General features: G+C 59.1%; 49 protein-coding genes and 2 pseudogenes (1 of these 51 running past the window's edge). 16 read left to right on the forward strand and 35 right to left on the reverse strand.

The genetic code is table 11. From position 1 onward, the window contains the following. Nucleotides 1-50 precede the first annotated feature (50 nt). A complete protein-coding gene (locus tag QP995_RS06310) occupies nucleotides 51-845 on the reverse strand; it encodes an alpha/beta fold hydrolase (protein ID WP_284853031.1) in 795 nt (264 codons plus the stop codon). 50 nt (nucleotides 846-895) lie between these two features. Next, entirely contained in the window at nucleotides 896-1288 is a 393-nt protein-coding gene (locus QP995_RS06315) for a DUF5997 family protein (RefSeq protein ID WP_042389451.1), read from the reverse strand. Nucleotides 1289-1328: 40 nt separating this feature from the next. On the opposite strand from QP995_RS06315, the gene QP995_RS06320 reads away from it, so the two are divergent. Both QP995_RS06320 and QP995_RS06325 read left to right on the forward strand, forming a co-directional pair. Continuing rightward, the gene (locus QP995_RS06320; RefSeq protein WP_049172269.1) at nucleotides 1329-2081 is read left to right on the forward strand and encodes a type 2 periplasmic-binding domain-containing protein; all 753 of its coding nucleotides are present in this window, start codon (nucleotides 1329-1331) and stop codon (nucleotides 2079-2081) included. 64 nt (nucleotides 2082-2145) lie between these two features. Then, a complete protein-coding gene (locus QP995_RS06325; protein ID WP_016423177.1) occupies nucleotides 2146-2778 on the forward strand; it encodes a GNAT family N-acetyltransferase in 633 nt (210 codons plus the stop codon). A 30-nt stretch (nucleotides 2779-2808) separates the two neighbouring features. Here the strand turns inward: QP995_RS06325 and QP995_RS06330 are convergent, their stop codons facing one another. The 5 genes from QP995_RS06330 to glpX all read right to left on the reverse strand — a co-directional run bounded on the left by QP995_RS06330 (nucleotide 2809) and on the right by glpX (nucleotide 9397). Then, nucleotides 2809-4407: an MDR family MFS transporter gene (locus tag QP995_RS06330; protein ID WP_049172271.1), complete on the reverse strand. Its 1599-nt coding sequence runs from the start codon at nucleotides 4405-4407 to the stop codon at nucleotides 2809-2811. Beyond that, a complete protein-coding gene (locus QP995_RS06335) occupies nucleotides 4397-5092 on the reverse strand; it encodes a TetR/AcrR family transcriptional regulator (RefSeq protein ID WP_049172273.1) in 696 nt (231 codons plus the stop codon). Before QP995_RS06335 ends, QP995_RS06330 begins: the two co-directional genes overlap by 11 nt. A 192-nt stretch (nucleotides 5093-5284) precedes the next feature. Next, nucleotides 5285-6580 (reverse strand): TIGR01777 family oxidoreductase, encoded by a 1296-nt coding sequence (locus tag QP995_RS06340; RefSeq protein WP_272707935.1) that lies wholly within the window; start codon nucleotides 6578-6580, stop codon nucleotides 5285-5287. Between the two features lie 227 nt (nucleotides 6581-6807). After that, the gene (locus QP995_RS06345; RefSeq protein ID WP_016423173.1) at nucleotides 6808-8208 is read right to left on the reverse strand and encodes a class II fumarate hydratase; all 1401 of its coding nucleotides are present in this window, start codon (nucleotides 8206-8208) and stop codon (nucleotides 6808-6810) included. 163 nt (nucleotides 8209-8371) lie between these two features. Then, on the reverse strand, nucleotides 8372-9397 hold the full coding sequence (gene glpX / locus QP995_RS06350; protein WP_005510610.1) for a class II fructose-bisphosphatase: 1026 nt from the start codon (nucleotides 9395-9397) through the stop codon (nucleotides 8372-8374). A 370-nt stretch (nucleotides 9398-9767) separates the two neighbouring features. On the opposite strand from glpX, the gene QP995_RS06355 reads away from it, so the two are divergent. Further along, nucleotides 9768-10397: a DUF4245 domain-containing protein gene (locus tag QP995_RS06355; RefSeq protein ID WP_005510716.1), complete on the forward strand. Its 630-nt coding sequence runs from the start codon at nucleotides 9768-9770 to the stop codon at nucleotides 10395-10397. A 118-nt stretch (nucleotides 10398-10515) separates the two neighbouring features. Here the strand turns inward: QP995_RS06355 and QP995_RS06360 are convergent, their stop codons facing one another. The 4 genes from QP995_RS06360 to QP995_RS06375 all read right to left on the reverse strand — a co-directional run bounded on the left by QP995_RS06360 (nucleotide 10516) and on the right by QP995_RS06375 (nucleotide 14995). Then, nucleotides 10516-10806, reverse strand: a complete 291-nt coding sequence (locus tag QP995_RS06360; RefSeq protein ID WP_284853032.1) for an exodeoxyribonuclease VII small subunit — start codon at nucleotides 10804-10806, stop codon at nucleotides 10516-10518. A gap of 61 nt (nucleotides 10807-10867) precedes the next feature. Continuing rightward, on the reverse strand, nucleotides 10868-12103 hold the full coding sequence (gene xseA, locus QP995_RS06365; RefSeq protein ID WP_284853033.1) for an exodeoxyribonuclease VII large subunit: 1236 nt from the start codon (nucleotides 12101-12103) through the stop codon (nucleotides 10868-10870). Between the two features lie 107 nt (nucleotides 12104-12210). Continuing rightward, complete coding sequence (locus tag QP995_RS06370) at nucleotides 12211-13365, reverse strand: DUF6542 domain-containing protein (protein ID WP_284853034.1); 1155 nt, start codon at nucleotides 13363-13365, stop codon at nucleotides 12211-12213. Nucleotides 13366-13444: 79 nt separating this feature from the next. Continuing rightward, nucleotides 13445-14995 (reverse strand): AI-2E family transporter, encoded by a 1551-nt coding sequence (locus QP995_RS06375; protein WP_070605729.1) that lies wholly within the window; start codon nucleotides 14993-14995, stop codon nucleotides 13445-13447. A 94-nt stretch (nucleotides 14996-15089) separates the two neighbouring features. On the opposite strand from QP995_RS06375, the gene ychF reads away from it, so the two are divergent. Beyond that, nucleotides 15090-16169, forward strand: coding sequence for a redox-regulated ATPase YchF (gene ychF, locus QP995_RS06380; protein ID WP_042389448.1), 1080 nt, complete (start codon nucleotides 15090-15092; stop codon nucleotides 16167-16169). A gap of 271 nt (nucleotides 16170-16440) precedes the next feature. Here the strand turns inward: ychF and QP995_RS06385 are convergent, their stop codons facing one another. The 6 genes and pseudogenes from QP995_RS06385 to QP995_RS06410 all read right to left on the reverse strand — a co-directional run bounded on the left by QP995_RS06385 (nucleotide 16441) and on the right by QP995_RS06410 (nucleotide 23240). Beyond that, the gene (locus tag QP995_RS06385) at nucleotides 16441-18333 is read right to left on the reverse strand and encodes a heavy metal translocating P-type ATPase (protein ID WP_284853035.1); all 1893 of its coding nucleotides are present in this window, start codon (nucleotides 18331-18333) and stop codon (nucleotides 16441-16443) included. After that, nucleotides 18330-18689 (reverse strand): Cd(II)/Pb(II)-sensing metalloregulatory transcriptional regulator CmtR, encoded by a 360-nt coding sequence (cmtR, locus tag QP995_RS06390; RefSeq protein ID WP_284853036.1) that lies wholly within the window; start codon nucleotides 18687-18689, stop codon nucleotides 18330-18332. The genes QP995_RS06385 and cmtR overlap by 4 nt, the downstream gene beginning before the upstream one ends. An 82-nt stretch (nucleotides 18690-18771) precedes the next feature. After that, nucleotides 18772-19838, reverse strand: a pseudogene (locus tag QP995_RS06395) (LLM class flavin-dependent oxidoreductase). 361 nt (nucleotides 19839-20199) lie between these two features. Further along, nucleotides 20200-20742 carry a DUF488 domain-containing protein gene (locus QP995_RS06400; RefSeq protein ID WP_049171224.1) on the reverse strand — a complete coding sequence of 181 codons (543 nt, stop codon included), beginning with the start codon at nucleotides 20740-20742 and terminating at the stop codon, nucleotides 20200-20202. 189 nt (nucleotides 20743-20931) lie between these two features. Continuing rightward, nucleotides 20932-22644 carry a SulP family inorganic anion transporter gene (locus tag QP995_RS06405; protein WP_049189369.1) on the reverse strand — a complete coding sequence of 571 codons (1713 nt, stop codon included), beginning with the start codon at nucleotides 22642-22644 and terminating at the stop codon, nucleotides 20932-20934. 287 nt (nucleotides 22645-22931) lie between these two features. After that, complete coding sequence (locus tag QP995_RS06410) at nucleotides 22932-23240, reverse strand: hypothetical protein (RefSeq protein ID WP_005510705.1); 309 nt, start codon at nucleotides 23238-23240, stop codon at nucleotides 22932-22934. Between the two features lie 194 nt (nucleotides 23241-23434). On the opposite strand from QP995_RS06410, the pseudogene QP995_RS06415 reads away from it, so the two are divergent. Further along, nucleotides 23435-23533: pseudogene (locus tag QP995_RS06415) on the forward strand (YtoQ family protein); the annotation flags it as partial. 16 nt (nucleotides 23534-23549) lie between these two features. Here QP995_RS06415 and QP995_RS06420 read toward each other — a convergent pair. Beyond that, entirely contained in the window at nucleotides 23550-23873 is a 324-nt protein-coding gene (locus tag QP995_RS06420; protein ID WP_049189370.1) for an amphi-Trp domain-containing protein, read from the reverse strand. Between the two features lie 322 nt (nucleotides 23874-24195). Here QP995_RS06420 and QP995_RS06425 point away from each other — a divergent pair, with 322 nt between their 5' ends. Continuing rightward, nucleotides 24196-24690, forward strand: a complete 495-nt coding sequence (locus QP995_RS06425; RefSeq protein ID WP_049189371.1) for a 2'-5' RNA ligase family protein — start codon at nucleotides 24196-24198, stop codon at nucleotides 24688-24690. Nucleotides 24691-24789: 99 nt separating this feature from the next. Here QP995_RS06425 and QP995_RS06430 read toward each other — a convergent pair whose 3' ends face one another. The 5 genes from QP995_RS06430 to QP995_RS06450 form a co-directional block, all read right to left on the reverse strand. After that, a complete protein-coding gene (locus QP995_RS06430; RefSeq protein ID WP_070549903.1) occupies nucleotides 24790-25674 on the reverse strand; it encodes a hypothetical protein in 885 nt (294 codons plus the stop codon). Nucleotides 25675-25820: 146 nt separating this feature from the next. Next, nucleotides 25821-26993, reverse strand: a complete 1173-nt coding sequence (locus QP995_RS06435) for an MFS transporter (protein WP_224783735.1) — start codon at nucleotides 26991-26993, stop codon at nucleotides 25821-25823. Between the two features lie 120 nt (nucleotides 26994-27113). Continuing rightward, nucleotides 27114-27638: a CBS domain-containing protein gene (locus QP995_RS06440; protein WP_049189374.1), complete on the reverse strand. Its 525-nt coding sequence runs from the start codon at nucleotides 27636-27638 to the stop codon at nucleotides 27114-27116. A gap of 295 nt (nucleotides 27639-27933) precedes the next feature. Beyond that, on the reverse strand, nucleotides 27934-28806 hold the full coding sequence (locus QP995_RS06445) for a patatin-like phospholipase family protein (RefSeq protein WP_070438737.1): 873 nt from the start codon (nucleotides 28804-28806) through the stop codon (nucleotides 27934-27936). A gap of 98 nt (nucleotides 28807-28904) precedes the next feature. Next, nucleotides 28905-30155, reverse strand: a complete 1251-nt coding sequence (locus QP995_RS06450; protein ID WP_284853037.1) for a glutaminase — start codon at nucleotides 30153-30155, stop codon at nucleotides 28905-28907. Between the two features lie 152 nt (nucleotides 30156-30307). Between QP995_RS06450 and QP995_RS06455 the strand changes: the two genes are divergently transcribed. Beyond that, nucleotides 30308-31741, forward strand: coding sequence for a GuaB1 family IMP dehydrogenase-related protein (locus QP995_RS06455; RefSeq protein ID WP_049189377.1), 1434 nt, complete (start codon nucleotides 30308-30310; stop codon nucleotides 31739-31741). Nucleotides 31742-31908: 167 nt separating this feature from the next. Further along, nucleotides 31909-32358, forward strand: a complete 450-nt coding sequence (locus tag QP995_RS06460) for a YchJ family protein (protein WP_088611608.1) — start codon at nucleotides 31909-31911, stop codon at nucleotides 32356-32358. Here QP995_RS06460 and QP995_RS06465 read toward each other — a convergent pair. Further along, nucleotides 32355-33308: a DUF808 domain-containing protein gene (locus QP995_RS06465; RefSeq protein ID WP_284853038.1), complete on the reverse strand. Its 954-nt coding sequence runs from the start codon at nucleotides 33306-33308 to the stop codon at nucleotides 32355-32357. The genes QP995_RS06460 and QP995_RS06465 overlap by 4 nt on opposite strands. Before the next feature lie 171 nt (nucleotides 33309-33479). On the opposite strand from QP995_RS06465, the gene QP995_RS06470 reads away from it, so the two are divergent. Continuing rightward, entirely contained in the window at nucleotides 33480-34187 is a 708-nt protein-coding gene (locus QP995_RS06470) for an isochorismatase family protein (protein ID WP_284853039.1), read from the forward strand. Between the two features lie 62 nt (nucleotides 34188-34249). Here QP995_RS06470 and QP995_RS06475 read toward each other — a convergent pair whose 3' ends face one another. Next, nucleotides 34250-34804, reverse strand: a complete 555-nt coding sequence (locus QP995_RS06475; RefSeq protein WP_005510604.1) for a gamma carbonic anhydrase family protein — start codon at nucleotides 34802-34804, stop codon at nucleotides 34250-34252. Nucleotides 34805-34910: 106 nt separating this feature from the next. Here QP995_RS06475 and QP995_RS06480 point away from each other — a divergent pair, with 106 nt between their 5' ends. The 4 genes from QP995_RS06480 to QP995_RS06495 all read left to right on the forward strand — a co-directional run bounded on the left by QP995_RS06480 (nucleotide 34911) and on the right by QP995_RS06495 (nucleotide 38544). Further along, entirely contained in the window at nucleotides 34911-35234 is a 324-nt protein-coding gene (locus QP995_RS06480; protein WP_038629105.1) for a putative quinol monooxygenase, read from the forward strand. Beyond that, entirely contained in the window at nucleotides 35234-35851 is a 618-nt protein-coding gene (locus tag QP995_RS06485) for a hypothetical protein (RefSeq protein WP_048732750.1), read from the forward strand. Before QP995_RS06480 ends, QP995_RS06485 begins: the two co-directional genes overlap by 1 nt. Nucleotides 35852-36038: 187 nt before the next feature. Then, a complete protein-coding gene (locus tag QP995_RS06490) occupies nucleotides 36039-36905 on the forward strand; it encodes a 3-hydroxybutyryl-CoA dehydrogenase (protein ID WP_016423138.1) in 867 nt (288 codons plus the stop codon). A gap of 280 nt (nucleotides 36906-37185) precedes the next feature. Beyond that, the gene (locus QP995_RS06495; RefSeq protein ID WP_049170684.1) at nucleotides 37186-38544 is read left to right on the forward strand and encodes an acid phosphatase; all 1359 of its coding nucleotides are present in this window, start codon (nucleotides 37186-37188) and stop codon (nucleotides 38542-38544) included. A gap of 8 nt (nucleotides 38545-38552) precedes the next feature. Here QP995_RS06495 and QP995_RS06500 read toward each other — a convergent pair whose 3' ends face one another. The 3 genes from QP995_RS06500 to QP995_RS06510 all read right to left on the reverse strand — a co-directional run bounded on the left by QP995_RS06500 (nucleotide 38553) and on the right by QP995_RS06510 (nucleotide 43701). Next, nucleotides 38553-39704, reverse strand: a complete 1152-nt coding sequence (locus QP995_RS06500) for a MalY/PatB family protein (RefSeq protein WP_284853040.1) — start codon at nucleotides 39702-39704, stop codon at nucleotides 38553-38555. 96 nt (nucleotides 39705-39800) lie between these two features. Next, complete coding sequence (locus tag QP995_RS06505; RefSeq protein WP_076772236.1) at nucleotides 39801-41384, reverse strand: glycerol-3-phosphate dehydrogenase/oxidase; 1584 nt, start codon at nucleotides 41382-41384, stop codon at nucleotides 39801-39803. Nucleotides 41385-42006: 622 nt separating this feature from the next. Then, nucleotides 42007-43701, reverse strand: a complete 1695-nt coding sequence (locus QP995_RS06510; RefSeq protein WP_049192862.1) for an FAD-binding oxidoreductase — start codon at nucleotides 43699-43701, stop codon at nucleotides 42007-42009. A 224-nt stretch (nucleotides 43702-43925) separates the two neighbouring features. Between QP995_RS06510 and QP995_RS06515 the strand changes: the two genes are divergently transcribed. Then, nucleotides 43926-44885, forward strand: coding sequence for a diacylglycerol kinase (locus QP995_RS06515; RefSeq protein ID WP_049189386.1), 960 nt, complete (start codon nucleotides 43926-43928; stop codon nucleotides 44883-44885). 55 nt (nucleotides 44886-44940) lie between these two features. Here QP995_RS06515 and QP995_RS06520 read toward each other — a convergent pair whose 3' ends face one another. The 6 genes from QP995_RS06520 to QP995_RS06545 form a co-directional block, all read right to left on the reverse strand. Beyond that, entirely contained in the window at nucleotides 44941-46857 is a 1917-nt protein-coding gene (locus QP995_RS06520) for an ABC transporter ATP-binding protein (protein WP_070600905.1), read from the reverse strand. A gap of 59 nt (nucleotides 46858-46916) precedes the next feature. Further along, on the reverse strand, nucleotides 46917-48269 hold the full coding sequence (locus QP995_RS06525; RefSeq protein WP_049170698.1) for a maltokinase N-terminal cap-like domain-containing protein: 1353 nt from the start codon (nucleotides 48267-48269) through the stop codon (nucleotides 46917-46919). Nucleotides 48270-48301: 32 nt separating this feature from the next. Then, nucleotides 48302-50113, reverse strand: coding sequence for a maltose alpha-D-glucosyltransferase (gene treS / locus QP995_RS06530; protein ID WP_049170701.1), 1812 nt, complete (start codon nucleotides 50111-50113; stop codon nucleotides 48302-48304). Between the two features lie 108 nt (nucleotides 50114-50221). After that, on the reverse strand, nucleotides 50222-51541 hold the full coding sequence (locus QP995_RS06535; RefSeq protein ID WP_070600904.1) for a PH domain-containing protein: 1320 nt from the start codon (nucleotides 51539-51541) through the stop codon (nucleotides 50222-50224). A 60-nt stretch (nucleotides 51542-51601) separates the two neighbouring features. Then, nucleotides 51602-52090 carry a PH domain-containing protein gene (locus QP995_RS06540; protein WP_049170706.1) on the reverse strand — a complete coding sequence of 163 codons (489 nt, stop codon included), beginning with the start codon at nucleotides 52088-52090 and terminating at the stop codon, nucleotides 51602-51604. A 231-nt stretch (nucleotides 52091-52321) separates the two neighbouring features. Then, the gene (locus QP995_RS06545; protein ID WP_049170708.1) at nucleotides 52322-53596 is read right to left on the reverse strand and encodes a carboxylesterase family protein; all 1275 of its coding nucleotides are present in this window, start codon (nucleotides 53594-53596) and stop codon (nucleotides 52322-52324) included. Nucleotides 53597-53704: 108 nt separating this feature from the next. Here QP995_RS06545 and QP995_RS06550 point away from each other — a divergent pair, with 108 nt between their 5' ends. Both QP995_RS06550 and QP995_RS06555 read left to right on the forward strand, forming a co-directional pair. Further along, on the forward strand, nucleotides 53705-55759 hold the full coding sequence (locus tag QP995_RS06550) for a M3 family metallopeptidase (protein ID WP_284853041.1): 2055 nt from the start codon (nucleotides 53705-53707) through the stop codon (nucleotides 55757-55759). A gap of 75 nt (nucleotides 55760-55834) precedes the next feature. Next, nucleotides 55835-56050 carry a hypothetical protein gene (locus QP995_RS06555; RefSeq protein WP_042388817.1) on the forward strand — a complete coding sequence of 72 codons (216 nt, stop codon included), beginning with the start codon at nucleotides 55835-55837 and terminating at the stop codon, nucleotides 56048-56050. A 359-nt stretch (nucleotides 56051-56409) separates the two neighbouring features. Here QP995_RS06555 and malQ read toward each other — a convergent pair whose 3' ends face one another. After that, nucleotides 56410-57671 carry the 3' portion of a 4-alpha-glucanotransferase gene (gene malQ, locus QP995_RS06560; protein ID WP_049189616.1) on the reverse strand. The gene runs 958 nt beyond the window's last position, so 1262 of the gene's 2220 nt are visible here — the last part of the coding sequence; its start codon lies beyond the right edge, outside the window; the stop codon is at nucleotides 56410-56412.

The following is a 57671-nucleotide window of genomic DNA, read 5'->3' on the forward strand; positions in this document are numbered from 1 at the left end:
TGCTTATATCCGCCCGATTTACCCAGCCTAATCAGCAGTAATGCTGAAAGTCAGACACACTTTTTGCTACTTAACCCGGCAATCCCATCAATGTGCGCCAGCAGGGCCGAGTTGTAGTACTCCGGGGTTTCCTGGTTGAGCAGGTGCTTGGCCGGCGAAATGACGACCATGGTCGAGCCCGCGATGCCGTCGTGAAGCGAAGTGACGACGTCGAGAGACGTAGAGGTGTCCTGCTTGCCGGCGATGACCAGCGTCGGAGCGGTGATCTCGGCGAGGCGCTCGCGGGTGTCGAAGCGAGAGAGTGCTCCGCAGGCGCCGATGTAGCCGTCATCGGGGCAATCTGCGATCATGTCGCGGAAGCGGGCGGCGAGCTCAGGGGTAGTGTCGAAGCACTCGTCGGTAAACCAGTTGCGGACGACAGTGTCGGCGAGTGCGACCGTGCCCTTGTCGCGCACGAGCTGGGCCTTTTCCTGCCAGGCCTCGGGTGTGCCGAATTTCGGCGCCGTCGACGACAGTGTCAGACTGACCACGCGATCGGCGTGTTCTAGTGCGATGGTCTGGGCGATAGCGCCGCCGAGAGATAGTCCCACAAAATGTGCACGGTCAACATCCTCCTCATCGAGGACCTCGATGATGTCGGCGGCCAAGTGGCTCATGTCCCACTCACCCTCGGGGATAGGGGAATCGCCATGGCCGCGGACATCTGGCGTGATGACCTGGTACTTTTCGCTCAAAGCGGCTACCTGGGGCTCCCACATCTCCTGTGTGGTGCCCAGCGAGCCAATCAGGACAACCGTACCGTTGTCCTTGTGGTTGATTGCATGTGCGGTGTAGTCGATGGCCACGAGATCCTCCTTGAAGGTGTTGGCTGTGTCAGCTGTGCCAGCTGTGTCTGCTAATTCTCGGCGTTGCGAGCAGCTTCAGCGGCAGCCCGACCAGGGCCGTCGTCCTTCTTGGCCTCTGCCTCAGCGGCTTCCACGCGCTGCTTCGCCATGGACTCACGAGCGGCCTCCAGCCACTCCGGCATCTGCTCGAGCAAATCCTTAATCTCCGCCGTTGTCAGCGGCTTGTCCATGTCGTTCTTCTTCAACGCCGTGATAGTGATGCCCAGCTTGCGGGCAACTTCTGGACGCGGGTGCGGTCCGTTGCGGCGTAGCTCAGCGAGCCATTCCGGCGGATTGGATTGCAGTTCGGCAAACTGCGCGTGCGAAATCTCACCAGTGCGAAATTCCTCGGGTGTGGCCGGGAGGAAAATGCCAAGTTTTTTGGCTGCGGTTAGGGGTTTCATGGGTTCAACGCTAGCACCCATTCGAGTAACCTTGCGGAGTATGTCGACTCCTGAACCCGCCGTCCTGCGCATCGTGTTCGCCACCGGCACCAGTCCCGAGAAGTGGTTTCGCCGCTTTAGGGATCGAATTCCGGCAACACTGCACACCCACGCCGCCGACGATCCGATGTCCGACCTGGTCGGCGGCGCCGCTGACATGGCGCTGGTTCGGTTAGAGTCCGAAAGCTCGCTGCCCGAGTCGCTCCATCGCATCCGGCTTTACGACGAAGCCTGGGGCGTGGCCTTCGAGAAAGAGCACGTGTTCTCCCTCACAGAGTCCGTGCCGGAGGAGCTGTTGGCGGACGAAACTGTGCTGTTGACCTCCGTGGATCCGGATGAGCTGCGACAGATGCTGCCCGTTGCGGCCACTGGTGCAGGTGTCGTGGTGGGACCTCGCACGATTTTGAAGGCGCTGTCGAAGAAGGCGGTGGCCTCATCGAACTTGGTGGCCGAGGAAGGCGCCACGGAACCGCTGTCTCGGACAGCTATTTGGTTGGTGTGGCCGAAAGTAGAGGACGACGAGCTCCGGCAGGAGTTCGTCGGCATTGTCCAGGGGCGCAGGGAGGGCTCGACGCGCACGCAGTTGGGGCGCAAGAAGGCTGATGAAGCTCCAAAGAAGTTGTCGGCCCGAGAAAAGACGCTTGCTAAGCAAGCCCGCCGGCAGCGCGCTGGGGCCGTCGTAAAGCATGCGCGTAGTAGCCGTAGCGGGCGTCGAAGCAGCGGTGGAAGCGGTCGACCGCGCAGGCGAAAGTAATCTTTTTACAATATTTTTGCCGTTTCGTTCGACGTGCGCGGAAAAATTAGCCACACTTGTAGTTATGGCTGAAAAGAAGCGCGATTTCACGATTCGAATGATGCGTGAAGAGGACTATCCACAAATCCAAGAGATCTACGAGATTGGCCTGGATACGGGGCACGCGTCCTGGGAGCACTCCGCTCCCGAGTGGGACGAATTCATCGCACTCAAACGAGTGGATTTGTGTTACGTCGCCGTCGACGCAGAAAACCCGGACAAGATTCTGGCTTGGGCATCGGCAGCGCCGGTATCCAAGCGCCCGATTTTCAATGGCGTCATCGAAGACTCCATCTACGTCCATCCTGACGGGCAGGGCATGGGGCTGGCGGCGACGCTGCTGCAGAAGCTTATCGACGATGCCACGGAGCTCGACTGCTGGTCGATTCACTCGTGGGTCTTCCCGGAGAATGTGGGATCGTTAAAGCTGCATCGAAAGCTCGGCTTCCGTGAAGTGGGGATTTACCACCACATGGCAAAGATGACCTACGGCCCAATGGCGGGGCAGTGGCGCGATGTCATTATTTTGGAAAAGCTCCTGGAAAAGCCAGAGGAGCGCGCACTGAAGCGCGTCCAGGAAGAAGCAGAAGCCGCCGGTGAGCCGAACCGTCCGATTCTGGACAAGCTCGACCGCGCCGACGGCCAGGTGGGGGCATAGCTGCCGGGAGCCGCGGCTCCCGCGAATTAATTATTCGACGGTTTCCTTCAACGGATCCTCGCGAACAAAGAACACAATGATTGCTGCCAGAATAATCACTGGCATTAGTACCAAGAAGATCGGCGTCAAACCATCGTTGTAGCTGGAGATCAGCGCTTCATGGATTGGCGCCGGCATGCTATCCAGCACATGCGGCGTCAGTGAACCAATCGACTTAGAGGAAAAGCCCTCCGGGCCCATCTGCTTTGCGAACTCTGCTGCAGCCTCCGGTGATGCGGCCTTGATCTGTTCGACAGCAGCCGGAACGCGTTCGCCTGCCAGGTCCTTCATGCGGTGGATGAAAATCGAACCCACAATGGAGGAACCGACCGCACCACCAATCTGGCGGAAGAAGTTATTCGCAGCGGTAGCGGTACCGACCATCGCGACCGGGAAGGAGTTCTGCACGATGAGAACTAGAACCTGCATGCCGGTGCCCAGGCCGAAGCCCATGATGAACAGGTACACACCAACCTGCCACAGCGGGGTGGTGGTCTCCAGCGTGGACAGCAAGTAGAGGGAGACAGCCATAATCATCAGGCCGACGAAGGGGTAGAAGCGATACTTACCAGTCCGCGAAATAATCTGGCCAACGCCAATTGAGGTGAGCAGCATGCCGACCATCATCGGCGTCATCATCAAACCTGCAGCGGTCGGTGACATTGAGTGCACCATCTGCAGGTAGGTCGGAATATAGGCCATAGTGCCGAACATCGCGATACCCAGAATGAGACCCGACACAGTCGTGAGCACGAAGTTCCGGTTATTAAACAAGTGCGTCGGAATCAGTGGGTTGGAAACGCGAGTCTCGGTGAGGAAGAACAGCACCCAGGAAACGACAGAGGCAACGATAAGCGAGATGATGACCCCGGAGTTCCAGTCGTACTGTGTACCGCCCCACGTGGTGGTGAGAATTAGCGTCGAGGCAGCGGCAGTCAAGAACATCGTGCCGATGTAGTCGAAGTTTCCTTCACTCTGGCGTCGGGGCAGCTTCAGGAAGGCCGCAGCTGCCGATAGTGCAACCACGCCCATCGGGACGTTGATCCACAGGCCCCAGCGCCAGCCCGGGCCGTCGGTGAACCAGCCTCCCAGCACTGGTCCCAGCACGGAACTCAGACCGAACACAGCACCCATGATGCCCATGTACTTACCGCGCTGGCGTGCGGGAATAACCTCGGCCAGGATGGCCTGTGAGGAAACCATCAATGTACCGCCAGCAAATCCCTGAAAAGCGCGGGCGGCGATGAGCAGGCTCATGGAGTTGGTGATTGCACCCATGACGGAACCGACCATGAACAGCGCGATGCCCATCATGAACAGGCCCTTGCGCCCAATCATGTCACCGAGCTTGCCGACAATCGGCATTGCCACAGTCTGTGCCAACAGGAATGCAGAAATAACCCACGACATGTGGTCAACTCCGCCGAGCTCGCCGACGATGGTCGGCAGGGCAGTGGCGAAAATCATCTGCCCCAGCGAGCTCATCAGCATAGTGAGAATGAGCGCGAAGAAAATGATTCCCAAGTGGGACTTGTTGTCAGAAACCGTGGTGTCGGTTTGATCTTGAGCAGTGGTGTTGCTAGCTGTCACTATTCCTCCTCCAGAAATTTTTAACGACGTCGGCGGCGTCGTGAAGCGGTGTATCTGTTGTGAATTCGTCCCGATGAGCCGATGAGTACAGCACGCATTCGCGGACGAAACCGACCGACAGTGCTACCTCGTGCCCGACGGGCAGCTCGGGGTGCGTGCGCGACTGTGGATTCATCTCGAAATAGCGCTCAAAGGCAGAACGGACGCGGCGCATTGAGTTGCCAAAATTCGAAATGACAACCGTCGATAGCTTTGGCTCATTGCGCAAAATCTCGCGGATACGCTCCTTGAGCAGACGGTGAAACTCTTCGGTTGCCCCCAGCTCTTTATATCGGAGTAGCTGGGATTGCTGCTTTTTCTCGATGAAATCGAGCATGTCCGCGATGGGGTCTTGGTGAATTTGGGCGAGGAATACCTCTTCATCGTCAGCATCGAATGACATGATGCCGTTGCCGAAGATGGCTTGATCCTTGGAGTCGAAGTAATTGAAGAATGTGCGTCGACTGATATTGACCCGCTGACAGATGTCTTCGATGTTGACTTGGTCGTATCCGCGATCCAACACAAGGGCGGTCGCGGCATCGGCCAAAGCGCAGTGTGTTTGAAACCTTTTGAGCTCCCGGAGACCGCACTCGGGGTGTTGGCCCGGATCCAATCTGTGATAGGTATTCTCATCAATTTGCACGAGGTGCAAAGTTACACCTAGTGCAATGTGATGGCAAGTTGATGAGTCAACAGGTGTTTAAGTACCTATGCAGAGAGCATCTTTGGGTTGTTCAGGATGCCGTGGACTCAGGCGCAGGGGTCGGGTTGTTGATAGTCGCAACGCGCCATTCAATTACACAACCTTCGTGTTTTGTGTAGGCACGGTGGAAGGCTACCTCTCCTTCAATAGCTCGTGGCGCAGGGCGTCGTTAAGCGAAGTGAAGCGGAACCTGTGCCCCGCCTTTTGCAGCGCTGCTGCCTCTACTCTCTGATTCGCGAGAGCCAACTCCGCAGCACCGCGTTTGCCCAGCAGTACTGCAGGCCCCAGTGAAGGAATCGGAACCGCCGTCGGGCGGTGCAAGACCTCTCCCAATACCCTCGTGAACTCCGCATTATTCACTCCGAAAGCCAGTGGCACCACCGCATTGACAGGTCCGGCAAGGCCGGAATCTGCCAACGACCGGTGATAGATGTCCAACAGGTCGTCCAAAGCAATCCACGGGAACCACTGCTCGCCCGACCCCAATCTGCCTCCAAGCCCGGTGAACACCACGCCCGCTAGTAGCGGCAAGAGACCGCCGCCACCAGCAAGCACGAGACCAGTGCGGACGTTTACGACCCGCTTGCCTGCATCGCGAGCGGGATCCCATGCATTTTCCCAATCGCGCACAATAGCCGAGAGACTGTCCGCGGCGGCGCTGCCGTCGTAACGCTGCGCTTCCGCGCCAGGGCCAGCGTCCTCGGTGAGCACCTCTGGGCCACGATCCGCACCGTAGAACCCCACCGCCGACGCTCCAACCGCGACCTTCACGCTGTCAGTAGATGCAACGAGCTTTGCCAGAGCTCGCGTTGGTTCGACACGGGAATGGCGAACCTTTCGAAGATGCGCCTCCGTGAAGCGCCCCGCAATCGGTGCGCCGGCCAGATGGATGACCGCGTCGACTCCCTCCAGCAAGTCAGCTGCGGGTGCCGCAGTATCCCAATATCGCTTGTCCACACCCGTCTGTTCACGTGAGCGCACCAGCAAAATCACCTCATGTCCGGCCGTGGTCAGTAGCGCGCGCAGCTGCGTTCCGACGGTCCCCGTAGCTCCACTGATCGCCACTGTCAGCGGCTCCGGCACATGCCCCAAATACTCCGAAAGCCTATCGACGGCCGCAAGGTCGCCAGCAACCTTCGTAGCACGGTAGGCGAACATCGAATCCAACCCGGGTACCGGAACCTTGGTGTCAACGGTGTCCTCTAAAACCGTGCCAGCGCTGCCGTCGTCAAGCGGAGTATCGGAGAGAACGTGGGTGTGCTTCCACCCCGTGATGCGGCGAAAGGGCTCGCTGGTGACTTCGTCAATGAATCTCTGGCCGGGGAGGAAACCGGCCGGGTCGTGACGTGCAATCCATTTGAGGCCAGCCGGCATGGAGAATACGGTCGTGCCGTCGGCGAGGTTGGCGGATTCGGATTTCGGTGACATCGGGAGAAGCCCCGGTGTTAGGCGGGTGACAGCGCCTGGGCGGGAGAACCACTCGGCGACGCAACGGCGAGGAAATGCGATGGTGTGGCGATAGGTGGGAATAGTTAGTCACTCTCTGAAACTTGTCCGACGTTAAGGAAAAATAGTAGACCCCGAAGTCTTTCAGCGAAGTGAGACTACGGGGTCTTATGCGTAAGGTGCTCTCACACCTTCGAGTTCAGAAAGAACTAGTCACGATCAGTGTTGGCCATTGCCAGCACGTCGAGGCGCTTGTCCAGCTCTTCCTCGGTCAGCTTCTCGCCGTCGACGAAGCCCATGTCGATAACAGTCTGACGGATGGTCTTACCTTCCTTCAGAGCAGTCTTAGCGACCTTAGCTGCGTTCTCGTAGCCGATGGCGGAGTTCAGCGGGGTCACAATCGACGGGGAGGACTCAGCCAGAGTCTTCATACGCTCAACGTTCGGCTCGATGCCGTCCACCAGCTTCTCGGCGAAGACGCGTGCGGTGTTCGCCAGCAGCTTAGCGGACTCCAGCACGTTACGTGCCATGACCGGGATGAAGACGTTCAGCTCGAATGCGCCGTTAGCGCCAGCAAACTCAACAGCGGTGTCGTTGCCCAGAACCTGCGCTGCGACCTGGGTGGCAGTCTCGCACAGAACCGGGTTGACCTTACCCGGCATGATGGAGGAACCCGGCTGCAGATCCGGCAGGTGAATCTCAGCAAGGCCGGTCAGCGGGCCGGAGCCCATCCAGCGAATGTCGTTAGCGATCTTGTTCAGGGAGACTGCGACGGTGCGCATAGCGCCGGAGAATTCGACCAGGGCATCGCGGTTAGCCTGAGCCTCGAAGTGGTTCTGAGCCTCGCGCAGCTCCTTGATGCCGGTCAGTTCGACGAGCTCAGCGGTGACCTTGGCACCGAAGTCCGCCGGGGTGTTCAGGCCGGTGCCAACAGCGGTACCACCGATTGGCAGCTCGCCCAGACGCGGCAGGGTGGCCTCGATGCGCTCAATGCCAGCCTCAATCTGGCGGGCGTAACCGGAGAACTCCTGACCCAGGGTCACCGGGACAGCGTCCATCAGGTGAGTGCGGCCGGACTTAACAACGGTCTCCCATTCCTTGGCCTTCTTAGCCAGGGACTCCTGCAGAACCTTCAGTCCCGGGACGAGGTCCTTGACAGCTGCCTCGGTTGCTGCGACGTGAGTGGCAGTCGGGAAGGTGTCGTTGGAAGACTGACCCATGTTGACGTGGTCATTCGGGTGAACCTCAACGCCGTTGGCCTTTGCGATGGACGCAATGACTTCGTTGGTGTTCATGTTGGAAGAAGTGCCCGAACCGGTCTGGAAGACGTCAATCGGGAACTCAGCATCGTGCTTGCCTTCGGCAATTTCCTTGGCAGCGGCGACGATGGCATCTGCCTGCTCAGCAGACAGCAGGCCGCGCTCCTTGTTGACGATGGCGCAAGCTGCCTTCAGCAGACCCATAGCGCGAATCTGTGCAGACTCCAGCGGACGGCCGGAAATCGGGAAGTTCTCAACTGCACGCTGAGTCTGTGCGCGCCACAGGGCGTTAACCGGAACCTTAACCTCGCCCATGGTGTCGTGCTCGATGCGGAACTGCTGCTCTGTCATTCGTTGCCTCTTTCAGTTAGGGGAACTTGAGTGCGCGCAGAACGGCCCCTCATTGCGCATGCAATTTTCATGCGATGCAGAACCGTTAGCGCATTCATCTTCAAGTATGAATCAGTTTGTTAAAAAAGTGGTGCCCTGAGGGCACCACTAAAGGGGTAGTTACTTACAGATCGATGTCAGGCATCTCGCCCTTGCCGTAGTCGATGCTGGCGTACTTGCGCAGCTTCTCCAGGGAGTGGAAAGCCTCGATGCGGCGGATGGTGCCGGACTTGGAGCGCATAACCAGCGAGCGGGTCCACGCGCCGTTACCGCGGTAAGCGACACCGCGCAGCATGTCGCCGTTGGTGACACCAGTGGCAACGAAGTAGCAGTTGTCGGATGCGACCAGGTCATCGGTGGTCAGAACACGAGAAAGATCGTGCCCAGCGTCGAGAGCCTTCTTAATTTCAGCCTCATCGCGCGGGTGCAGTTTGCCCTGGATCTCGCCGCCCATACACTTCATGGCGCATGCGGTGATGACACCTTCTGGGGTGCCGCCGACGCCCATCATGATATCGACCGAGTTCGTGTTCTGAGCTGCGGCAACAGCGCCAGCAACGTCACCATCGCCAATCAGTCGAACCTTGGCGCCAGCTTCGCGGATGTCACGAATCATGTCAGCGTGGCGCGGGCGATCCAGCACGACAACAGTGACATCTTCCGGACGCAGCCCCTTGGCCTTAGCAACGACCTTGATGTTGTGCTCAACTGGAGCCTCGATGTCAATCTTGCCGGCAGCCTCCGGGCCAACAGCAATCTTATCCATGTAGAACACAGCCGACGGGTCGTACATGGAGCCGCGGTCTGCAGCAGCAAGAACAGCGATAGAGTTCGGGCGGCCCTCTGCCATCAGAGTCGTGCCGTCAATCGGGTCAACCGCGATGTCAACGGCCGGACCTTGGCCGTTGCCGACCTTTTCGCCGTTGAACAGCATCGGGGCTTCGTCCTTTTCGCCCTCGCCAATAACAACGACACCGTTCATAGCCACGGTGTTGATGAGCTGACGCATGGCATCGACGGCAGCGCCGTCGCCCTTTTCCTTCTGACCACGACCGACCCACTGACCAGCTGCCAGTGCAGCGGACTCAGTAACTCGGACGAGCTCCATCGCAAGGTTGCGATCTGGTGCTTCAGGATTCGAGGCGTTCATTGACTTCTGGCCCTTCCGTGGTTTTTTAGAACTCTTTTGAGGTTTGAGAATGTGCTGGGAGACGCCACGCCAGGAAACTGGGGTTTAGCGTTGCAACAATTTCTATTGATTGATGTTTGGCGCATCAGTTTTAGCGCCTTTGCATCTGTTACTAGTGTTCCACCTTTTTGGTGTTCGGGGGTGGACGCAGCGCCAAAGTGGGGGGAGTTTCAGGGCTAAACCCCCACATCACGCGGTTATCAAAAGTTTGTTCCGGTGTCAGTTCGCTTGACGACGTCGACAGCGTCCGTCATCAAGTATTGCTAGCTGCAGCTGTGCGGGTGCGAATGATGACTAGGTTCGTTGCGGGGCCTTTGGCATACTTGAGCGCGTGGCGAATGAGAAACCTAGGATTTTGCAGGACAGTCGAGACATGATTCTCACCCTCGTGGTGATGTTTCTTGCGGTGGCTGTCACCATTGGCTTTACCGGCCTGTGCAGTTTTAACCCCGGGAAGCCGGAAAACGGTCCGGTGCACGAAGTCGATGCTGCCCCATTCGTGAACGTGGAGGCTCGGCGCGTGGACTATCCAGTTCGCCTGCCGAAGGTGCCTGAGGGCTGGACTTCAAACTCGACCCGCGCGGGTATGGCGGCGGGGAAGCAGACGACCATTATTGGCTATGTCACCGCTAGCGGAGCATTCATTCAGGTCACGCAAACAGATGCGGAAGCAGGTCAGCTGCCGGATGATGGTAAGAACCGTCTCCGGGACGGTACTACTGACGTGGAAGGTACAACCTGGACTAAGTATGAGCCGGCTGAGGACAACGTGCGTCGCGTATGGGTTGGGGACCTCGGTGACTCCCGCGCAATTATCGAGGGCACTGCCAACGACGAGGAGTTCACACAGTTGGCGGCGGCTATGCAGAAGGCCGAGCCAATCGATCCGGACGCGACAATGCCGGATTCGTCACAGCCGCAGCCGACTGCGTCCGAGATGCCGTCGGCACCAGCAAAGTAGGCCGAGTCGAGCACTCACCTGGAGTGGTAATCCCGACTAGAGCCATAAAATAGCTGAACTCAGCTATCAGCGAAGAGACGAGAAACGATATGAACCGACGATCGTTTCTCGTCTCTTTTTAGTCCTCACCACTCCCATTCTCGGCCGAAGCCGCGGCATCCTGATTCTTGCTGGCCAAGGCGGCTTCAACCTTTGCCCGGGCGCCAGCCAAATGCTCCTCGCAGCGGCGGGCCAGCGCCTCGCCTCGCTCCCACAGCGCCAGGGATTCATCCAGGCTCATCTGCCCGAGTTCTAGGAGCTTGACGGTCTCGACCAGCGCATCTCGCGCCTGCTCGTAGCTCAGGTTCTCAACCGGTACCTGTTCCTCCGAAGAGGGAGCCTGACCCGCGCCGAAAACATTGTCATTCATTAGCGAATACGTCCTTCACATCTAGTAATTAAAGCTTCAAGGTTGGAAAAGTCAGTGCTTATTAATTCGCCGGCTTCGTAGCTAGCGTCGCTGCAGAGATGGAACCGTCACTGACGCGAATTCGCAGTTGGGAACCCATCGGAGCATCTGTAATAGAAGTCACAATCTGTGGTTCTGGCTGAGTAGCCGATTGTGCCTGCACGATGGCATAGCCGCGAGCGAGTGTGGCAGAGGGGCCAAGTGCTGAGACCTTGCCGCGCAATCCCGATACCGCTGCTTCCTCGCGTTCTAGACTGCGGTGAATGAGAAAACGCAGCCGATCCACCTGCGCCGTGACAAACTCTTCACGCACGCGGATGGGAGTGAGCGGATCGCGCAGTACCGGCCGCGACGTCAAATCCCGCAGGGTCGCTACTTCACGGTCAACCCATCGCCGCAGAGATGCTGAGGAGCGCTCACGCAGCTGTGCAATTAGGCGGCGTTCCTCAGCAGCATCGGGCACTGTTTTCTTCGCTGCATCCGTAGGTGTGGCAGCACGTAAATCAGCGACGTAATCCAACAGCGGAGTATCCGGCTCGTGTCCAATCGCAGAAACCACCGGTGTTGTCGCCTTACTCACCGCACGAATCAGCGCCTCATCTGAAAAGGGCAGCAAATCTTCGACGCTGCCACCGCCACGGGCGACGATGATGACATCGACCTCCGGGTCGGCGTCGAGCTGTGCCAGAGCCTCAATAATCTCCGGAACAGCCTTGGCTCCCTGCACAATTGTGTTGATTACCCGGAAATCCGCCTCAGGCCAGCGGGCACCCGCAACCGAAAGCACATCGCGTTCAGCTGCCGAACCGCGACCGGTAATCAACCCGATCTTGTTGGGGAGGTAGGGCAGAGGGCGTTTCAGCCGTGGATCAAAAAGGCCTTCCGCCGCTAGCGCCTGGCGCAGCTGTTCCAGCCGTGCCAATAGTTGCCCCAAACCTACGGGCCTCCACTCCGTAGCCCACAGGGAAAACTGCCCCCGCCCGGCATAAAACGCAGGCTTGCCCAAAACCACTACGCGGTCGCCGTTGCGCAACGGATTATTACGCAGTGCCGCAGTAGAACAAGTCACCGACACCGAAAACTCCGCGGAGGTGTCACGCAGAGTGATGTAGGAGAGCTTCCAACTCGGCTTGGAGTTGACCTGGGCGATTTCCCCCTCGACCCAAATCTGTCCAAGGCGCTCAATATAGTCCTTGACTAACTGGTTCAGGCGCCGAACCTGAACCGGTTTCTCGGCCGACGTTTCCAATTTCGACATACATCAACACTTACACGATGGGGCGGATCGCCCTGCTAATAAACGCAGGTTGCCCACAGGCTAAATTTGCCTGTGGGCAACTGTGACGGTAAAAGTGCAAGCCCGAGTTACTTGCGGTAACGAGACCTGCTATCGCGGCCGGTTATCCGCTCCTGGCGAGGGCGCTGCTGTCGCGGTGGCCACTCCTCGGTGCGGCGGTGGTTGCCCACTTGGCGTGCGGGGCTCTGTTGAGACTTTTCGGACGGAGACTCCGGCGAGGACTGTTCTCCCCACATCCGTGCCGTTCCTGCCGCTTGACGACGGGGAAACTCTGGCGTTGGCCGCTGCGGTGCGTTTGGCCTTTCAATCGGACGACGAGGCTGCTGTCTAGTCGAGTTCGGCGAAGTGGAATCCTGAGTGAACTGCGCCTGCCCCGGATGCGAGCGAGACTGCCAACGGGAGGTTGGCTGCTGAGCCCGCTGTGCGAAATTCGAGCGCTGCTGGGCACGCTCCCCAGAACGGTCAACTGGTCGCTTACGCAGTTGCTCGGCGTTGCGCGATGCCGAGTTGGCGTTCGCTGCAGGTCGGGCACCAGAACGAGAAGTCTCCTGCCGAGAGCGTGCAGCTTGCTGGCGCGCCTGGCGGCGAGCTTCGGCATCTCGGATAATGTCCGCAGCGGGACGTCGTGAAGCAGGACGTTCCTGGGTGCGAGAGGCGACCCGGCGATCAGATTCGGCGAGACGACGGCGAACCTGAGAGCTGGATTCGACAGCGGCTTCGTCACGGTGCTGGCGTTGTTTAGCGACCTTGCGCTGGGTGTTGAGGGATTTCTCCTGGGTGCGGGTGATTTCGAGGTAACGCCACACTGCGATGATGACACAGATAATCATCAAGACCAGCAGCCACGGGAACTGCTGGATGATGGGATATGCCGAGGTCACCAGGCGAGCGCGTTTAGAGGTTGTCGCGGTCGCGCCACCATTTTCAGGATCGGCGAGAGAACCGGTAAACCACGCTGTGAAAAAGGTGACAAGCGCGAACAAAATGGGGATTTGAGCGACGGTAACTACCAGACCGCGAGGAACCACCAACAGTGTTCCGGCCACAGCAGCCACGGCAAAAGCAATGAAGTAGGGCTTGCCAATCGAACCGTTGGGAACAGAAAAGAGCAAACCAATAACGCCAGCTAGAAGCATCAGCAACGGCGGCACAAACATTGGCACGCGTGGAAGCAGGGGTTTGTTTCCACTGCCTTTACGGGTTATTGCTGATCTGTTCGACACGAATGCGTATCCTACCGGTTATTAGTGATAATACGGGCAAGCCCGGTATGTGGGCTCGCCCGTGTCTTAAAATTTCGCCTTACTTCTTTTTCTTAGAGAAAGACCCGGAGACCACTTCAGAGACTTTATGGAAGGCCTTGGTCATCGTTCCCTCTTCCTGCTTGGTCGGACCAGCATCGGGGGAAACCTTACCGGCGGTGCGAGCATCTGCCTTCACGGCGCTCTCTGCAGAGCTGTCGGAGTCGTCACTGCCCAGGCGGAACGAAGCCAGTCGGTCGCGCATCGCACGGCCGGCAGCTTCAATTTGAATACCCGAGATCGATCCGGCGTCCGTGGCGAACTCGATGTCCTTTGCGGTCTTGTCGCCCGTACGCAAATCTGTGAGGTCGCCGAGGTAGCGGAACCAGACCGCGACGACTGCGGTGACTGGCACCGCCAGGAAGGCGCCGATGATGCCGAAGATACCGCCACCGAGCAGAACGACCAGCAGGACGATTGCGGCGTGCAAGTCCATAGCCTTGGCCTGCAGGATTGGGGAGAGGATGTTGCCCTCGATTTGCTGGACAGCAATGATGATGAGCAATACGAGGATTGCTGTAGTCAGGCCGTTGGCGACGAGTGCGACTACCACTGCAATGAAGCCGGCGGTGAACGCACCGACAATAGGAATGAAGCCAGCGAAGAAAGTCACCACGGCCAGAACCATTGCCAGCGGCACATTCAAAATTGCAAGACCGGCACCGATGAAGACCGCGTCGATAAGCGAAACGATAGCCTGCGTGCGGATGTAGCCCGACAGCGTGTTCCAGGAGCGGGTGAGCACCTCGGTGAGGTGCCAGCCGAGACGACGTCCGGTCAGGCGGCGGAGCCATGGCAGGAAGTCCTGGCCGTCCTTGATGAAGAAGAACGTCAGAACCAACATTGCCATCAAGGTTACGGCGGCCGAGGAGACCACCGAGATGCCTTGGAAGACTGTGTTGGCGATATCGCCGGAGCGCTCCTGAAGCCATGTGGACCCCTGGTCCAGAGCATCGAGAATCTGCTCATCCTTGACGTTAAATGGCGGGGCCTGAATGATGTTCTGGACTTCCTGAATGCCGTCGGTGAACTGGCGACGCAATTCTGGGAACTGCGACTGCACAGTCGGGGCGAGGAACGCGACAACGCCGCCAAGCACCGCCACCGCGCCTAGGATGACCGTCAGTGCGGCGAGTGCGCGGGGCCAGCGGTGTTTCATCAGGAACACGGCGGGCGGGGCCAGCACCGTGGAGACAATCAGGGCCAACAAAATCGGCAGAACGCCAGCCCAAATCTTTCCCAGAATCATAGCGCTGACGTACAGCGCCGCTGCTGTGATGAGGAAGCGCAGACACCAACCTGCGAACCACCGGGCGCCCTCGCCGATGACGTCGGCGCGGTCGATGGACTCGGAGTCGTTTTCGCTCATAAGCTCATCGAGGTTTTCAGCATCTTCCGGCAAATCCGGTTGCGTTGCCGCTGACTTATGGGCGTCGGAGGGTATAGACAGAGACTGTTCTATACGCAGAGGCTCCGATCCCATTACGTGATCGATAGCGTCTTTTTCGGACTGCGCAGTCCGCTCTTCGCCTTCATTGGGTTTATTGCTCACATATTCATTATGGGGGTTCGCAGGGGATAGGGGGCAACTTCACGAAGCTAGGGCGAGTTCAAATCTGTCTCCCCAAGCCCGTAAGATGGGCAATGTGAGTCTTACACTTGGAATCGTCGGTCTGCCCAATGTCGGAAAGTCAACCCTGTTTAACGCCTTGACACGCAACGATGTGCTGGCTGCGAATTATCCGTTCGCCACCATCGAGCCGAACGTCGGCGTTGTGGAGCTTCCCGATCCCCGTTTGAATAAGCTCGCCGAAATTTACGGCTCCGAGCGTATTCTTCCGGCTACGGTGTCGTTTGTGGACATCGCCGGCATCGTCAAGGGTGCATCGGAGGGCGAAGGTCTTGGTAACAAGTTCCTCGCCAACATCCGCGAGGCTGACGCTATCTGTCAGGTCGTCCGTGTCTTCAATGATGATGACGTTGTGCATGTCGACGGCAAGGTTGACCCGGCCTCTGACATCGGTGTGATTGAAACCGAGCTTATCCTGGCTGATATCCAGACTATTGAGAAGGCGCTGCCGCGTCTGGAAAAGGAAGCCAAGAAGGATAAGGAAAAGGTCGGTGAGGTTGAAGCCGTCAAGCAGGCTCTCGCTGTGCTGGAAGAGGGACGCACTCTCTTCGCAGCTTCCGATGACGTGAAGCTCTCCGCTCTGCGCGAGCTGCACTTGCTCACCGCAAAGCCGTTCCTCTACGTCTTCAACGCTGATGAGGAAGTGCTTGCCGACGAGAACCGCCGCGCGGATCTGGCCGCTGCTGTGGAACCGGCGGACTGTGTGTTCCTCGACGCCAAGGCTGAGTCGGACCTTCTGGAGCTGGATGAGGAATCCCGCAATGAGCTCCTGGCTGAAATTGGCCAGACCGAGCCGGGTCTGCATTCGCTTGCTCGCGCTGGTTTCCGCACTCTTGGTCTGCAGACTTACCTGACCGCTGGCCCGAAGGAGTCTCGCGCCTGGACCATTCCGAAGGGTGCTACGGCCCCGCAGGCTGCCGGCGTGATTCACACTGATTTCGAGCGTGGCTTCATTAAGGCTGAAATTGTGTCCTTCAATGACTTGGTTGAGGCCGGCTCAATCGCTGAAGCGAAGGCCAAGGGCAAGGTCCGCCAGGAGGGCAAGGACTACATCATGCACGACGGTGACGTGGTGGAGTTCAAATTTAACGTGTAACGCGGAGCGTTAATGACGTTTCGCGTTATTGGGGGGTAGGTTGAAGAGCGCTGTCTCTATCTCCGGTTTTCGTTCGGCCTCGGTCCATTCCGCTACCTCGAGTGTAGAATCTGCAAGCGGTATCGGGCCGTTGAACTATTAGGTTCACCCACAGTTCCCGTGCCTGCACGCATCGAGAAGGACCAGGTGGTGAACTCGAATGACTCGCCTGGTCCAACGTGTGTGCGCTCGGCGCGTGGTTTAACTCTTATAAGACTTGCCGGTCACAGCCTCAGCGTTTCGCTCGTGCAGCCCGCAGGCCGTTCAAGATCACGATGACTTCGGCGACTTCGTGAACCAACACGACGGCGGCCAGGCCCAGCACACCGCTGATCGCCAGTGGCATCAACACGATAATGATAGCCAGAGACAGCACGATGTTTTGGTTGATGATCCTGCTGCCTCGGCGGGCGTGCTGCAGCGCCTGCGGGATCAGCCGGAGGTCGTGGCCAGTGAAGGCGACGTCAGCGGACTCGATCGCGGCGTCAGAGCCGGTTGCTCCCATCGCAATGCCCACCGTTGCGCCCGCCAGTGCCGGCGCGTCGTTGATGCCGTCGCCGATCATCGCCGTCGGCGTCTTGGAGGAGAGTTCGGCTACGATGCTTGCCTTGTCCTCTGGGCGCAGCTCGGCGCGCACGTCGTCGATTCCGGCGATTTCAGCCAGCGCCCGGGCGGTACGAGTGTTGTCGCCGGTGAGCATGCTCACTTCCACATCGTTGGCGCGCAGGGTCTGCACGGCTTCGGGCACCTCGGGCCGCAGCTCGTCGCGGACGCCGATCGCTCCGGCGAGGGTGTCATCGACGGTGACCAGGACGCAGGTCTGGCCTTCGGATTCCATGCGCTCAACGTCTCCCTTCAGTGGCCCGGCGTCGATCCACCGGGGGCTGCCGACCAGCAGGCGTCGGCCTTCGACGGTGCCGCCGATGCCATGTCCGGCTTCCTCGCTGATGTCCAGGGCGGCGGGTGCTTCGGGCTCCGCTGCCGCGATCGCCGCGGCGAGGGGGTGCGTCGATTGCTGCTCAACTGCCGCAGCGAAAGTAAGCACCTGCGCCCGATCGAACCCGTCTGCCGGGACCACGCCGGTAACCTCGGGCTGGTTGCGGGTGAGGGTTCCGGTCTTGTCCACCGCCAGGTGACGGATGCCGCCGAGCCGCTCGAACGCCGCGCCAGACTTGATGACCACGCCGAACTGGCTGGCCGCGCCGATCGCGGCCACGACCGTCAGCGGCACGGAGATTGCCAGCGCGCACGGCGACGCTGCGACCAGAACCACCAACGCACGGGTGATCCACGTCTCGGGGTCGCCCAGCAGCGAGCCGATCACGCCGACTAGCACCGCCAGGATCATCACCCCGGGCACGAGGGGTCGGGCAATCCGGTCGGCGATCCGGGCGCGGTCGCCCTTTTCCGCCTGCGCCTGCTCGACCAGGTCCACGAGTGTGGTCAGCGAGTTGTCCGTTCCAGCTGCGGTCGTCTGGACTTCCAGCACACCGGCGGAGTTGATCGCTCCCGCGGGCACCTCGTCGCCGGGCGCAACCTCCTCCGGAATGGATTCTCCGGTGATCGCTGAGGTGTCAAGGCTGGAGCGCCCAGACCGAATGATGCCGTCCGTGGCGATCCGCTCTCCGGGGCGCACGAGCATCAGCTCGCCAGCCATGAGCTCCTTCGCTGCGACCTCGACCGCCGTGCCGTCGCGCAGCACCGTCGCGGTCTGCGGTACCAACTTCAACAGTGCCCGCAGTCCGCTCTGGGCCCGATCCATCGCCTTATCTTCAAGCGCCTCGGCGATCGAATACAGGAACGCTAGCGCCGCGGCCTCCCCGACGTAACCGAGGATTACCGCGCCGACCGCGCTGATCGTCATCAGCAAACCAATGCCGAGCTTGCGCTTCGTGACAAGGTTCCGGATAGCGCCGGGCGTGAACGTATACGCCCCTAGCAGCAGGCCGATCCAGAACAGTACTGTCGCGGGTGTCTCTAGTCCGGACCAGTCCAGCGCCAGACCTATGCAGAGGGCTACGCCGGAGAAGATCGGCAGTAGCAACTCGGGGTCCTTCCACCATGGCCGATCGAGATCTTCGATCTCCGTGGCTGGTTCGTGTTCGCATCCACATGCTGAACTCATGCGTCCGCTCCTTTTCCGTCGCAGCCGGGCACCGAGCACTCAGGGTCGATGCACGGGGCGTTTTCGTCGACAGCCAACGTCGCGTTCACTAGTGCGTTGAGCGCTGTCGCGAGGTGCGGATCGGCGATTTCGTAGCGTGTCTTGCGGCCCTCCGGCTCGGCAACGACGATGCCGCAGTCACGCAGGCAGGTCAGGTGGTTCGAGACGTTCGAGCGGGTCAGGCCCAGGTCGCGCGAAAGCACGGCTGGGTAGCTCGGGCCGTCGAGTAGGGTGATCAGGATTCTGGAGCGCGTCGGATCCGCCATGGCCCGGCCGAGCCGGTTCATGACGTCGAGGCGTGAAGCAATAGTCAGCATATACTGAACTATACAGCAATTACTGAACTATTCAACACGCACTGAACTGACATTGAAGCGAAGAGCTTGCGAACTGCAGGAATTAGTCGATGAGATAGCCGGTAACTGGGCCTTCGTGATTCGGCTGCCAACCCAACGCGGGGGCGACATGCGTGGCGAAGTTGTCCAAGATCTTCACGTTGACGTCGACGCCATCCCGGTGGGGATGGTGATGAGCAGGGTGTCGGCGGACATGACGGCGGCGTCGGCTTTGAGCTGCTCAATGAGTTTGTCCGGCTCGGCGGCATAGGTGCGGCCGAAGGTGGAGGCGCCGACGTCGGGAAGCATGCCCACCTGATCGGAGCCGGAGGCCTGCATGCCGAACAACTGCATGTCCGCGCCGTCGACGATGGGGAAGATAGAGCGGGACACCGACACGCGCGGCGTCCAATCGTGGCCCGCCTTCTTCCACGCGGCGCGATAGCGGCTGATCTGATCCGCCTGGATTTCGCCCAGAGTCTCGGCGGTGGTCTCGGAGACCAGGGTGGAGGACATCAGGTTGAGCCCGTCCTTGGCGGTTTGCTCGGCAGAAGCGTGGGTGCCGGAGCCGTAGAAAATATGCTTACGCAGCTCGGGCGCCATGGGGAAGACCGGCAGGGCGGAGCCGGGTTGGAATATGTTGGGGTACTGCCGGTCCAGCGGTGCGGCGGTGGCGAATCCGTTGCCGTCCACTGCAGCCATGAACGCCTCGAGGTGGGCTCGCGCCACGTCCGCGCCGTTGGGCGCTTTACCCCAGTAGCCGAAGGCCTCCCAGCCGCGGTCAGCCACCTCGGGGGCGCCGCGCGAGATGCCCAGGGCCACGCGGCCACCGGAAATTTGGTACAGCGACGCGGCCTCTTCGGCGAGGTAGAGCGGGTTTTCATAGCGCATGTCGATGACACCGGTGCCCACCTCGATGTGTTTGGTAGTGGCCGCGACAGCACCCAGCAGCGGCATCGGGGCGGAGGCCTGCGGCGCGAAGTGGTGGACACGAAAGGACGCGTTGTTCACGCCGATTTCGTCCGCAGCCTGGGTGATCTCCAGATGAGTCTTGGCGATCTTTTCTGCAGATGGCCCGCGCTAGCTGCCGAAGGCGTAATGCCCGAAGCTTAAGAAGCCGAACGCTTTCATTGGATAACACTCCTTTTGATGGTGTTAACGAGAGGGGGTAACTTTGCAACGAGATGCCGTGGAGTTCAAGCTCGACGTCTAGGGCCGTGGCAAGTCGGTAGTACGTTTTTCGATTCGACGCTTTGGGGCACACTACCGGGGTTGCCGGTGCTCTTCTTAGATTGCGCGGTTCAGATTTCCTAACCTAAAGCTCGTTTGAGCGTGCTATCCGCTGGTGTGCCTCCGATGCTGCTGCTCATAAGGTGGTGGGCGCTCCATGAATACAAGGCGTAAGTCGCGCCTTAGGTCAGGCCGAGGAGGATGCCGTGGCTCACTGGGTCGTAGTCCGAGTTTCCGCACCCACTGGCCTCTGGTGTACGCGCTAGCCCCGCTCGGGGTAGCGCACGAGGAGATCGTTGCCGATGACTGCGCCGTCGTTGAGCGTTGCCTCGCTCACCTTCGCCCCGGCTGCACCCAGACCCATAATGTGGCCAACCTCGTCACCGTGGGCGATGAGGTGGTCGGCGATGATACGCCGGTGGCAGCGCCACCACACCGCCTCGGCGCACATGATTGCGGTGGGGGTTTCCGCGGCGTTCGCCCGTAGCTGCGAGATTGCGTCGGAGAACTCCTCGCCCAGCGCATGGTCGGCGTAATTGTGGAAGCTGCGGTTACGCCAGTTGCCGTTAACCTCAAACGGCACCGAGTGGGACACGTTGCGCCGCCCGGTGAGGCCCTCGCTTCTGCTGTAAGTGATGCCACATGTAGGAAGGTGTTCGGCAAGGTAGTCGCCGTTGAACCACGGGTACTTCCTGGATCCGGGCAGCTTGCGCACATCCACGATGGATGCCACACCGGCAGCTTTGATCATTTCAGCGAAGTCCTCGAACTCGAGGTTGGAGTGGCCCACGGTGAAAATGCGCATGTCGCCAATGCTACGCGCCAAGCGGTTACACCCACATCGGCTTCACGAATGAGAAGGTGACTTTGCAACGACACGTCGTGGAGTTTAAGTGCAACGTGTAAAGGTTTTTCAAGCATCGCGCGATGGGGACGTGGACCCACGATTGCAGGGTCGACTGCGACGGAGTGACCATTGTCTGGCTCAGCCAAGCTATTGACTCTGCGATGCTGCGGATGTGCCATCAGACTCTTCGTGCTGAATGCGTGAGGCATGCAGTCGGGCGTGGGCGATGGCGTCAGGGGTGTTGTCGAAGACGTGATTCTCGTGTGCAAGCTGGTCGAATACGCCGAGTTCGCGCAACACCGGAAAATGTTCGGGCTTCGTGGCTGCGAGCAGGACTCTGGTACCGCGGCGTTCGAGGCGCCCGATTGTGTCGGCGAGCATCTGGGCGCCGGTGGCATCGATCGTCGTGACGTAGCGCATGCGGAGTACGACAACCTTGACCGACGAGGCATCAGCGAGCTCGAGGAGGAAATCGTGCGCTGCGCCAAAGAAGAGAGGGCCTTCCATACGGAAGGCGGCGATGTGCTCGTCGAGGAGCTCGCGTTCCTTGTCGCGGTGGTCTCCCTCGTCTAGTGGGGCGGCTTCCAACACCGCAGTGCGGGCGGTCTCGCGCAGTGCGAAGAAGCCCGCCATTACAAGGCCGATGAGTACGGCGACGACAAGGTCGAACACGACGGTGGCGGCAGCTGTGATGAGCAGGGTCGCCCCGTCGCCCTTGGTGGCGCGTATCACCGAGCGGAGGTTCCGCGGGTGGATCATCTGAATCGCAGTGGCGATGAGCACGCCGGCGAGCGCGGCGAGAGGAATCTCGCCCACCCACCGGGCCGCGACGAGCACGGCCACGAGCAGGAGCAGCGAATGGAACACCGCTGCCAGGCGTGTGCCTGCGCCTGCACGCACGTTGACGGCAGTTCGGGCAATCGCGGCGGTTGCGGGAATCCCGCCGAACAGGGGCGCGACGACGTTGGCCACGCCCTGCCCGAAGAGTTCGCGGTCGGGATCGTGCCGGTCGCCGACAGTCATTGCGTCGGCAACCGTCGCAGACAGCAACGATTCCAGCGCACCGAGAGCTGCGACGGCGACCGCTGCAAACAGCAAGGAATCCAGGTGCTCCCACGGAATCTCTGGCCAGCGCGGAGCAGGCAATGTCGACGGGATGTAGCCGATTGTCTTCAGGCCGCTGTCTGCCAGCATGTTGATGGCCGTTGCTGCAGCTACCAACACTAGCGCCGCGGGGAAGCCACTACGGACGCGCGCAGCAAGCACGATTCCAGCCGCTACTGCAAGGGTCATCACGGGCGCCTGCCATGCCGGAGTATCTAACCAAGCATTGATTGAGCCCCACGCCAACCCGAGGACTTTCTCGCCCTCCACGTCAACACCAAGTGCTGCAGGCAGCTGTTGTAAGCCGATGATTAACGCAATACCGGCGGTGAAACCTTCGACGACAGGTAGTGGCATGTACTTCATCGCGCGGCCAGCGCCGGTGAACGCCAGTACGAGCAGCATGAGCCCTGCCAGCACGCCGACGACGAGAACCCCATCGGCACCATGGTTGGCCACGATGGGGATTAACACGACGGTCATTGCGCCGGTCGGGCCGCTTACTTGGACGTTACTACCGCCGAAGATCGCGGCCAGGATACCCGCAACGATGGCCGTCGTAATTCCGGCCGCCGCGCCGACACCGGACGCAACGCCGAAGCCGAGCGCGAGAGGGAGTGCGACGAGGGCCACCATGAGGCCTGCCGAGAGGTCGCGCCCAATCGTCGCGCGGGACCAGTCCGAGCGGCGCGGTGCGAAACGCAGGGCACGAGATTGGAAGCCCACCGTAGAGGCGGCGGAGGAGGGGCGGGTCATGCTACTTTCTTGCTCCTTCAGGGCTCAATGACACTCAAAGGATACACAAGGTATCATCCTCCGACGGCCGCATTCCCGGTTCTGGCCGAGGCCTCATGTCGACGGAATAAAACTTCCTGACCTGGCGGGAGTTCGCTGGAGCGTTGTCGCGGTGCTTGGAGTGACGCGTGTGAGCCGGTGTCCGAAGAGCAGACAGCCCGGGAGAATCGGTACCAGTGCCATACAGTGCGCGACACCACTGCTCATAGGACGGGCCCGACGGCGGGCTGGGGGGGGGCGAGGACCGGCTACCGGATTCGGGCTTTCGCGGCGACGAGCAGCAGGGCGGCATGGTCGACTTCGCCGTTTTTGATCTCGCGATTGAGCTTGTGTAGCACCACGGGGCAGCGCAGGCAGCGGATGCCGGATTTGCAGCACTTCTTCTTCGGCGTCATCGCAGCCAGTTTAAAGGGGTCCTTGCCGGCGAGCTTTTTCGCGGCTTTGGCCTCGGCCTTCGAGTATTCGGGCAGGCGTAGCGAGGTCGTTGCCGCAGCCTTCTTCTTGGCTTTGGCGGCGTCCTTCTTCTTGCCCTTGTCGCCTTTCTTGCCCTTGGCCATGCGCGTTCCCTTCGTCGCGAATTTTCCTGAATTAGGTTAGCGTCACCTCATGCGATGTGGGGAGGCGTGGGTGCCTGACGGGTGTAATTGGGTGTTGCTTGACGACGGCTTGCTTGTCGGCCAGTGCCGCAGCGGTAAATGACAGCCAAAGGACGCAAAACCGACCAAAACGACTCAGGTCTGTTTACTGTGACCTGCGGAAATGGCGAGCGGTAGTGAGTTGTTTCGGCGACCAGTACAAACAGTGGAACGCCGCCTTCGATGCAGGTTACTGTGCTGCGCGGAACAAACCGGACAGCAACAAGCCCGCTAGGAGATTGCGAAGCCAGATGCTGGTCCAGGTTTTTCAACGGGCTCGCCAGCCTCGTCGACCATCCAGTCAATTTCCAGCTCCAGCTCGCGCTCGATGCCAGCACGCTTTCGAGAATCGACGACTTCCATCGTGGTATTAAACGATGTCGGCATGGTCATCGTCACCGCGGACTCGCCAGTGCCGAGAGTCATTTCCCCGGCGCGGATGCGAGCTGCCAGCGTCTCCAGTAGATCCGCGAGCTCATCGCGGTTGAAGCTTGCCTTGCTCTTCACCAGCTTTTGATTCTTCGGGGGCGTAATCTTTTTAGGTTTCGGTGCCATGTCTTTACTTACCTTTCCAGCCGTGTCGGTATTTGTGCAGTGCGGAGAATTGGCCGTCACTCCACACTGTCTTTGAAGATGGTCTAGAAAGCTTTCAGGAAGCTTATCCATCTCCATTATCCCAATAAAAGTAGTTATTACCAGGAGAAATAATAAGAGGCTAGAAATGTCTATAGGTAGGTTATAAATTGTGGAAAATCCCTACGCTATGCTCTGGGGTGCAAGGTCCTAAGTGCCTTAGGTGAGGAGCTTTAGTAACGGCGCCCTTGGAAAGTGCTTCAAACGTGTCGACCGACAGCAATAGGGGAGGAGTAAACGTCACATGGTGTCACCCGACAACATCCTGATGTACCTTCTGCCTGAGCAAGAGGCGCAGATTAAAGAGATCTTTGTGCAACTGGCAGAGCGTGGATTCCCGCAGCAGAATCAAAAGCCCCACATCACCGTTACTTTCGCACCGACCATGAGCCCGGAGGTAATCCAACGAGCAGCCGAAATTCTCCCACCGCTGATGCCTGCGGAATTTCGCAGGGTAGGAACGGTGGTGTTCGGGACAAAGAGTAAACAGACTGTCGCATGGTTATTAGAAACAAGCGATGAGCTGGAAGAAGCTGCTCGCGAGATCAGTCGTCTTAACCCTGAAGGTCGCGGCTCCCGCTGGATTCCGCACCTGACTATGGGGCTGCGAATCCCGCGGGATATGGTTCCCGGTTACGTCCGGGCTCTTGATGAACTAACAAGCCCGCACTTCAAAACTCTTAGTGCACCACGCGCTGCGTTCTGGAGTCCCAAAGTGCAGGAATTAACGGAGTTCTAGGGAGACTCCAGTACTTGTGTGCTGCTGTGCCTCAGCGATTACGTCCCCGCTACTTCACAAAAACTGTGGTTTCAGAAAACAGTAGCCTAAGAAGAAAAACTAAGCGGCATCCATAATCTTCTTTGCCTGGGCATCGAAGACCTCCAAGGCGCGCTTCTTTGCCGCTTCCTTGGACTCTGGGGTCGCCTCTGGAATCTGCATGGGATCCGTCGTGTTTTCCATGTTGCCAGCTGATGCATCCGGAGTCGGGGCGGCGGACACCATTACCATTACGCCGTTGACGATGCCGACAATGTCGTAGCTGGTGGCCGTAGTATCCGTGCCACCGGCGTTGATGTTCGCACTGGTCTCGTGTGCAGTGAATTCAGCTGGCTTGACGGAAAGATTTGGCTCCCACTTTTCTCGGTGCAGTTTCATTGTGGTCGTCATGTCCATGTCATTAAACATGTCCTGCATCTCAGGAGAAATCTCCTGACCTTCCATGGAGTCTTTCAGAATGTCGGAAGCATCCATCGTAGCTGTCACGTCGGAGCACTTTTCGAGGCTGTCTTCGTACTTCTGGTACGCATCAGTGTTCTTCAATACTGAGACGCTGACAGCGACGTTCTCTTCCTTAATGTCCGTGTAAGCACCGGCAGCATTCTCCAATTCCTCAGTTGAGTTGGTGAAAGTGGCGCATTCGGCCGGTTCAAATTTCATTGAGTCTTCCGAAAACATCTCCATGGCATCTTTGAACCCGGTGATTTTGTTTCCGGAGAAGTCCACACCTTGAACTTCATTAGTGAGCAGGAGCTGATCTTCGGCTGCAGCTGGAGCTGACCCGTCTGCCTTCGTCATCTTGCTGGTCGACTCTTTGCCTGCCTCGCCACCGGCATTGCTGCTTTCTTCCCCCGAGCCGCATGCGGTGAGCAGGGCGGCGCTTGTACAACCTGCGACGACGGTTGTCGCAATTTTCTTCCACATTCCAGAGCTGCGCTGCTTCATGATTCCTCATTCCATCGAGCTGAATTTCAACAACCTATGCAACCTGCTCAGATGTCCTGAGCCGGAGCCAATATTTTGTGAAAGAAAGAATACAAGAGCTCGCCTCGGCACGCTTCCCAAAAACAAGAATTTCAGTCGCGTCTGCTTTACGACGCTCCGTCGGACCTCACCGCAGACTGTGCAACCTTTGCCACGGGATACGTGGATACCAACGCAACAATCGCACCGAAGATGAAAACGGGCACGAATCCGAATTTCGGTGCTGCGAAAGAAATAACAAAAGGGGCGAAGAAACCAACATAGGTCAGCGAATAGTAAATAGCGGTGGCAGCACCCAACTCGGCTGGCGGTGCGATAATTTGCACTTCGCGGAGGCCGGAGACCATCATCACGCCGTACGCGGCACCGAGAGCCAGGGCAGCGGGGAAAACGCTCCACACATTCTGGGTGAGTGCGACGATGAGGCTGAGCAGCATTCCGACCGTCGTTAAGCCAAGACCGAAAATAGCTGGCGGGATAAAGCTGCTGGAACTGATGCGAGTGACCAGTGGTTGCACCAGAACACCGGTGCCCATCGTAAGGCAGGCGATGAGTCCTGCGAAGGCGATGGGGTAGCGGGATTCGGCGATTGTCGGCAGGACGACGAAGGATGTGCATGCAGCACCGAAGACCCACGGTGCCCAAGCGGCGACTGCCCACAGGAACCTCGGGCTTAGAGTGGCGGAGGAGAAGAACCGTTGCGGAGAGTCGCTGTGCCCTGCCGCCGGTAATCCGCCGGAGGCGTTCCATGTCGGTGGTGCGATAAAAAGCAGCAGTGCGAGATGAACAAGATAGGGGATGACGTCGGGGCGGGGAGCAAACTCCGCGACCAGCCCTGAAGCCAGTGGGCCGAGGGAGAATCCAGCGGAGAGTGCAACGGTTGCGCGCCGGGCAGAAATTTGAGGTGCGACGGGCGCAATTTCTTTGATCCACGAGGCACCGGCGGCCATTACCATGCCCATCGAAATGCCGATGATAAGACGTCCTACCAGAAGTGATGGGAAGTGGAACCAGATGCCGGTGAGTAGGACGGCTGAGCCAACGACAGAGGTTATGAGTGCAGGCCGGATGATGGCGCGACGGCCGAGCCGGTCGGAAAGTGGGCCGCAGATGAGTAGCGCGGGGATGAGTCCTGCGACGTAGATGGCGAAGAGAAAGGTGACCTGGGACTGGTTGAGAGCATCGGTTATTCGATACGCGGGCAAGAGTGGTGCGAAGAGGTTGGCTCCAAACGCAACCGCGAACATGCCCAGGGCTACCCGAATCCAGTCTCGTATCACGGTTGCCTCCTGAGGGCTCTCATCTGTGGGGATAGAACAGTGTGGTAACAACAATAGGCCAGCTAACAAACGCTAGCTGGCCTATTGAGTCACTCGGGTCGTCTACCCAAGTTAGTCGCCCTAGTTATTGGCGGCGCCGAAGAACGCGGTAATCGGCGAGAAGAATCCCTTGGACTTCTTTGACTTCTTAGCTGCCTTTGTCCTGCCAAGAATGCGCTCAGAGATGCGGTCGGTGAGGACACCTACCAGCTTGCCGCTGCGGACGACGGGCAGCTCGCTGAGGGGCCCGTCAATAAGCTGGCGAGCCCTGATTGCAGCTGGATCCTCGGGCTTGACAAAGACCTTCACCGGGGCGCCGACGGTGTTCATGTAGGCATCGCGGTCGGCGTACTCACGGAGTTCCTTCAGCGTAATATCGCTGGTCAGGTAGCCTTCATCGTCGACGAGGAAGACACAGGTATCGTCATCGAGACCAGCAAATTCGGCTGCGTAGGTGCTCAGTGCCTCACCGACCGTGATGTCCTCCGGCAGCGCAATGTAAGAATCCGTCATGTGCATGCTTACGGTGTCAGGCAGGAGGCTGTACGGGCTGATTGAAGACTTCGGCTTGAAGAAGTTGGCGATGGTGTTCTGTGTCTGTGTCATTGTGGATCCTTTTCCAGGTATCCCAGCTCCTTTGCTAGGAGGGAATTTCTGTTGATTGAAAAATTATGGCTCCCCGCCTAAGAGTGTTGGCAATGTAATGCCGTAACTAAAGGTGGCCACTTGAGATGGAACCTTGCTTCGAGAGGCTTTCGAAACTCTCGATGAAGTGCAGGGCAGCGGCCTATGTGGATATAGGAGCCTTACCTAACGAGGTTGTTCGCTACGCAAAGGTTAACACAAGGTTACGTACACAGTAAAGAGGAATGAACGAAAAGCTTCCTAAAGGTGGCGGAAGCTATAAGCCCATGAACTCTCGAATTGCTGGCCATTCGGCATCAGCTTGCGCCCGGCCGAGCTCGTAGTTGTGCAGCAGCTTCGACCGCCTCCGCTCCGCCTTTGTGATGCTCATGTTATTGGCGTAGAAAACATATGCTTGGCCTTTTCGTTCAAGCTCAGCAGCCCAATCGAGAGAAGCGTTGTAGCGCTCGTGTCTAGTGATAAGCAGCTCAGCTACCACCGGGTTACTGCGGAAAATCTGGCGCAGTAGCTGTGGGCGCTTAGGGGCGGTGCGACGGAATCCTTTCGGGCGAGTCAGGACGATGAGGAACTTCTTGAAACCATCTGCTTCGGCGGCATTAATGGGAATGCCACCTGATGATCCCAGTGCACCGTCGACGAACGGAACGCCATCAATATAGGGCATACGCATGACACCCGGAATCGTCGAACTGGCGCGAGTGTACTTCATCAGCGTAGGTAGATCTGGGATATCGTCCGGCCCCCAGTTGATGGTCTCGCCCGTATCCGCTCGGACAGCAGAAATCCGGTAGGGAGTTGGATTGTTCTTAAAAGTCTCGTAATCCAGGGGCATGGCGCCGTCGGGAAGTCCCGCGTCTTCGTAGATGTACTCGGCATCGAAATAGCCCCGCCCGCGCAACATTGGGCGCCAGCCACTGCTGTTCGGCTGTGCGATGAAGTCAGTGAAGCTATTTATAGAGCGCTGGATATCCCGGGAAAGGTAATTGACCACGTGAGAGGCGCCGGCGCTTACGCCACCGACCCAGCCGACATCGATGCTCTCGCGAAGTAGCCGCTCGACGAAAGGTGCCGTGTAACTATTGCGAGTCCCTCCGCCCTCGAAGACTAATGCCACATCGCTGACCTGCATTTACATCCCTCCGGTTGTTCTCGCGCTGCTGCCTTTCGAGCGTTACGATCGTTCAAGACTACCCGAACGTCACCATATTGGATTTCGGTTAGCGTAGTTTACGGCGCATCTTGGAGGATGACTGGCAGCAGCCCCTCTCCCATATCTGGGTTCGGCAGTACGCCCTCCGGGTCGTAGAACAAGATCTCCTTGCCCTCGTGGCTCAGACGTCGCATCGCTTCCAGAATCAACGTGCGTCCCACCGGGTTGACAATGCCAACGCGGCTGACGTCGAAGACAACTTCGCTTTCCGACGGTGTGGAAGTCGCCAACCTGTTGAGAATGATCTCGGCCGCAGTGAAGTTGACGGGGCCCTGAATCTCGATGATCGAGCGGCCATTGCTGACGCGTGTACCGCGCAGCGCACGCGAACCAATCGCATCGGCATCCATGAGATGAAGACCCAAATCTTCGGAGAGCTTCCGGAAGATGGCAATGCTGCGGACGCTGTTGCCGTGGTCGTTCAATCGCGGCGAAAAGGCTGCAAGACCCGCCTGTCCAGGCAGCGCTCCCAGCAAGCCGCCGGCGACACCGCTCTTGGCGGGAATCCCGACCTCGGTAAACCATTCACCGGCCTCGTCATACATGCCGGCAATAGCCATCACGGACAAGACTCTGCGAACAACCGAGCGGCCGAGCACAGTCTGATTGGTGACCGGGTTAACGCCACCGTTGGCCAACACTGCGGTCATCATGGCGACATCGCGAGTGTTGACCAGCACGGAGCACTGTGCGGTGTAGCCGCGGACAGCATCGTGGGGCGTGGTTTCGATGAAACCGTAAGCTGCCAGCATATGTGCGATGGACATGTTTCGATGGGCAGTGTCCATTTCGCATTCATAGGCATCGTAGTCAACGCGGAGCTTACGGCCAGCCAAAGTTGAGAGAAGCTCCACCATGTGCTTGGTGCGAGTCTTCCAGTTGGCACCTGGCTGGCATACGAACTGGTTGATGGTCAGTGCACCGACATTAATCATCGGATTCTTTGGTCGGTGCGTGCCCTGCTCCAGCGACAGCTCGTTGAAAGCCTCACCGGAAGGTTCGGTGCCCACAATGCTGTCGATTTTGTCTGTGCCGTGCTCGGTGATGGCTGCGGCATAAGCGAAGGGCTTGGACATCGACTGAATGGTGAATTCAGTATCGGTGTCGCCCGTGGCGTAGGTGCGACCTGACACGGTGGTCATAGCAAGTGCCAGGCGGTCGGGATTAGCTTGGGCAAGGGTGGGAATATAGTCCGCTACCTCGCCAGACTCATCGGGGCGGACGGATTCGACGATTTCGGACAAGTAATCTTTGATCGGCGTTTTCATCAGATTCTGCTAAGCATCTTTCCTGGGCTGAAAAATCCCGGTTGAGTCAATGGAGTCCCGTTCGAACCTACACCAGGCGAGGTCAGCCACTGATGCTCACCTCTGTGCACTCTCACCGTGCGCGCCGGAAAAATCGGCATATCCTGGGGTGTGTGAAATTCCTCAACGATCAGTCCGCGCCCTACGAGTTGACCTACAGCGATGTCTTCATGGTGCCGTCAAAGTCATCCGTCGGCTCTCGCATGGGTGTCGATTTAGCCACCGATGATGGCACCGGCACAACCATTCCGATTGTCGTCTCCAATATGACGGCCATCTCCGGTCGCCGGATGGCCGAAACCACCGCTCGCCGAGGCGGAATTGCCATCCTGCCGCAGGACGTCCCAGCTGACATTGCTGCTGAGACCATCCGCAAGGTCAAGTCCGCTGGGCTGGTTTTCGACACTCCGATCGTCGTCAAGCCTCACCACACCGCGGGGTATGCGCGCCATCTTCTGCCGAAGCGCGCGCACGGTGCGGCAGTGGTGGTGGAAGACAACAAACCGGTTGGTCTGATTACCGGCCGTGATCTGGCGGGCGTTGACAACTTTGCGCAGGTGGGGACGCTCATGTCCACTTCGCTATTTACGCTTCCGGCCGATATTGAGCCCCGTGACGCTTTTGACCAGCTCACTGCTTCCGGGCGCAAACTCGCTCCAGTGGTGGACGCCGATGGCGCGCTGGTGGGTATTCTCACGCGTAAGGGCGCGCTGCGTGCGACGCTTTACAAGCCCGCTGTCGACGCTGAGGGCAAGCTGCGCGTCGGTGCGGCGCTTGGCATCAACGGTGATGTTGAAGGGCGCGCGAAGACACTGCTCGACGCAGGTGCCGACGTGCTCGTTGTCGATACCGCCCACGGTCATCAGGAATCGATGCTCCGTGCTTTACGACGAGTCCGCGCGCTCAACCCACCTGTGCCAATTGCCGCTGGCAATGTCGTGACCGCCAATGGTGTTCGCGACCTAGCGGAGGCGGGAGCCGACATTATTAAGGTCGGCGTCGGTCCGGGTGCGATGTGCACAACCCGAATGCAGACCGGAGTTGGGCGTCCACAGTTTTCTGCCGTGCTCGAATGCGCTGCAGCTGCCCGTGAATGCGGCGTGCATGTCTGGGCTGATGGTGGAGTGAAGGATCCTCGCGATGTTGCGCTTGCGTTGGCTGCGGGTGCGTCCAACGTGATGATTGGCTCGTGGTTTGCCGGTACTTTCGAGTCCCCAGGGGATGTCCAAAAGGACGTCGACGGGCGCATGTTCAAGGAGTCCTTTGGCATGGCTTCACACCGTGCGGTGGAGAGCCGAAATGCACAGGTAGAGGCCTTTGAGAAGGCCCGGCGCGAGATGTTCGAAGAGGGCATCTCGACTGCGAAAATCTACCTGGAGCCAGGCCGCGAAGGCGTGGAGGACCAGATCGATCGCATTATCTCGGGCGTACGTTCTTCGTTCACATACGCGGGTTCGGCCACCATCGAGCAGTTCGCTGAGCGGGCAGTGGTGGGAATTCAATCCGCTGCGGGCTTTGCGGAAGGAATGCCGAGGGCGACGCGGTAGCCGTCGTCAAGCCTCTCGGGGCTAAGCCGACTAGCGGTGCTGCGGGCCAATTGGTAGGTATGTAAAGACGTTGTTAGGACGTGTTTAGTACCACGTGCAAGATTGGGGAGGGGCTGGCGATTATGGGTCGGCAGGTAAGAGAAAACAGTGCTGTAACGGAGTCTGGATTGGTAGCAGGAAACGGTGCTAGAGCAGGAAGCGGGAACGCATTTTTCGCCCGCGCCCGCGTTACTGATTCCGATTTGTGCCCGTGTGGTGGGGGACTCTACGGGCAGTGCTGTGGCCCGCTGCACCGCGGTGAGCGGGAGGCGGTGACCGCAGCTGAGCTGATGGCAGCGAGGTACAGCGCTTACGCTGCCCACGAGGCGGATTACATCTGGCGGACGTGGCATCCGCGCTACCGCCCGGAAGTTATCAATGTCGATGACGGTGTGGAATGGGAAGGACTCACCATCATCAACGCTGTCGATGGCGGCGAGGATGACCGCGAAGGCATCGTGGAATTTGAAGCGGCTTTTCATGACCATGACGGTGTCGGTACGATGCACGAGCGTTCCCGTTTTGTTCGGCGTGCGCGACGTTGGGTCTACGTCGACGGCGAGGTCACGTACTCCTAAGCATCAGACTTGTTGTGCTTGCCGTGGCCGAATGGCAGCACGGCGACAATCGCCACAATGATTGCACCCCAGATAGTGCCGAAAATCAGTGAGCCGGTGGTGTTGGCCAACCAGCCGAGGAAGCCACCGGTAAACAGCTGCTCAAGGTTGTGGACCAGCTGGTAGGGGAGGTGCCAGCCCAGCTCGTCGAGGCCGACCACCATGATGTGGCCACCGACCCACAGCATGGCAAACGTGCCGATAATACCGATTGTGTTCAAAACGATTGGCATGGCTTTGACCAGCGCCGCACCAAACTTGCTGATACCGGCTGACTTCTTGGACTGCAGGTGCAGGCCAATATCATCAATCTTGACCAAGAAGCCCACCACGCCGTAGACCGCAAGCGTGATGATGAGTGCGACCACAATAAGAATCAGCGCGCGATTGAGCAGTGGCTGATCAGCGACCTCATTGAGAGAAATCACCATGATTTCCGCAGAGAGAATCAAGTCTGTGAAAATTGCAGACTTCACCAGGGAATCTTCATTCTGTGGTGTGCGGTTGGTCGCCGCCTCCATCCGCTCCTGCTCAGTCTGATCGGGAGAGATTCGGTGCTTAATCTTCTCCCAGACCTTTTCCATGCCCTCAAAGCACAGGTAGGAGCCGCCGAGCATCAAAATCGGCGTCAGCGCCCAGGGCAGAAACTGACTTAGCAGCAATGCAATCGGCAGAATAATGACAATTTTATTGACCAAGGAGCCCTTGGCGATACGCCAAATAATCGGCAGCTCGCGTTTCGGCGAGACACCCTCGACGAATTTAGGTGTCACCGCAGCGTCGTCAACCACAACACCGGCGGCTTTAGCGCTAGCTTTGCCGGCCGCAGCCGCAATATCGTCTGTTGTTGCCGCTGCAGCACGTGCAATCGTGGCAACGTCGTCAAGCAGCGCGACAAGTCCGCCTGCCATAAAAACCTCCCGTATTGGAGGACGCGACCAGGAGCCGTCGTCGTACCAAAGAATTACCGGAGCAATTTTAACCGCTTTCCCGGATTGACTCTGTGTTGTCGGTAGGGCGTCGATGTCCTGTCGATAGTTCACGTGCTCCTCTGGATGTGAGCACGTGGCAAGATATAGGCCATGAACGCTTCCTTCTCCGAAATCTACCGACAGGTCAATGCGGACAACTCGGACAACGCTGGCACCGAGGCAGACACCAGCAACGACGCCCACTCCGAGGAACAGCAGCGCCCGGCGCGTCCCCGCATGGCACTGGTAGTCGTCGACGCTCAGAATGGTTTTTCCGCGGGTGGCGCACTTGCCGTCGACGGTGCTGAGGCAGCGTACACCGCTACATATCTGCATGTTGCGGGCACAGCTAACAAGTACTCGGTTCTTGCGACCACCCGTGACAATCACATCGACCCAGGCACGCACTTCTCTGAAACCCCGGATTTCGTCGATACCTGGCCGAAACACTGTGTTGCAGGTACCCCTGGCGCAGAGATTCACCCCGGCATGCAGCGCGCCATCGCGTTTTTTGAGCAGCTCAACCCCGCTGCTGTGCGTATCGATGTCACAAAAGGGGAGTACGCCGCCGCCTACTCCGGTTTCGAGGGAACAACGGAGGCTGGCGTTTCGCTTGCCGACGCTCTCCGCGCCTCTGACATCGAAGAAATCGATGTGGTGGGAGTTGCGACTGACCACTGCGTCCGCGCCACAGTGCTCGATGGCCTCAAGGAGGGCTTTTCCGTTCGTGTTCTGAGCAATCAGGTCGCGGCGGTGGACCCGGAGCGCGGCAAGGCTGCACTAGCGGAATTGGCCGCGGCGGGCGCGACAGTGGTGTAGTGCTGCGACGCTGACCGTCAAACAATCCGCCTAGCCGCTTAGCTAGGCGCCTCGGCAGCCGCCTAGTTAAAAGTCACCATATCCAGGTCGACCTCGCGGAGGTGGCGGTGGTTGGACGCTGTTTCCACATAACGCCCTGCATGGGCGATGAAGCCCTCTGCTTCCTCGGCGGAGAGTTCACGACGCACCTTGGCGGGAACGCCTGCAGCCAGCGACCTGGGGTCGATAATCTGATCTTCCAACACCACGGCACCTGCAGCAATGAGGCTGCCAGCGCCGATACGGGAACGCGAAAGCAGGGTGGACTTCATGCCGATGAGGCAACCATTTTCAACCGTGGTGCCGTGGACCAAGGCCATGTGTCCGACGGTGACATCATCGCCGAGAATTGTGGGCACACCTCGGTCGACATGGACTGTGGAGTTGTCCTGAATATTGGTGCGCTGGCCGATGCGGATCGGTGCGACGTCTCCTCGGAGAACAGAACCGTAGAACACGGAGCTATCCGCACCGATTTCGACATCACCGATAATGACCGCGCCGGGCGCAATCCAGGCGCTGGAATGAATGCGTGGGGTCTTATCTTGGTAGGTGAGAATGAGCGGAGTGTTCATCATACAAACCAATATAACTGTCACCTGAGGTCAGCGTAAGAAAAATTCTCAGCGAAACTCTATTCGTCGAAGGGTGCAATTCTGCTTGGACGCGCCTACAGTGGGCGACATGATTTTTATCGTTGTGAATTACCAAGTTAAGCCGGAATTTGCCGACGAATGGATGGACCACGTCGCTGAGTTCACCGCTGCCACCCGCGCAGAGGCTGGCAACAAGTGGTTTGAATGGTCCCGCAGCGTAGAAGACCCCAACCAGTACATCCTCGTCGAGGCATTCGATGATGACGCTGGTGAAGCCCACGTCAATTCCGAGCACTTCGCCAAGGGCCTGGAGGCGATGAAGCCGCTGCTCGCTGAGACCCCGAAGATTGTCTCGCAGGTACTGCCAGATAAGCAGGACTGGGATCGCATGGGCGAGCTGCAGGTCGACTAATGTCCTCAGACACCATTCGCGATAGCGCAGCCGCTTCCAGCAGTGACACCTATTCTCTGATTGGGCGTGGCCTGCGTATTGGCTCCGCTGTGCTGGCCTCTGCTCTCGTCGTTGGTCTCAGTGCTTGTGGGGATAGCGATGAGGCAGCCCTGGAGGGTAGCCAAAATCAGTCAAGCCAGGAGCAGAGTGCTGTTGCCTCCACTGCCGCCATTCGGGATAACTTGGCTCAGCTGGCGGCAGATACTGCGGCGCTGAAGAAAGCATCGCAGACACTAATTGCAAAGGAATCGGTCTCGGAAGAGACTCGAAAGATTGCGCAGCAGGCGGAGCCAATCTTTGCTGAAGAGGAAGCGCAGCTAGTCAAGACTCTCGGCGTCGATGTTGATCCGTCGGAGACCAAGCTCGACACCGCCACCATGACTCGCCTCGAGAACGAGGAGGGGCCACACGCAGATATGGCTTATCTGACGTTGATGGAAGGCAGCCTGGATAAGATGCTCGGACAGTGGGAAGAGCTGGAAAAGCATGGCGGAAACGACCTGCAAGAGTTGGCACGCTCTTCTCAGCAGCAGCTGGAAGATATTCAGCAGGCGCTGGAAAAACGTATGCAGTACTAGCCGCTGCCCAAAGCTCGTGGGGGGGGAAATTCAAGTAAAAAGTCCTGCAAAGCGTGCCCGGGGAACCGGGGAAGTGAGTAGCGTGTAAATAAAGCCAGTGCGCTGTGATCGTCGTCAAGCGAATGCGCACTCGGATGAAGCACAATGCTGGCTAATAACCCAGAGTAGAAGGTAGGAAAACACGCCAATGGCAAATAGTATCTCGCGAGTAGGTATCGTCGGCGCCGGTCAGATGGGCTCCGGAATTATTGAGGTCTGTGCGAAGGCCGGTAGCGATGTCAAGGTCTGGGAGGCCAAGGAGGAGTTCCTTGAGTCCGGTCGCGCCCGTATTGAAAAGTCGCTGGATAAGGCCGTTTCCCGTGGCAAGCTAGAGCAGTCTGCACGTGATGAGATTCTGGGGCGTATTAGCTTCACCACCAAGCTGGAAGACTTCGCTGACCGTGAGCTGGTCATCGAGGCCATCGTGGAGAACCCAGAAGTAAAGGCCAGCGTATTCTCGCAGCTCGATGAAATTGTTGAGTCAGAAGATGCCATCCTGGCTTCCAACACCTCCTCGCTGCCGATTCAGTCCATTGCTGCAGCTACCAAGCGCCCGGAGCGCGTCATGGGTCTGCACTTCTTCAACCCGGTTCCGGTTCTGCCTCTGGTAGAGCATGTCGTTACTCTGACGACCGGTGATGTTCAGTCGGAGCGTGCGTACGAGTACGCTTCCGAGGCGCTGGGCAAGACCGTCATTCGCGCTAAGGATCGCTCGGGCTTCATTGTTAACGCCCTGCTGGTTCCGTACATCCTCGGCGCTATTCGCATGCTGCAGGACGGCATTGCTACTGCAGAAGACATCGATGCCGGAATGGTCAATGGCTGTGCGCACCCGATGGGTCCGCTGACTCTGGCCGACATGGTTGGTCTGGACACCATCAAGTTCATTGCCGATGCCATGTTCGATGAGTACAAGGAGCCGACTTACGCGGCACCTCCGCTGCTCAAGCGCATGGTTGAGGCGGGTCACTTCGGTCGCAAGTCCGGCCGTGGCTTCTACGACTACTCCAAGTAGTCCACGCTTTTAGCCCCGTTTGGGGCGAGTATTGAATTCTTACCGGTTGACGGGCTTTTGTCCCGCCAACCGGTTTCTTTTATGCATTTATCAGTGAAAACCCGGAGTCTAAGGGGGAAAGTTCCCACGATTGGCCCTAGCATTTTGAAAACTTGTTTCTTTTCAACGCGCCGAAACCTCACAGTGCGCTTAACATAAGTGAAGATTTTGTCAGACCTTGGCTTATAGAGCACTTCACAACTGGTGCCTCCCACGCAGCAATCTGGAAAGGAATGCTTCAGTGTCTTCTTTGAAGCCGCACAAGCGCACTGCAACACGTACTCGCGTCGGCGCTGCTACCGCAGCAATGGCAGTTGTAATGGGGCTTACACCGGCAACGGCCGTGGCAGCTCCGGTCAACCCGTTGGCCGAGCTCGGCAACCGCCTGGACTCTGTTTCTGATCTTCCAGCTAATGTGGCAGCTCCAGAGGGAATCAAGCTCCCCGGCGGTGGCTTCGAGGTCCCGGATTCCATCTCGCTGCCGTCATCTTCCGGTGAAAACACCGACCCGAATGCGCCGAAGCCAACCTCGTACCGCCCGGACCAGATTGCACGTGCGTACCCGTCGGATGCCGCCACCGATAACTGGTTCTACTTCTACGTTGTGCATCCTTTCGTGGAGCTGGAGAAGAACCACCCAGAGGTTATGGACCAGAACCTCGAAACGGTCGTCCGCATTAACAACGCTGCCAAGAATGACCCGCAGGCACAGGAACTCGCTCTTGATGACGACTACCTGGACCCACTGGCCAATATTTCCACTGCTTTCGGTGCAAACCTGGGCCAGCACTTCCGTGATGCCTATGACGAGGATCGCCTGCCGAAGGTAAAGGCCCTGCTGTCCGGCAACCTTGCTCGCGGCGGCGGTCTGGTCAGCTCGACCTTCTTCGAGAAGTACGTCTACGGCTACGATCGCCCGTTTGTGGTGGCGCCGGAGCGCATCGAGCGCTACTACCGCGAAGGTCAGGACGACCCGTACTCGACCACCCCGTCCTACCCGTCGGGCCACACCAACAAGGCTGCATGGACTTCAACCATGCTGGCCATGATGCTGCCGGAGGTTGCACCGCAGATTCAGGCGCGTGCGTCCGAGGCTGGTCATTCTCGCCTTGTCATGGGCGTCCACTACCCGCTGGACGTTATGGGCGGCCGCATGATGGGCAACCAGGCCGCAGCTGATCGTTGGGCAGACCCAGAGTTCCGCCCACTCATCGAAGAAGCCATGGATGAGCTGCGTACGGAGCTCGAGTACCGCTGTGGCGACACCATCGCCAACTGCGTTGCCAAGGACACTCCGTACATGAGCACCGCAGCTGCCGTTCAGCAGTACACCGAACGCATGACCTACGACTTCAAGCAGGTTGGCCCGGCTAACGAGCCAGTTGTTGTTCCGAAGCGGTACGCAGGTTTGCTGGAGACCCGCTTCCCGCAGCTGACTGAGGAACAGCGCAGCTCCGTCCTCGCTCAGACCGCAATCCCATCCGGCTACCCGCTCGATCGCACTGACGGTGAGGGCCAGCACGTTCGCATGAACCTGGCTCGCGCTCTGGCCGCCAACGTTGTTGTCAACGCCGACGGCAGCGTCACTGTCACCAACTAAAACGTCAACTACAAGCGCAGGGCCGCGTCAAGACGGTCCAGGGCCTCACCGAGGATTTCCGGGGAGGTCGCAAAGTTAAGCCGCACATGCCCAGCCCCGCCTTCGCCGAATGCGAAGCCGGGGTTGAGTGCTATTTTGGCGTTTTCAACCAGCCACGCAGCTGGGTCCTCACTGTCAACACCAGGCACGTCACCCAAGTCCAACCACGCCAAAAATGATGCTTGCGGTGGGGTAAAGCGAGCCTGTGGCGCAATAGTGGACAAACGTGTTCGCAGAGTCTCACGGTTGGTGCGCAGGACATCGACAAAATTGTCCAGCCAGGGCACGCCATCGCGGTAGGCGGCGGTGGTCGCGGCGACACCAAGAATAGAAGCGCCTTCGCGAACAATGAAGGGCAGCTCCAGCCAGGTTTTGGCATCTTCGTCGTTAAAGATGATTTGCGCACACTTGAGGCCGGCGGTATTCCAGCCCTTCGAGGTAGCAGTCACCGTGATAGTCACGGCCGCCGCGGTATCCGACACCGACGCGGTTGGAGTGTGAGTGCCATCTAGAACAACTGGGCCGTGAATCTCGTCTGAGATAACGCGCGCACCAAAGCGAGCGGCTAAATCGGTAATCTCACGCAGTTTTTCGGGGGAGTAGGTAAAGCCGAGAGGATTATTCGGGTTACACAAGATTAGGCAACCGGCACCGTCGGCGAAGGCGCGTTCGAGGGCGCCGAGATCCGGGCCGTCGGCAAGCGTGGGAATGCACACTGTCTCGCGTCCCAGCGCGGGACCTACCTGGAAAAACGGCATGTAGGCGGGAGTGGGGACGACAATTGCGGAATCGGGGCGGGTGAAGCGTTCAACCGCGAGTGTGACACCGCGGACGACGTCAGCGACGGCAAAGATATTGTCGGGGTTCGGGCGCCATCCGTAGCGTTGTGCAGAAAAGTCCGCGGTTGCGGTCGTAAGCGCGGTGATGTCCTGCGAGAGGTATCCGAATTGTTCGCGCTGACACGCCTCGTCGATTGCGGCACTGACGGCAGGGCAGGTTGTGGCATCGGATTCGGCGACCCACAGTGGCAGCACGTCCGGTGAATATGCGGTCCATTTGACTGTCCTGCGGGAGCGGAGTTCATCGAGGGAGGGGAAAGTGACAGCGTTATTTACACTCATAGTTTCCGTGTATACAGAAAAAGCGGGAAGTCCGAAGACCTCTGCTTTAACCAGTAGCTACGGCCGCATCAGAAGCAGCCGCGGCAATGGCCAGCGCTAGGCCAGCCCCAGTGCCTCCTGAGCAGCTGGCAGGGCAGCTTCGCGATCAGCCTTGACCAGCCCCAGACGTGTGCGGCGATCGAGAATATCGTCGACGCTGAGAGCTCCCTCGTGCGTCACATGCCAGGCGAACTCGGCGCGGGTGACATCGAGACCCTCCGCTACCGGGTCGAGCGGTCGGTCGAGCGGACAGGATTCGATGACCTCGAAGGATTCGGCACCGTAGCGGTTAAACAGCGGCATCGGGATACGGCCGGCAGCGGCAGCGGTGCGAGCGCGGTCGAGCTCCTCTGGCTCGGAGCCCAGCACAGGGATGGTGCGGGTGGAGCACGGAGCAAGCGAAACACCGAGCTTTTCCGCAACCTTGTCCACGGTTTGCTCCGCCATTAGACGGTACTCGGTGAGCTTGCCCCCAGTAATGGAAATCAGGCCGTTCGGGGCCTCCAATAAGGCGTGCTCGCGGGAGAGATCCGCGGTATGCGCCTCGCCGGTGTCGATGAGAGGACGCAGACCGGCGAAAGCGCCGATGACATCGTCGCGAGTGAGCGGAACCTCGAGGGCCTGGTTGATGACATCGAGCAGAAAAACGATGTCATCCTCCGGTACTTCCGGCTCGTCCGGAATCGGGCCCGGTGCATCCTCGTCGGTCAGGCCAATGTAGACGCGGTTGTGCTCTGCGGGCAGGACAAAACAGAAACGGTTGGTGTGACCAGGAACCGGTACCGTCAGAGAGCCGGTAGGGTTGCCTAGCTTCGCGGCGTCAAGAACCAGGTGCGTGCCGCGAGATGGGCGAATCTTGATGTTCGTCGCTAGGTCTGCGGCCCACACACCAGTGGCATTGACCACAGCGTGAGCCGGCAGCTCGAAGGAATCGCCAGTGAGCTCGTCGATTAGCGTGGCGCTAGTGCCAGAGGCATTCTCGCAGCGCACCCGGGTCAGAATAGTTGCACCGTAGCTGGCGGCAGTTCGAGCGATAGCGGTGACCAAGCGTGCGTCGTCACGCAGCTGACCGTCGTAGTTGACGTAGCCGAATTTCACGTCGCGCTTACGGACGGTCGGCGAAAGCTGGCTGACTCGGCGGGAACTGACAGTCCGGGACAACGGCAGGGTAGTGGCGGAGGTACCAGCGATAATGCGCAGAAAGTCACCGGCCAAAAAGCCTAAACGCGGCAAAACCCGGGTCAACGGTGCAAAGTTATCCATCACCGGTACAACCTGTGGCAGGTTATGCACCAGGTGCGGAGCGGTGACGTCGAGCAGCGCACCACGTTCAATAGCTGAGCGGCGAGCGATACCGACATTGCCACTGGCAAGGTAGCGCAGTCCGCCGTGGGCGAGCTTCGATGACCAACGAGAGGTGCCGAAAGCTAGGTCCTTCGATTCGACGAGAACGGTTTTCAAACCCCTCGACGCTGCATCTAAAGCGATGCCGACACCAGTGATACCGGCACCGATGACCAGCAGATCTGGGATGTCGCCCTTAGCGGTTTCTTCGCGTAGACGATTCAAGTCCGCTTGCCGACGAGCCTTGTTCAAAACCGCAGCTGAGCGATCGCGCTGAGGAGCGTGCGTGGCAGTCATAGTCTTTCTTCCTCGACTTTCCCGAAGACGGTGATAGTGATGAAACTATCTGGCGTAAGTGATGAAGTTGTGGAGTGCGTAGTGAGTGTGAACTATTTCGGGCGTACCCCATTGCAAGGCGCTTAGAAATAGACTAAGTTGTTCATTATCAACGACCGGCACGGATATTGATTCAAGAGATCTTTCTTAGTTGCGAATCATTTCCCGGGATTACAAGGAAGGAGACACCTCGATGGCTATGCACCCAGCGTCCAACCGCTCTGAGTCCATGAACCGAGCTTTCGCTGCTATTGCACCATCGCTGCAAATGTGTTGCTGCTGTCTCCAGTCCGTGCCACCCCAGACAGGTCGTAACTAGAAAAGCACGCTTAGGTATTTAAAACGCCACGCTGTTTGCGGTCGCACGGACGAAATCGCACCGATTGAGCCGACCATCCCACTATCCGGGCATCTTCGCTTGGAATCCCAGGAAGAAGCGACAGCGACAATGACCGCAGCACTTGAATCTTTTACCCTTGACGATTACGTTTCACTGTTTATTTATGACGGCCCAACGTCACCGGCAATCTACGCCAGCGAACTGGTCAGTCTAGCTCGCTAGCGGAGGCTGGCGGCAACAGGGTTAAATCATGTTGCCGTCGTAACGCTCTTCCAAGGAGTGCGGACCGGTAGCCAACTTGCCCGGGTTGAGGATGCCAGCAGGGTCGAGTTCGTCCTTAATTGCACGCATGACCTTGGCGAACAACTCGGTGTTCTCCTCGTAGTACTGCGGGCTGTGATCCTGGCCAATGCCATGGTGGTGCGTGATGGTGCCGCCAAAGTTCATCATGGCCTCCGACGCCGCGGTCTTGATGTCCATCCACTGCTGGAGGATCTCGCCCTCGGTCTCGCGGAAGAAGTACGTGAAGTACAGCGAGCAGCCGGATTCGTACATGTGCGAGATGTGGCAGAAGACGTACACCGGGGTGCCGTGCTTCTCGCCAGCGGCTTCCATTGCGGAGGCGATTTCGCGGCGCAGTGTAGCGGCGTTATCCCAGGTGGTGGCGGTTTCCAGGGTGTCGACGCCGACGCGGCGAGTCATCATGACATCGCGCAGGTACGGCGAGGAGAAGCGGTGGTTAACCCAAGCCATGCCCGGGATGGAGCCCATGCGGACGCACTTCTTGGCCAGCAGGCGAGCGGCCAGGCGCTCACGGGTGACGCGGGCGCCGACCGGATCCGTCTGCGCAAAGCCAAAAATCACCATGCACGGGGTGTCGATGCCACGCAGCTTCAGGTACTTTGTGACCTTCTCGGACATGCTGGCGGAGCCCAGCTGAGTGAGGCCGAACAGCGTCTCCTTCTCGTCGGAGATGCGTGCTAGGTGCGGGATATTGCCGCTCTGCTCCAGTTTGCGCAGCTCCTCGGCGGCTTCCTCAAAGGAGTTGAAGAAGTAGGTGTCGAAGAGCATCTCCTTTTGTGGACGCTGATTCAGGGCAATCGTCACATGCGTGATGATGCCCAGGGTGCCCTCCGAACCCAGGAAAAGCTCACGCGGGTTCGGGCCGGATGCCGACGACGGCATGTCGCGGAATTCCATGGTGCCGGCTGGCGTGACGACGCGCATGCCAATCACGTTGCGGTCGATACGACCGTAACCAGAGGATTCTTGGCCTGCCGAGCGGCAGGAAACCCAACCGCCGACAGTGGAGTACTCGAAGGACTGCGGGAAGTGACCAGCGGTGAAGCCGGCCTTGGACAGCTCCTTTTCCAGGTCGGGGCCGAAAACGCCGGTCTGGGCGGTGACAGTGCCAGCGACTTTGTCGATGTCGATGATCTTGTTAAAGGCGGTCATGGACACTGCGATGGCCTTACCCATGCCTCCGTCAACAGCCTCCACACCGCCGACGACCGAGGTGCCACCACCGAAGGGGACGACTGCAATCTTGCGCTCAGCGCATACCTTGAACAGGTCCTCGATATGCTTTTCAGTTTTCGGTAGCACTACAGCATCTGGGGCGACATCGAGCTTGGCTGCGCGAAGGCGAACCAGGTCGGGGTAGGAGCGTCCGACCGCGTGCTTGACGCGGGTGTCGTGGTCGGTGGCGACGGCATCCGCGCCGACAACAGCGCCCAGGGCTTCGATATCCTCGGCGCTGAGGCGACTATTGGGGATGGTGACGTCGGCGATGTTGCGCGGCGGGTTGTTTGCGTCCAACGACATACCGATTTCGCGTTGCAGTAGCTTCTCGCTGGCCGTGGTGATTGGCTTGTCGTTGCCGTCAACACCCCAGCCCCACCAGCGCATGCGGTACGGAATCGTGAGCTTGTTAGACATCCTGAGCTTCTCCTTGGGCATCGGTGCTGCGAGTCTGAACTGCGGAATTATATGTAACTTGCGCGGAAGCACATCTTTACATCTTTTATTATAGCGGTATTACGTTACGTTTTCTCAAAAAATGTCAATCAATCTTGGTAAGCTTTAGTTAGATGCATTAACGCACTCCCATAAAGGCCAGTATTGACCGGTCAAAAGCCCACGTAAAAGTAGGTATTTCTTCGATGAACGCTAACGACAAGAATCTCAACTACCCGCTGGGAACAACTGAGATTCGTACCCTTGCTCTGGTCACTAACCCCCACGCGGGTCATGGCGCCTCGCAGATTGCGTCCGCCCGGGCGAGCCGGGTGTTCGCGGATCGCGGCATCGATGTCATCGCTCTCCAAGGTGCTAACCCCGACGACGCCCGCAAGCTCATTCGTGAGGTCATCGCCGACGGCCGAATTGATGCCCTGGCAGTCTGTGGTGGCGACGGCATGATTAACCTCGCACTGCAGGAGCAGGCACAGACCGGCATCCCCCTCGGTATTATCCCGGCCGGTACCGGAAACGACCACGGTCGCGAATACAATCTGCCGCGTGGCAATGCTCGCGATGCCGCTCACGTTATCGCCGATGGCTTCTGGACGACCACTGACCTCGGCCGCATCACCAATGAGGCAGGGGAGCAGCGCTGGTTCGGCACTATCATGTGTGCCGGCTTCGACTCGATTGTCTCCGACCGCGTCAATCAGATGACCTGGCCGCATGGCCGCAACCGCTACAACCTGGCTATCGTCCGCGAGTTCTTGGCTTTCCACTCGCTGCCATTCCGCATCACGCTGGATGACGATCGGGTTCTCGAAGATCCAATCACGCTGGCCGCCTTCGGTAACACCCGTTCTTATGGCGGTGGTATGAAGATTTGCCCGTCCGCAGACCACTCCGACGGACTGATGGACATCACTGTCATCGGCAAGGCCGGGCGCATTAAGGCCGCCCTGGCCTTCAAGTCCGTGTTCGACGGCACCGTTGAAAAAATCGGGGAGGTCAGCACCTACCGCGCCAAGAAGGCTTACGTGGAATACATCGGCCCGCCACGCCAGATGAACGCCTACGCTGACGGCGACCTCATGTTCCCGATGCCGGTCACCGTCGAAATTGTTCCGGGCGCTGGCCGCTACATCGTTCCCCGTCCGTAAAAGGGCGCAGGGGTGCCCGTCGTCAAGCGTTTCCTGCATGCTTGACGACGGCGCGTTACCCCTTGATGCCGTACTTCTTCAGGCGCAGACGATCCGCCGCCGAGGCCGAAGCCGTCAGGCGTAGCAACTCGGCGTAGATACCGTCAGTCTGCGCCAATTCTGCGGGTGCGCCCACCTCGTCGACGTGACCGTCACGCAGCGTCACGATGGTGTCCACATCGGAAATTGTGGACAGGCGGTGGGCGATGATAACCGTTGTGCGTCCCTCCATCAGCTTGTCCAAGCCTCGCTGAACTTCGCGTTCGGCCTTGGTGTCCAGCGCCGAAGTGGCTTCGTCCAGGATGAGCAGGGGAGCATCCTTCAAAATAGCGCGCGCGATGGCGATGCGCTGCTTCTGGCCACCCGAGAGCTTCAGACCTCGCTCGCCGATAGTGGTGTCGTAGCCTTCGGCGAAGCTGCGGATGAAGTCGTCGGCGTTGGCCTTCTTCGCGGCGGCAATGATTTCTTCGTCGGTGGCATTGGGTTTGCCGTAGGCGATGTTTTCCCGAATCGTGCCGGAGAACAGTGACGAGTCCTGGAACACGACGGCAGAGCCGGCGCGCAGAGTGGAACCGGAAACTTCGGAGACATCCGACCCCAGAACGCTCAAGCGGCCTGCGGTCGGGGCGTAGAAGCCGAGCAGCAAGTTGACGATGGTGGACTTGCCGCCACCGGACTCGCCGACCAGGGCGATTTTCTGGCCTGAATATGCCTGGAAGCTGACATTGGAGAGCACCGTCTTGTCCTCTTCGTAGGCAAAATCCACTGCGTCGAAGTCGACAATGGGAGCGCCAATTGCCTCCTGTTCGGCTGCGCGTTCCAGGGAGGAACGGTGGGCGCTGTCGACGGACTCTGCGTCTGCGGTGGAACCAACGGACGCGGAGTCGAAGTCGCCGTTATTCGCGGTCGCTGCACTGAGCAGCTCCGGCTGCGTGCGGGTCTCTGGAGTAAGCTCCATGACCTTGAAGTAATCGCGCGAACCGGCGACTGCGCGCTGGGCAGCGTCGACCAGGAAGCTCATCATGGTCACTGGTTGGCGCGCCATGTTAATCAGCTGAATGAGCATGACCATGGTGCCGATGGAGAATTCTCCCGACAGCGTACGCAGGAAAAGCAGCAGGTAAATGCCTGCGAAGATGATGTTCAAAATACCCCCGCGAAGGGCATCCATGCGGTGCCACCACGTTGACTGATCGCGGGTCAGGGAGATGGTGCGGCGGAAGCGGGAACCAAAGAAAGCGATTTCGCGCAGCTCCGCAGTGTAGGAGCGGACAACCTTGACTTGGCCGATGACCTCGGCAAAACGGCCACCGGCGATATCGATTTGTTCGTTCTTTTTCGCTTCAATCTTCTGCCAGCGCTTCGAGGTCAGCGCGGTCAGCAGGGTGTAGACCGGGAAAACGATAATCAATAGCACCGCCAGGGGCCAGTAGTGCCAGGCAGTGATGCCCAGTACCGCGCCGACGGTCAACAGCATCGGGAAGAAGTTGTTGGAAAACGCCTGGAGGAACTGCGTGATATTGCTAATCGAGCGTTCCAGGCGGGCGATAATTGTGCCGGTGACCTGACTGTCGAAATAGCGTTGCGGCAGCGACAGCAGCTTTGCATAGTAGCGGGTCGACAGAATCTCGCGCATGCGCGCAGTCATCACATCGCCCAGGTAACCACCGATGTTATGCACGATGGTTTGCGTCAGATCTGCGATTAGCAGCCCGATGACCAGCCAGATTACCGTGCGAGTGGTATCGGACATCGCCGCCTGGCTCAAGCCTTCATCGCTGGACACCGCGCCGACGATGGCGTCGGTGGCATCGCGGATGAGGAAGGGGCTAATCAACGACGCGGCGGCGGTGGCCAGCGAACAGATGATGACCCCGATATAGAAAGGCCAGAGCACTCGTGTAGTGGACAGGATTCTGCTGAGCAGACGCACGAAAGACCTCTATCTTGCGGGAGGATCACTCCCGCGATGAAATTACTGCGACAAAAGCCCTATCCTAACAGCGAGCGCACAGCACCAAGCGGCAGCGGCAGCCAGTTGGGGCGGTTCTGCGCTTCGTAAAGGCACTCGTAGATGGCCTTATCCAGTACAAAGGCCTCCAGTAGCGCCGGGTCACTGGCATCGCCATAGCCCTCCAAGAACGCATCGATATTGCGGCGAGCCCACTGCTCAACACGCTCGGTAGCTGCCTCGGTGTCTTCACGTCCGGTCAGCAGCGGGTAATGAGCGGCGTAATCGAAGGAGCGAATCATGCCGGCGATATCGCGTAGGCGGTGATCCGGCAGACGGCGCTCCTCCCACGGGCGCGACGGCTCGCCTTCGAAGTCAATCAAGCGCCAAGAGCTCGGCGTGCGCAATACCTGCCCCAAGTGCAGATCACCGTGGATTCGCTGGACGACGGCACCACCTTCCGGAACCGCAGCCTCCGCGCGATCGAAGATAGCCTGCGCTTTATCTTTGACCTCAGCAATTTGTGGCACCACACCAGCGACGAAGTCCAGGCGAGCTCGCAGTGGGGCTACCAGCTCCGCACCGGTCAGACGCTTCTTTACCGCGACAGCGGCAGCGAGGCTGCTGTGTACCGAGGCCACTGCTTCGCCGAGCGCACGCGCTTCGGATGTAAAGTCGGTGCCCAAATCTTCCAGCGGGGTCTGACTGTCGCGGATGGCATCGCGGACTGCGCCAAGAGCCAGCTCCCAGCCATCCACCGAGTTCGGTGCGAATTCCTGCAGCATGGCGGTGGTGTAGGTGTCTTCGCCAATGGTGGTCTCCACCCAGGAGTAGAGCTCAGGGACGAACTTGCAATCCGCCTGGGCCAGTGCGGCCAGCAGCTCCACATCGGCATTAGTACCGGGGTAGAGGCGACGGAAGAACTTGCACATCACGCGGTCGTCGAAAATGACCGAGGTGTTCGACTGCTCGACTCCCATGGGGCGGCCGGATTTCGGTCGGAGCTGCTCAGAGCCCGGCACACGTCGCAGTTCCATGCGGCCGAGCTTGCCTTCGTCGGAAAGCTTCTGGCCGAGTGCTGTGATGGCATCCGAATCAATCAGAGCGTCGTAGCCGACGATGCCCTCCGCGCGAACCAGCAGGGACTGCTCGTGGCCATCGGGGACGTCCTCCGCCCAAGCGATGGGCAGCTGATAGGTCGGTGCGGAATGCGCGGTGTGCACCCTCACCAATGCGATATCGACATCGGGACTGTCGGGATTGTCGCGCAGTACGGGGTCAAGCGCGAGGATCTCGACGTGGTCGATGTCAGAGACCTTGTCAGCGAAAAAGCGCATCTTGACCAGTGTGTCTGCCAGCTCTTCGGCAATGAAATCGGCGGTGGGAATAGTCATTTCAGTTCGTTCGCCTTTCGGGACTTAAAAGATCACTCTTTATTATCGGCGTTTGTGACGGCATCGGCTGCGGCATCGGCGGCGGTGCCTGAGTGCTCGCGTGATGACGTCACCGGCGCGTCCGATATCGCCTGCGCAACCGGGATTGTCGGCGCCGACATGGAGGCGCTCGATTCGAGGTTTGTCTCTGGCGGCAACTGGATTTCGAACCAGTAGAAACCGTGACCAGGAAGCGTGATCTGGTAGGGATCAGTGCCAATTGTGGGGAAGGGAACCGAACCCGTGAGCTCTACCGGGGTGGCGCCGGCGAACTCGGACAGATCCAGCGAGACGGCCGCGGGGTAAGAGGACAGGTTGTTGACGCACAGCAGCACTTCGTCGCCGTATGTGCGCAGATAGGTCAGAACAGAGGCGGTATCGCTATTCAGCTCGCGGAAATCACCGAGGCCAAAAGCCTCATAGCGCTTGCGGACCTGAATCAGTCGACGCACCCAATTCAACAGCGAATTGGAGTAGCTCGCTTGGTTCTCGACATTGACCGCCTGGTAACCGTAGGTCGCATCCTGAATGGTCGGCAGATAGAGCCGACCAGGGTCGGCCTTGGAGAACCCGGCGTTGCGGTCGGGTGACCACTGCATCGGTGTGCGCACGCCATCGCGGTCACCGAGCCAAATGTTGTCGCCCATACCAATTTCGTCCCCGTAGTAGAGCACCGGCGAACCCGGCAGGGAGAGTAGCAGGGCATTGAAAAGCTCGAGCTGTGTGCGGTCATTTTGCAGCAGTGGCGCTAGACGACGGCGAATGCCGATGTTGGCCTTCATCCGCGGATCGTGCGCATACTCGGCGTACATGTAGTCGCGCTCGGCATCGGTGACCATTTCCAGCGTCAGCTCATCGTGGTTGCGCAGGAAAATGCCCCACTGAGCCGAAGACGGAATCTCTGGCGTGGACTCCAGGATCTCCGAGATGGGGAAGCGGGACTGCTTGCGCACCGCCATGAAAATGCGTGGCATGAGTGGGAAGTGGAAAGCCATGTGGCATTCGTCGCCACCGACCTCCGGGTCGCCGAAGTATTCCACCACATCGGAGGGCCACTGGTTGGCCTCCGCCAGCAGGACGCGACCCGGGTATTCCTCATCCATGACCTTGCGGCAGCGCTTCAGAAAAGCGTGGGTCTCGGGCAGATTCTCGCAGTTAGTACCTTCGCGTTCGAAGAGGTAGGGAACAGCGTCGAGGCGGAAGCCATCGATGCCGAGATCGGACCAGAAGCGCAGCACATCGAGCATCGCTTCCTGCACCGCCGGATTGTCATAGTTCAAATCCGGCTGGTGGGAGAAGAAACGGTGCCAGTAGTACTGGCCACGCACCGGGTCATAGGTCCAGTTGGAATCCTCGGTATCGACAAAGATAATGCGTGCGCCCGAGTAAGTGTCCGGGTCATCAGTCCAGACATAAAAGTCGCCGTAGGGGCCATCCGGATCAGTGCGCGACTGCTGAAACCACTCATGGGTATCGGAGGTGTGGTTCATCACCAGGTCAGTAATAACGCGGATACCGCGCGCATGGGCCTCGTCGAGAAGCACCTTAAAATCCTCGACCGTGCCAAACTCGTCGAGCACGGCGCGGAAGTCGCGGATATCGTAACCGCCGTCGCGCAGCGGGGAGTCGTAGAAAGGCGGCAGCCAGAGGCAGTCAACGCCCAGCCATTGCAGATAATCGAGCTTCTCCGTCAGCCCTTTGAGGTCGCCGGAGCCGTTGTTGTCGGAGTCGAAGAAGGCCCGGACGAGCACCTCATAGAACACCGCGCTGCGGTACCACTCGTAATCTTCCTTGGCGATAGTCATGCATCCCAGCGTAATGACTATGCCACTAGCCTGCAGAGAGAGTTTTCCTGCGAGATCCCACAAGACCGCGCGAGACGGCCGTCCTGGGAGACCTCATTAAACAGCATTCTAAACAGCCTTGTGTTCCTGAATCAGCGCGGTGAGCTGGTACGCATCATCCAACTTCAACTCCGTTGCCACCGGAGTGACCGCTCCCGGCACCATGTCGATTCGCACGTTTGCCACTCCCGCCGCTTTCTTCAGCGGAGAAATGGTTAGTGTATGCCCCTGGATGCGCTGCCAAGGGACTATGAACCGCGTATGCCAGAACCGCCCCTTGGTCACTAACAGCCCCCGCCGCGTGGCCTGCACCTTTTGGAATTTCCAGTCAATTGGGCTGAGCCACCACGCCGTGCGTGGAGTCTGCCAGGAGCCCAACAGGTCATCCGCGGAGGACGGTCCCGCAATCTCAGTCATCAGGTAATCGACAATCGCGTCCGTCTCCGGTGCCGGTGCCACTGGCACCAGTGTGTTGTTCGACTGTGTGCTGTCCAGGCCATAGCCCGCCACCGAGACATCCGCACGGGACCATCTCCACGGACGCCACCAGAGCGGTTGCACCACTTTAAACCCATGAATGCGATCAATGGGAATGGTCTGAGCGCGCGTCGACAACAGTCCGGCGGTAATCGCCAGACGCCTGCTTTCCGACGATACCTTCAGCGTGAAATCCCACGACTGATTTAGTACCCCGAAAAGGCCGACAGCGAAACTGCCAATCACAATCAGAGTAGTGATGGTTACTCCGCTGAGGATTTCTACGATGAGGTCGGTAAACAGCGCAGAGACAACGGCGAGGAGGATGAGAGCTATGCCGACGAAAAGACCGGGTCCAATGGCCACGGATGCAATCAGCCGTCCGACATCGACCGGGCCAAAGATGGTCTTCGCTTCGGGCATGCGAGAGGACATGTGAGCGCCGGAGTCGAGGGGCGCGGTGGAGCTGTCACCGTCGTAAAGCGAATGCGCCAGTTCGGTGTCCAGCTTTTCTACCTCACCCAGCACGTCGGCGCGGAACTGTTCGCACTGCGGGGGAGTGAGGTATTTGATTGTGAAGTGTGAATCGGAGCCGCCGGCTGTTTCAATGACAATTTCGGCGAGCCCGAAAATGCGCGCCAACAATGGTTGGTTGATATCCACCGCCTGCACGCGGTCGAGCCGTGCCGCGCGTCGAGAACGCAGTAGCCATCCGGAGCCGTAGCGAACCTCATCGTCGGTGAGCTCGTAGAACGTATACCGCCAGGACAGCCACGAGAAAAATGCAATCAGACCAATAATTATGGCGACCGCACCGGTACCGACAAGGAGACCGAGCCATGCCCAGTCGTAGAGCTGAGTCACGACCGCAACGGCCAACTGCCACTGATTCGCGACTGCGAATGCAGTCACCGCAGCGATTGTGGCAAAGCTTTTGAGCAGCGGAGATAGGGGATGAACTCTATGCCTCATTTAGAGACCCGCCATCCGGTCGTGGGCGCGCTGAGATAGACGAGCGCGCAGGGCGAGCGCTTCTTCACGTGGCAAACCGTGGACGGCTGCATCCGAGCTCGCCGATGCTGTGTTGAGCTTCAGCGTTGCCAGTCCGAATAGTCGAAGGAGAGGTCCTTCATCGATGTCGATGAACTGGATTCGTCCGTAAGGGACGACAGTGACCGAGCGCCACCAGCGTCCGGACGCAACAATGAAGTCGTTGTCCTCTTCGAGGTATCGGTGGGCACGAACTCGTCGACCGATGAGCCAGTAGATATATGCGAAGTAGAGCACGCAGGCGAGGACGCCCAACCACATCCACGGAGTCCACATCACAGCGGCGACGACGGATGCAATCGTGATAACTAGCAGGGGAGCGGCGTGCGCGACTCGCTTCACCTTAGCCAGCGCGGGGTCGACCGGCTGCAGCGCGGAATTCTCGGGGACTAATAAATCAAGCGGCTCCATAGTTGACAGTTAACCACAGAGGGTAAAGCTTGCGTCTGGCCTGGTGCTTCGGTAAGAACGGTGGCTATGGATCGCAGGAAACTCATAGCAGTACTTATCACGCTGATCACCATTTTGGTCTGCGTCGAGATTTATCGGTACATGCAGACTTTGCCAGCTTAAGTCGCTGGGCTCAGTTGTTGAGCACAACAGCACAGCGCTAACCAGCGCAAGCCTCACCCGCCTTATGCCTTATGCGCCAAAGAGCTGGCGCGGAGCCGCCCACGCATCGATGGCAATGTCCTCGACTGCCTGGGCGTCAGCGCCAGCAAAGGTGGTCACCTTGCGGTCATTGTTGTAGCGGGGCATGTGTGAGGTGCCTTCGCGGATGAACTCGACCGCCACTTGGTGGAATGGATGGTTGGGTTCCTTCATACCGAAGAAGCGTGCAATGTCGATGCAGTGCGGAGCACCACTGGTGCGGCCAGCAGGTGCATAGCCCAACCCTTCTCCCGGTTCGAACTGTGCCGCCCACACATCCAGCTCAGCCGCCACGGACCGTTCGGCGACTTTAACAGCGTATGAGCGAATCGCTGAGTCAGAAATGACATTCCCCATCGGACGTTCGGCATAGGCGGTGGCCGGAAATTCGCCGTGGCCGCGATGCCCCTTGGCGTAGCGCCGAGCCATCCACTCCCGCATGGGCAACTTGTCCATCGCCACAACCGGCGGTTCTGAGAAGAACTCTTCGCTGGTGGCAGTCACCATCGTTGGCAGTGTGGGAGCAAAGCTGTCAAAGCGAGGCCCAATTGCCGGATCCGAAGGTGAGGATGCCGACACCAATTTCTGGGCTCGAGCGACCCTGCGTTCGTCGGCACGCGAAAAGACGTCGGTGGACGGCGCACGTCCCACACCGATGCCCGCCAACGTGCGGCGGAGACGCGAGCCCGACAGCAGCGAGAAGGCCGGCGACATGGCGATGGTGCGCTGGATCTGGCCGCGAGTGCGTTCGTCGGCAGCGAGAGTGAGCGCCAGCGCCGCACCCGCCGATTGCCCCGAGATAGTGATGTTGTCGATATCGCCGCCGAAGGCAGGCGCGTTACGACGAGCCCACTGCAGCCCCAGATACAGGTCATCAATGGCCCGGTAGGTCTCTGTTTCACTGTCGCGCCAGAATCCCTCGAGGCCCTTGCGGTATCCGAGCGAAACGGTGACGATGCCTGCCTGTGCGAAGGCCGTCGCGTCCGTCCAGGGCTCGGAGGGATGCCCAAACTCGTAGCTACCACCGTGGATCCACAGCAATACGGGATAGGAAGCGTCCGCGGGCTCAGCCGGTGCGGTGACGGTGAGAACTAATTCGCGCTCGGGTTCACAGCGCCGAGTGCCTGACTGTGGCCCGTCAGCCACCGGTGCCGACGCGGCGAACGGAGCAGCATCTGCGTAATCGATATTGAAAACTTGTATTGCGTCATCGTGAATACGGCCGGTTAGCCTCCCACAGGGAGCGGAAATAGTCGTCTCTGTCATGGCGGAAAACGCCTCCTCGTCACGGTTGGTCCTGCCAGAACGGCGGGGAGCCTGTTTCAGACGGTAGGCGCACTCTGGTTTTTCGAGCACGCTACAGTTGAATTCACTATGACCAATGATGCACGAAATCCACTGTTGACACCGTCAGAATTGTTCTGCGAATTGCCAGATTTTGCGGCAATCGATGACAGCCACGTCCGCGAGGCCTTTAGCGAAGCAATGCGCAGCCATGCACGCGAGATCGACGCCATCGCCACGTCGTCGGAGGCGCCGACCTTTGTTAATACCATCGAGGCAATGGAAAAGGCGGGCCAGGATCTGGACCGCGTCGCTGCTTATTTCTTCAACGTTGCCGGCACGGACGCCACCGATGTCCGCATGGAAATTGAAGCCGAGATCGCCCCGCAGCTCACAGCACACCTGGATCAGATTCGCATGCGCAGTGACCTGTGGCAGCGCATCAATGCCATTGACAGCGTTGACGATGCCGCCACCCCGGAAGAGGCGAAGCTGCTGCTGAAGAAAGTCCGCGAAGACTTCCAGCGCGCCGGTGCGGACCTCAGCGACGAGGACAAAGCCGAGCTCAGCCGCATCAATTCCCGCCTCTCTGAGCTTTCCACGGCTTTCGGCGAAAACCTGCTGAAGGACACCGTTGCGCGCGCCGTGGAAATCTACGACCGCGAGGAGCTCGCCGGGCTTTCCGACGACGCCATTGCGTCCTTCGCCGCCTACGCGAAAAAGGCCGACACCGATGCGCCGTGGCTGATTCCGCTGGACCTACCGTCAACTCCGGCACAGCTGGCTGACCTGGATAATCCGGCTACTCGCGCCAAGCTCTACGAAGCCTCACTGGGGCGTGCGGGTGCTGCCTCCGGCAAGTTCGACAACTCCGACATTGTGCTGGAAATGGCGCGCCTGCGTGCCCGCCGTGCCAAGCTGCTCGGCTACGACACGCATGCGGATTACGTCATTGCCAAGGAGACGGCAACCACCGCAGAGGCTGCTCGGAAGCTCATTGCAGACCTGGCGCCAGCTGCCATTGCCAATGCTGAAGGCGAGTACAAGCGGGTCGCTGATCTGGCTGGCGGTGAGACGGTCACGGGCGCTGACTGGCCGTATTGGGAGCGCCGTCGTAAAGCGGAAGAATTCGCAGTCGACACGGAGGAACTCAAGAACTACTTCGAGCTGCACCGTGTCATCGAAGACGGCGTGTTCTACGCTGCCCGCAAGCTCTACGGCATCGAGGTAGTCAAGCGCGAGGACCTGCAGGGATACGCGCCGGGCACGACCGTGTGGGAGGTACGCCAGGGCGGAGGCGAGACCATCGGCCTGATTATTACGGACTACTTCTCGCGCCCGACTAAGCGCGGTGGTGCATGGATGAGCTCGTTTAGGGACCAGTCCCGTCTGCTGGGGCGCCTGCCAGTCGTGGTCAACGTGATGAACATCGCCGAAACCGAGCCGGGAACCCCGGTGCTACTGACGCTCGACGAGGTCACCACTGCTTTCCACGAGTTCGGGCACGCCCTCCACGGTCTGCTTTCCGACGTCACGTACCCGACCTTCTCGGGCACTAACGTCCCGCGCGACTTCGTGGAATTCCCCTCCCAGATTAACGAGAACTGGGCACTTGAGCCATCCATTCTGGCCAATTACGCCGTCCACGTTCGTACCGGTGAGCCGATCCCGGCCGAGCTAGTCGAGTCTGTGAAGAAGGCCCGCACCGCTGGTGAGGGATTCGCCACGGTTGAGTACCTCGCCGCGTGCGCCATCGATCTGGCCTGGCACAGCCTCACCGAGGAGGAAGCAGCTCAGGTCACTGATGTTGATGCCTTCGAAGCGGAAGCACTCGCTGAACTCGGCCTCGACGTTCCCCACCTGGCTCCGCGTTACCGCTCCCGCTACTTCAACCACATCTTCGCCGGCGGTTACTCGGCGGGCTATTACTCCTACCTGTGGGCAGAGGTGCTCGACGCGGACGGTTTCGGTTGGTTCACCGACAACGGCGGTGCCACAATCAGCGGCGGCAGCCACTTCCGCGAGGAGATTCTCTCCCGTGGTGGCGCCATCGACTTCATGGCCGCCTACCGTGCCTTCCGAGGTCGCGATAAGGACATCCAGCCGCTCCTCGAACGCCGCGGGCTGTCGGGCACTGATGCCTAGCTTCACGCTTTACGACGAGCCCCGCGACCGCCGCCCACTGGTTATTCCGGTCACCGGCAGGGTAGGTTGACACTCATGGCAGAAGCATTCGACAGAGTAGGGCAGTGGCTTATCCAATTGCCACTGCTTGCGCAGGTCAGCGTGCTATGCGTGGTTCTCCTGGTAGTCGGAGGGTTTCTTGCTTTCGTTCTCGTTGGCGCAATCGATGTTGTCAGCGGACGTCTGTGGCAGAGGTCGGTGCATCGGCGGGAGCGTTCGCAGGAGCGTCGAGGAGCGGGCAGCGAGAGCTAGCCGAAGAGGTAGTGGCCTTGCGGATAGCTCACCGAGAGACCCGATGAATTGAGCTGGGAGAAGCCCCCTTTAAGTGTTGGGTCGCTATCGCTGCCCTAAGGTATGTCTTAAAGTATTAGGAAATTTGCCCAACAGGCTAGAGTTGGGTAGTTCGCAAATATTTCGCAGTAGGGAGCTGAGTTAGCATGCATCGGTCGAGGCACTCGAAGGTCCTACTTGCCCTAATCGTTTTGCTTCTTCTCATCCTCATCGCTGGTGCAGTCACCGATTTCCAGTTTTAGCCTCGGTTTTAGTGCCGGGCATATAACCTGAAAGATCGGTGAACAGCAAAAATGAGGGATTAGTCGCTCACGAACCAATTAACGCTTGAATCCGGGGAAGCGAGGCAGGTCCTCGACAAGCACGGCCTTGCCCTCGGCATCGGTTAGCGGAATGCACCAGTTCGGGTACTGGTCGTGGCTCGTGCCCGGCTGGTTCTGAGTACGACGATCGCCGACCATGTCCACCAAGGCCTCACACTTCAGCGCGGATGGCGTCTGGTCGAGGAAGCGGTGCAGCCCCGTGACCAGTGCGTCAATTGGTGGCAGATTATCGCGGGTAAGGGAATGAACATCCATGTCCGCCGCAGCCGTGTCACCAAAGCAGCCGGCTTCCTTGGCCGCACCCAAAACCTTTCGAATCCACTCGAAGTCCCGGCGGTCTTCCTCCGCGACGTCGGAAAGCAATAGTCTCAGGCGTTCCCGTAGCTTGATGTGCTCGCCTGCGAGGTAGCCTGCCGTCGGCGGCAGATCGTGCGTGGTGACGGAGGACAGGCACAGGCTGCGGTAAGCGCTTGGTGGTTTCGGCTGGTCGCCCTCGGATTCAAACCACACGATCGAGGTGCCCATGATGCCCCGCGAGGCCAGGTAGTCCTGCACCCACGGCTCGAAAGTGCCCAGGTCTTCGCCTACGACGACGGCCCCAGCGAGCTCGGCCTCAAGTGCGAGAATGCCGACCATTGCCTCGTGGTCGAAGTACAGGTAGGTGCCATTGACGGGGGACTCCATCCGCGGCATGACCCAGAGGCGGAACATACCCAGCACGTGGTCAACACGAATGCCACCTGCGTGGCGAAGGATTGTGCGCAGCATGTCGCGCCAGGGGCGGTAGCCGGCCTCGGCTAGCTTGTGCGGGTTCCACGGCGGCTGCGACCAGTCTTGGCCGCGCTGGTTAAAACCGTCTGGCGGTGCGCCAACAGAGATAGCAGGAGCGAGCCAATCCGCAAGGTTCTCGGCATCCGCGCCGCCAGGGTGCACGCCGACGGCAAGGTCGGCCATGATGCCGATGCGCATACCCGCATCCAGGGCTGCCTCTTGTGCCTGGCCGAGCTGCTGATCGAGAATCCACTGCACCCAGAGGTGGAACTGGAAGATTTCCTCCCGCAGAGATTCGACACTGGCGTGGTTACCCAACGGTGGAACCAACTCGATATCGTTCTCGGTTACGGCACCAGAATCGGAAGTGGCAGCGCGTGCAGCATCGCGGGCAGCAGCGCGATCCGCGAGCTCGCGCTCGGTGCACCACGACGCGTAGTCGTATATGCCACGGCCCTCGGCCTCCAGCCAACGGTCAAATTCCGCCT

This window comes from Corynebacterium sp. MSK032, assembly GCF_030232065.1.
GTDB lineage: Bacteria > Actinomycetota > Actinomycetes > Mycobacteriales > Mycobacteriaceae > Corynebacterium > Corynebacterium jeikeium_D.

What these genes read in the sequence shown, in the direction of transcription:
- QP995_RS06325 (WP_016423177.1), top strand. Translation starts at nt 2,146, where the DNA reads ATGGCTGAAAAGAAGCGCGATTTCACGATTCGAATGATGCGTGAAGAG.
- QP995_RS06345 (WP_016423173.1), bottom strand. Translation starts at nt 8,208, where the DNA reads ATGACAGAGCAGCAGTTCCGCATCGAGCACGACACCATGGGCGAGGTT.
- QP995_RS06400 (WP_049171224.1), bottom strand. Translation starts at nt 20,742, where the DNA reads ATGCGCATTTTCACCGTGGGCCACTCCAACCTCGAGTTCGAGGACTTC.
- QP995_RS06515 (WP_049189386.1), top strand. Translation starts at nt 43,926, where the DNA reads ATGAACGCTAACGACAAGAATCTCAACTACCCGCTGGGAACAACTGAG.
- QP995_RS06545 (WP_049170708.1), bottom strand. Translation starts at nt 53,596, where the DNA reads ATGACAGAGACGACTATTTCCGCTCCCTGTGGGAGGCTAACCGGCCGT.
- glpX (WP_005510610.1), bottom strand. Translation starts at nt 9,397, where the DNA reads ATGAACGCCTCGAATCCTGAAGCACCAGATCGCAACCTTGCGATGGAG.
- QP995_RS06485 (WP_048732750.1), top strand. Translation starts at nt 35,234, where the DNA reads ATGTCCTCAGACACCATTCGCGATAGCGCAGCCGCTTCCAGCAGTGAC.
- QP995_RS06510 (WP_049192862.1), bottom strand. Translation starts at nt 43,701, where the DNA reads ATGTCTAACAAGCTCACGATTCCGTACCGCATGCGCTGGTGGGGCTGG.
- QP995_RS06440 (WP_049189374.1), bottom strand. Translation starts at nt 27,638, where the DNA reads ATGACACAGACACAGAACACCATCGCCAACTTCTTCAAGCCGAAGTCT.
- QP995_RS06340 (WP_272707935.1), bottom strand. Translation starts at nt 6,580, where the DNA reads ATGTCACCGAAATCCGAATCCGCCAACCTCGCCGACGGCACGACCGTA.
- QP995_RS06555 (WP_042388817.1), top strand. Translation starts at nt 55,835, where the DNA reads ATGGCAGAAGCATTCGACAGAGTAGGGCAGTGGCTTATCCAATTGCCA.
- xseA (WP_284853033.1), bottom strand. Translation starts at nt 12,103, where the DNA reads ATGTCGAAATTGGAAACGTCGGCCGAGAAACCGGTTCAGGTTCGGCGC.
- QP995_RS06405 (WP_049189369.1), bottom strand. Translation starts at nt 22,644, where the DNA reads ATGACCCGCCCCTCCTCCGCCGCCTCTACGGTGGGCTTCCAATCTCGT.
- QP995_RS06475 (WP_005510604.1), bottom strand. Translation starts at nt 34,804, where the DNA reads ATGATGAACACTCCGCTCATTCTCACCTACCAAGATAAGACCCCACGC.
- QP995_RS06410 (WP_005510705.1), bottom strand. Translation starts at nt 23,240, where the DNA reads ATGGCCAAGGGCAAGAAAGGCGACAAGGGCAAGAAGAAGGACGCCGCC.
- QP995_RS06505 (WP_076772236.1), bottom strand. Translation starts at nt 41,384, where the DNA reads ATGACTGCCACGCACGCTCCTCAGCGCGATCGCTCAGCTGCGGTTTTG.
- treS (WP_049170701.1), bottom strand. Translation starts at nt 50,113, where the DNA reads ATGACTATCGCCAAGGAAGATTACGAGTGGTACCGCAGCGCGGTGTTC.
- QP995_RS06450 (WP_284853037.1), bottom strand. Translation starts at nt 30,155, where the DNA reads ATGAAAACGCCGATCAAAGATTACTTGTCCGAAATCGTCGAATCCGTC.
- QP995_RS06470 (WP_284853039.1), top strand. Translation starts at nt 33,480, where the DNA reads ATGAACGCTTCCTTCTCCGAAATCTACCGACAGGTCAATGCGGACAAC.
- QP995_RS06320 (WP_049172269.1), top strand. Translation starts at nt 1,329, where the DNA reads ATGTCGACTCCTGAACCCGCCGTCCTGCGCATCGTGTTCGCCACCGGC.
- QP995_RS06420 (WP_049189370.1), bottom strand. Translation starts at nt 23,873, where the DNA reads ATGGCACCGAAACCTAAAAAGATTACGCCCCCGAAGAATCAAAAGCTG.
- QP995_RS06550 (WP_284853041.1), top strand. Translation starts at nt 53,705, where the DNA reads ATGACCAATGATGCACGAAATCCACTGTTGACACCGTCAGAATTGTTC.
- cmtR (WP_284853036.1), bottom strand. Translation starts at nt 18,689, where the DNA reads ATGCTGACTATTGCTTCACGCCTCGACGTCATGAACCGGCTCGGCCGG.
- QP995_RS06525 (WP_049170698.1), bottom strand. Translation starts at nt 48,269, where the DNA reads ATGACTATTCCCACCGCCGATTTCATTGCCGAAGAGCTGGCAGACACA.
- QP995_RS06385 (WP_284853035.1), bottom strand. Translation starts at nt 18,333, where the DNA reads ATGAGTTCAGCATGTGGATGCGAACACGAACCAGCCACGGAGATCGAA.
- QP995_RS06425 (WP_049189371.1), top strand. Translation starts at nt 24,196, where the DNA reads ATGGTGTCACCCGACAACATCCTGATGTACCTTCTGCCTGAGCAAGAG.
- QP995_RS06480 (WP_038629105.1), top strand. Translation starts at nt 34,911, where the DNA reads ATGATTTTTATCGTTGTGAATTACCAAGTTAAGCCGGAATTTGCCGAC.
- QP995_RS06540 (WP_049170706.1), bottom strand. Translation starts at nt 52,090, where the DNA reads ATGGAGCCGCTTGATTTATTAGTCCCCGAGAATTCCGCGCTGCAGCCG.
- QP995_RS06430 (WP_070549903.1), bottom strand. Translation starts at nt 25,674, where the DNA reads ATGAAGCAGCGCAGCTCTGGAATGTGGAAGAAAATTGCGACAACCGTC.
- QP995_RS06315 (WP_042389451.1), bottom strand. Translation starts at nt 1,288, where the DNA reads ATGAAACCCCTAACCGCAGCCAAAAAACTTGGCATTTTCCTCCCGGCC.
- QP995_RS06490 (WP_016423138.1), top strand. Translation starts at nt 36,039, where the DNA reads ATGGCAAATAGTATCTCGCGAGTAGGTATCGTCGGCGCCGGTCAGATG.
- QP995_RS06500 (WP_284853040.1), bottom strand. Translation starts at nt 39,704, where the DNA reads ATGAGTGTAAATAACGCTGTCACTTTCCCCTCCCTCGATGAACTCCGC.
- QP995_RS06360 (WP_284853032.1), bottom strand. Translation starts at nt 10,806, where the DNA reads ATGAATGACAATGTTTTCGGCGCGGGTCAGGCTCCCTCTTCGGAGGAA.
- QP995_RS06445 (WP_070438737.1), bottom strand. Translation starts at nt 28,806, where the DNA reads ATGCAGGTCAGCGATGTGGCATTAGTCTTCGAGGGCGGAGGGACTCGC.
- QP995_RS06465 (WP_284853038.1), bottom strand. Translation starts at nt 33,308, where the DNA reads ATGGCAGGCGGACTTGTCGCGCTGCTTGACGACGTTGCCACGATTGCA.